Annotated in this window: 43 protein-coding genes and 3 tRNA genes; 27 read left to right on the forward strand and 19 right to left on the reverse strand. The window is 71.1% G+C overall.

Translation table 11 applies throughout. The annotated features are described in order from the left end of the window. Positions 1-116 precede the first annotated feature (116 nt). The 5 genes from ACFY0T_RS04445 to ACFY0T_RS04465 all read left to right on the forward strand — a co-directional run bounded on the left by ACFY0T_RS04445 (position 117) and on the right by ACFY0T_RS04465 (position 6,152). Positions 117-1,508, forward strand: a complete 1,392-nt coding sequence (locus ACFY0T_RS04445) for an amidohydrolase family protein (RefSeq protein ID WP_388864501.1) — start codon at positions 117-119, stop codon at positions 1,506-1,508. A gap of 670 nt (positions 1,509-2,178) precedes the next feature. Continuing rightward, complete coding sequence (locus ACFY0T_RS04450) at positions 2,179-3,084, forward strand: NADP-dependent oxidoreductase (RefSeq protein WP_388864502.1); 906 nt, start codon at positions 2,179-2,181, stop codon at positions 3,082-3,084. Positions 3,085-3,148: 64 nt separating this feature from the next. Further along, positions 3,149-4,210: an alkene reductase gene (locus ACFY0T_RS04455; protein WP_388864503.1), complete on the forward strand. Its 1,062-nt coding sequence runs from the start codon at positions 3,149-3,151 to the stop codon at positions 4,208-4,210. Between the two features lie 11 nt (positions 4,211-4,221). Then, complete coding sequence (locus ACFY0T_RS04460; RefSeq protein ID WP_388864504.1) at positions 4,222-4,701, forward strand: MarR family winged helix-turn-helix transcriptional regulator; 480 nt, start codon at positions 4,222-4,224, stop codon at positions 4,699-4,701. A 542-nt stretch (positions 4,702-5,243) separates the two neighbouring features. Next, positions 5,244-6,152, forward strand: a complete 909-nt coding sequence (locus ACFY0T_RS04465) for an SDR family oxidoreductase (RefSeq protein WP_388864505.1) — start codon at positions 5,244-5,246, stop codon at positions 6,150-6,152. Between the two features lie 596 nt (positions 6,153-6,748). On the opposite strand, the gene ACFY0T_RS04470 is transcribed toward ACFY0T_RS04465, so the two are convergent. From ACFY0T_RS04470 to ACFY0T_RS04480, 3 genes are all read right to left on the reverse strand, one after another. Continuing rightward, a tRNA-Ile gene (locus tag ACFY0T_RS04470) sits at positions 6,749-6,822 on the reverse strand. Positions 6,823-6,987: 165 nt separating this feature from the next. Beyond that, positions 6,988-7,060: transfer RNA gene (locus ACFY0T_RS04475), tRNA-Asn, on the reverse strand. Between the two features lie 5 nt (positions 7,061-7,065). Beyond that, positions 7,066-7,138, reverse strand: a tRNA-Asn gene (locus tag ACFY0T_RS04480). Between the two features lie 145 nt (positions 7,139-7,283). On the opposite strand from ACFY0T_RS04480, the gene ACFY0T_RS04485 reads away from it, so the two are divergent. The 4 genes from ACFY0T_RS04485 to ACFY0T_RS04500 all read left to right on the forward strand — a co-directional run bounded on the left by ACFY0T_RS04485 (position 7,284) and on the right by ACFY0T_RS04500 (position 12,949). Continuing rightward, positions 7,284-7,589, forward strand: a complete 306-nt coding sequence (locus tag ACFY0T_RS04485) for a YtxH domain-containing protein (RefSeq protein ID WP_388864506.1) — start codon at positions 7,284-7,286, stop codon at positions 7,587-7,589. Between the two features lie 67 nt (positions 7,590-7,656). Further along, positions 7,657-9,111, forward strand: a complete 1,455-nt coding sequence (locus ACFY0T_RS04490; protein WP_388864507.1) for an FGGY family carbohydrate kinase — start codon at positions 7,657-7,659, stop codon at positions 9,109-9,111. Positions 9,112-9,287: 176 nt separating this feature from the next. Then, a complete protein-coding gene (locus ACFY0T_RS04495; protein WP_388864508.1) occupies positions 9,288-11,021 on the forward strand; it encodes an ABC transporter ATP-binding protein in 1,734 nt (577 codons plus the stop codon). Then, positions 11,021-12,949, forward strand: a complete 1,929-nt coding sequence (locus tag ACFY0T_RS04500; RefSeq protein WP_388864509.1) for an ABC transporter ATP-binding protein — start codon at positions 11,021-11,023, stop codon at positions 12,947-12,949. The genes ACFY0T_RS04495 and ACFY0T_RS04500 overlap by 1 nt, the downstream gene beginning before the upstream one ends. A gap of 184 nt (positions 12,950-13,133) precedes the next feature. On the opposite strand, the gene ACFY0T_RS04505 is transcribed toward ACFY0T_RS04500, so the two are convergent. The 5 genes from ACFY0T_RS04505 to ACFY0T_RS04525 all read right to left on the reverse strand — a co-directional run bounded on the left by ACFY0T_RS04505 (position 13,134) and on the right by ACFY0T_RS04525 (position 20,512). Continuing rightward, on the reverse strand, positions 13,134-14,447 hold the full coding sequence (locus ACFY0T_RS04505; RefSeq protein ID WP_388864510.1) for an RNA polymerase sigma factor: 1,314 nt from the start codon (positions 14,445-14,447) through the stop codon (positions 13,134-13,136). Between the two features lie 280 nt (positions 14,448-14,727). Further along, positions 14,728-16,629, reverse strand: a complete 1,902-nt coding sequence (gene dnaG / locus ACFY0T_RS04510; protein WP_388864511.1) for a DNA primase — start codon at positions 16,627-16,629, stop codon at positions 14,728-14,730. A gap of 135 nt (positions 16,630-16,764) precedes the next feature. Continuing rightward, positions 16,765-18,030: an NAD(P)/FAD-dependent oxidoreductase gene (locus tag ACFY0T_RS04515; protein ID WP_388864512.1), complete on the reverse strand. Its 1,266-nt coding sequence runs from the start codon at positions 18,028-18,030 to the stop codon at positions 16,765-16,767. A 93-nt stretch (positions 18,031-18,123) separates the two neighbouring features. Next, positions 18,124-19,521, reverse strand: a complete 1,398-nt coding sequence (locus ACFY0T_RS04520; protein ID WP_388864513.1) for a deoxyguanosinetriphosphate triphosphohydrolase — start codon at positions 19,519-19,521, stop codon at positions 18,124-18,126. Positions 19,522-19,594: 73 nt separating this feature from the next. Continuing rightward, positions 19,595-20,512: a sirohydrochlorin chelatase gene (locus tag ACFY0T_RS04525; RefSeq protein WP_388864514.1), complete on the reverse strand. Its 918-nt coding sequence runs from the start codon at positions 20,510-20,512 to the stop codon at positions 19,595-19,597. 212 nt (positions 20,513-20,724) lie between these two features. Between ACFY0T_RS04525 and ACFY0T_RS04530 the strand changes: the two genes are divergently transcribed. From ACFY0T_RS04530 to ACFY0T_RS04545, 4 genes are all read left to right on the forward strand, one after another. After that, positions 20,725-21,432, forward strand: coding sequence for a vancomycin high temperature exclusion protein (locus ACFY0T_RS04530; protein ID WP_388864515.1), 708 nt, complete (start codon positions 20,725-20,727; stop codon positions 21,430-21,432). A 14-nt stretch (positions 21,433-21,446) separates the two neighbouring features. Next, complete coding sequence (locus tag ACFY0T_RS04535; RefSeq protein ID WP_388864516.1) at positions 21,447-22,253, forward strand: hypothetical protein; 807 nt, start codon at positions 21,447-21,449, stop codon at positions 22,251-22,253. Between the two features lie 5 nt (positions 22,254-22,258). After that, a complete protein-coding gene (locus ACFY0T_RS04540) occupies positions 22,259-24,532 on the forward strand; it encodes a molybdopterin oxidoreductase family protein (protein WP_388864517.1) in 2,274 nt (757 codons plus the stop codon). 114 nt (positions 24,533-24,646) lie between these two features. Then, positions 24,647-26,728: an alpha-galactosidase gene (locus ACFY0T_RS04545; RefSeq protein WP_388864518.1), complete on the forward strand. Its 2,082-nt coding sequence runs from the start codon at positions 24,647-24,649 to the stop codon at positions 26,726-26,728. 36 nt (positions 26,729-26,764) lie between these two features. Here ACFY0T_RS04545 and ACFY0T_RS04550 read toward each other — a convergent pair whose 3' ends face one another. Further along, positions 26,765-27,184 carry a gamma-glutamylcyclotransferase family protein gene (locus ACFY0T_RS04550; RefSeq protein WP_388864519.1) on the reverse strand — a complete coding sequence of 140 codons (420 nt, stop codon included), beginning with the start codon at positions 27,182-27,184 and terminating at the stop codon, positions 26,765-26,767. Positions 27,185-27,414: 230 nt separating this feature from the next. On the opposite strand from ACFY0T_RS04550, the gene ACFY0T_RS04555 reads away from it, so the two are divergent. Then, positions 27,415-29,058 (forward strand): M4 family metallopeptidase, encoded by a 1,644-nt coding sequence (locus tag ACFY0T_RS04555; RefSeq protein ID WP_388864520.1) that lies wholly within the window; start codon positions 27,415-27,417, stop codon positions 29,056-29,058. 111 nt (positions 29,059-29,169) lie between these two features. Next, positions 29,170-29,874, forward strand: a complete 705-nt coding sequence (locus ACFY0T_RS04560; RefSeq protein ID WP_388864521.1) for a formylglycine-generating enzyme family protein — start codon at positions 29,170-29,172, stop codon at positions 29,872-29,874. A gap of 74 nt (positions 29,875-29,948) precedes the next feature. On the opposite strand, the gene ACFY0T_RS04565 is transcribed toward ACFY0T_RS04560, so the two are convergent. Next, positions 29,949-30,593: an NADPH-dependent FMN reductase gene (locus tag ACFY0T_RS04565; protein WP_388864522.1), complete on the reverse strand. Its 645-nt coding sequence runs from the start codon at positions 30,591-30,593 to the stop codon at positions 29,949-29,951. Positions 30,594-31,090: 497 nt separating this feature from the next. Here ACFY0T_RS04565 and ACFY0T_RS04570 point away from each other — a divergent pair, with 497 nt between their 5' ends. The 3 genes from ACFY0T_RS04570 (at position 31,091) to ACFY0T_RS04580 (ending at position 33,732) form a co-directional block, all read left to right on the forward strand. Beyond that, on the forward strand, positions 31,091-31,606 hold the full coding sequence (locus ACFY0T_RS04570; protein ID WP_388864523.1) for a hypothetical protein: 516 nt from the start codon (positions 31,091-31,093) through the stop codon (positions 31,604-31,606). A gap of 325 nt (positions 31,607-31,931) precedes the next feature. Beyond that, complete coding sequence (locus tag ACFY0T_RS04575; RefSeq protein ID WP_388864749.1) at positions 31,932-32,543, forward strand: class F sortase; 612 nt, start codon at positions 31,932-31,934, stop codon at positions 32,541-32,543. 112 nt (positions 32,544-32,655) lie between these two features. Next, positions 32,656-33,732 carry a S1C family serine protease gene (locus tag ACFY0T_RS04580; RefSeq protein ID WP_388864524.1) on the forward strand — a complete coding sequence of 359 codons (1,077 nt, stop codon included), beginning with the start codon at positions 32,656-32,658 and terminating at the stop codon, positions 33,730-33,732. A gap of 13 nt (positions 33,733-33,745) precedes the next feature. On the opposite strand, the gene ACFY0T_RS04585 is transcribed toward ACFY0T_RS04580, so the two are convergent. The 4 genes from ACFY0T_RS04585 to ACFY0T_RS04600 form a co-directional block, all read right to left on the reverse strand. Then, on the reverse strand, positions 33,746-34,528 hold the full coding sequence (locus ACFY0T_RS04585) for a sulfite exporter TauE/SafE family protein (protein WP_388864525.1): 783 nt from the start codon (positions 34,526-34,528) through the stop codon (positions 33,746-33,748). Positions 34,529-34,699: 171 nt separating this feature from the next. Continuing rightward, positions 34,700-35,347 (reverse strand): response regulator, encoded by a 648-nt coding sequence (locus ACFY0T_RS04590; protein WP_388864526.1) that lies wholly within the window; start codon positions 35,345-35,347, stop codon positions 34,700-34,702. Between the two features lie 40 nt (positions 35,348-35,387). Then, positions 35,388-36,665: a sensor histidine kinase gene (locus ACFY0T_RS04595; RefSeq protein WP_388864527.1), complete on the reverse strand. Its 1,278-nt coding sequence runs from the start codon at positions 36,663-36,665 to the stop codon at positions 35,388-35,390. A gap of 9 nt (positions 36,666-36,674) precedes the next feature. Further along, positions 36,675-37,226, reverse strand: coding sequence for a hypothetical protein (locus ACFY0T_RS04600; RefSeq protein WP_388864528.1), 552 nt, complete (start codon positions 37,224-37,226; stop codon positions 36,675-36,677). 262 nt (positions 37,227-37,488) lie between these two features. On the opposite strand from ACFY0T_RS04600, the gene ACFY0T_RS04605 reads away from it, so the two are divergent. From ACFY0T_RS04605 to ACFY0T_RS04625, 5 genes are all read left to right on the forward strand, one after another. Continuing rightward, positions 37,489-38,757, forward strand: coding sequence for an NAD(P)/FAD-dependent oxidoreductase (locus tag ACFY0T_RS04605; protein WP_388864529.1), 1,269 nt, complete (start codon positions 37,489-37,491; stop codon positions 38,755-38,757). Continuing rightward, complete coding sequence (gene nirB / locus ACFY0T_RS04610; RefSeq protein WP_388864530.1) at positions 38,758-41,376, forward strand: nitrite reductase large subunit NirB; 2,619 nt, start codon at positions 38,758-38,760, stop codon at positions 41,374-41,376. Continuing rightward, a complete protein-coding gene (nirD, locus tag ACFY0T_RS04615) occupies positions 41,373-41,723 on the forward strand; it encodes a nitrite reductase small subunit NirD (RefSeq protein WP_388864531.1) in 351 nt (116 codons plus the stop codon). The genes nirB and nirD overlap by 4 nt, the downstream gene beginning before the upstream one ends. A 90-nt stretch (positions 41,724-41,813) precedes the next feature. Next, on the forward strand, positions 41,814-42,398 hold the full coding sequence (locus tag ACFY0T_RS04620) for a TetR/AcrR family transcriptional regulator (protein ID WP_388864532.1): 585 nt from the start codon (positions 41,814-41,816) through the stop codon (positions 42,396-42,398). A gap of 150 nt (positions 42,399-42,548) precedes the next feature. Beyond that, positions 42,549-43,313, forward strand: a complete 765-nt coding sequence (locus tag ACFY0T_RS04625; protein ID WP_388864533.1) for an SDR family NAD(P)-dependent oxidoreductase — start codon at positions 42,549-42,551, stop codon at positions 43,311-43,313. A gap of 79 nt (positions 43,314-43,392) precedes the next feature. On the opposite strand, the gene ACFY0T_RS04630 is transcribed toward ACFY0T_RS04625, so the two are convergent. From ACFY0T_RS04630 to ACFY0T_RS04640, 3 genes are all read right to left on the reverse strand, one after another. Continuing rightward, the gene (locus tag ACFY0T_RS04630; protein ID WP_388864534.1) at positions 43,393-44,328 is read right to left on the reverse strand and encodes an oxidoreductase; all 936 of its coding nucleotides are present in this window, start codon (positions 44,326-44,328) and stop codon (positions 43,393-43,395) included. Between the two features lie 155 nt (positions 44,329-44,483). Continuing rightward, positions 44,484-45,977 (reverse strand): SulP family inorganic anion transporter, encoded by a 1,494-nt coding sequence (locus ACFY0T_RS04635; protein ID WP_388864751.1) that lies wholly within the window; start codon positions 45,975-45,977, stop codon positions 44,484-44,486. A 213-nt stretch (positions 45,978-46,190) separates the two neighbouring features. Then, on the reverse strand, positions 46,191-46,784 hold the full coding sequence (locus ACFY0T_RS04640) for a carbonic anhydrase (protein WP_388864535.1): 594 nt from the start codon (positions 46,782-46,784) through the stop codon (positions 46,191-46,193). 159 nt (positions 46,785-46,943) lie between these two features. On the opposite strand from ACFY0T_RS04640, the gene ACFY0T_RS04645 reads away from it, so the two are divergent. Next, positions 46,944-47,690 carry a response regulator transcription factor gene (locus ACFY0T_RS04645; RefSeq protein ID WP_388864536.1) on the forward strand — a complete coding sequence of 249 codons (747 nt, stop codon included), beginning with the start codon at positions 46,944-46,946 and terminating at the stop codon, positions 47,688-47,690. A gap of 36 nt (positions 47,691-47,726) precedes the next feature. Then, a complete protein-coding gene (locus tag ACFY0T_RS04650) occupies positions 47,727-49,325 on the forward strand; it encodes a sensor histidine kinase (RefSeq protein ID WP_388864537.1) in 1,599 nt (532 codons plus the stop codon). Here ACFY0T_RS04650 and ppdK read toward each other — a convergent pair. Both ppdK and ACFY0T_RS04660 read right to left on the reverse strand, forming a co-directional pair. Continuing rightward, positions 49,235-51,976 carry a pyruvate, phosphate dikinase gene (gene ppdK / locus ACFY0T_RS04655; RefSeq protein ID WP_388864538.1) on the reverse strand — a complete coding sequence of 914 codons (2,742 nt, stop codon included), beginning with the start codon at positions 51,974-51,976 and terminating at the stop codon, positions 49,235-49,237. The genes ACFY0T_RS04650 and ppdK overlap by 91 nt on opposite strands. 441 nt (positions 51,977-52,417) lie before the next feature. Then, positions 52,418-53,683, reverse strand: coding sequence for an ROK family protein (locus ACFY0T_RS04660; RefSeq protein WP_388864539.1), 1,266 nt, complete (start codon positions 53,681-53,683; stop codon positions 52,418-52,420). Positions 53,684-53,802: 119 nt separating this feature from the next. On the opposite strand from ACFY0T_RS04660, the gene ACFY0T_RS04665 reads away from it, so the two are divergent. Together ACFY0T_RS04665 and ACFY0T_RS04670 are read left to right on the forward strand one after the other, a co-directional pair. Further along, positions 53,803-55,716: a hypothetical protein gene (locus ACFY0T_RS04665; protein WP_388864540.1), complete on the forward strand. Its 1,914-nt coding sequence runs from the start codon at positions 53,803-53,805 to the stop codon at positions 55,714-55,716. Further along, positions 55,713-57,650, forward strand: coding sequence for a glycogen debranching N-terminal domain-containing protein (locus tag ACFY0T_RS04670; protein ID WP_388864541.1), 1,938 nt, complete (start codon positions 55,713-55,715; stop codon positions 57,648-57,650). Before ACFY0T_RS04665 ends, ACFY0T_RS04670 begins: the two co-directional genes overlap by 4 nt. Positions 57,651-57,671 lie beyond the last annotated feature (21 nt).

The following is a 57,671-nucleotide window of genomic DNA, read 5'->3' on the forward strand; positions in this document are numbered from 1 at the left end:
CACCTGGGGAAACGGCGACCTGGTTGCCGTGGCCGGGGCGACCGAGGCTGGAAGCCGAGCAGCACCGGCGCCCCGGAAGCGGCCCACCTCTCCAACGTACGGAAAGAAGACCATTCATGAACGTCAACGACACCACCAGCGCCGCCGTCCTCGAACAGCTCCGGCGCCGCCCCGCAGAGGAACGGCGCATCCTGTTCACTGGCGCGACCATCGTCACCATGGACCCCGGCCTCGGTGTCATCGACCGCGGTGACCTCCTCGTCGAGGGCGACACCATCACCGCCGTCGGCCGTGACCTCGCCGCGGGCGACGCCGTGGTCGTCGAAGCCACCGGCACCATCCTCAGCCCCGGCTTCGTCGACACCCACCGGCACGCCTGGGAGGCTCAGCTGCGCCGGATCATGCCCGACGTCGACGACCTCGGCGGCTACGTCATGTCCACCCTGGCCGGCTACGCCACGGTCTACCGGCCCGAGGACATGTACATCGGTACGAGACTGGCCGCCCTCACCGCGATCGACAGCGGCATCACGACCATGCTCGACTTCTCCCACAACTCCCGCACCCGCGAGCACTCCGACGCCGCCATCGAGGCCCTCCGCGACACCGGCATCCGCGGCGTGCACGCCTCCATGGGCCCGCACTTCGGCGACTGGGACCGGCAGTGGCCCGGCGACCTGACCCGCATCAAGGACCAGTACTTCAGCAGCGACGACCAGTTGCTGACCCTGCGCCTGGCGACGCTCGCCACCGACGAGATCGCCGGACCGGCACTCGCCTACGGTCCCGAACTCGCCCGCGTCGCCCAGGACTTGGGCATCGGAGTAAGCGTGGACGCCGTCTTCGGCACGTCCTCCTCCGAGGCCGTCCTGCGCTGGGCCAAGGACGGCATCCTCAGCCCCGACGTCACCCTCATCCACGCCACCGGACTGACCCCCGAGGCATGGAAGGCGATGGGGGAGACCGGCACCACCGTGGCGCTCGCCCCCACCTCCGACGCCCAGATCGGCCTGGAGACCGCGATCCCCGCCGTCGACGAGGCCCTGTCCGTCGGCATCCGCCCCGGACTGAGCATCGACGTCGAAGTCGCCCTGGCCAGCGACATGTTCACGCAGATGCGGGCCCTGCACGCCATCCAGCGGATGCGCGCCGTCAACGCCGCCTACGGCACCGACCAGCAGCCCCAGCGCATCACCACCCACGACGTCCTGGACTTCGCCACCCTCCAGGGCGCCCGCACCAACGGCCTGGCCGCCGTCACCGGCTCACTCACCCCGGGCAAGAAGGCCGACCTGCTGGTCATCCAGGCCGAGGACCTCAACAACATGCCGCTCAACGACCCGATCGGCACCGTCGTACTGGGCTCCGACGCCCGCAACATCAGCGCCGTCCTCGTCAACGGCGAGCCCCGCAAATGGAACGGCCACGTCCTCGACGTCGACCTGGCCGCCCTGCGCAGCGAGGTCCACGCCTCGCGCGAGCACGTGCTGAACACCCCGACTGCCTGAACATGCTGCGCGCCGCTGCCGTCTGCCGAGTACGTGGCGATCGAGGCCACACGGGCTGCCGTGGACTTACGCGGAGAGGCCGACGACGCGCTGCTGCCCTTCCTTGCCGAGGAGCCGTTCAGGCGCTCGGCCACATGCTCCGCGAGAACGGCGACCCGAGTTCCGTCAGCTACCGAAGGGCGAAACCTGGTGGCCTGTGAGGTCGTCGCGCAAGCACAGGAAGCGGGCGGGTGGCGGTACTGACCCTGGACGACTGCTCATCGGCAAGGAACTCCGCAACCAGGTCGGGCCGTACGGGGGCGTCAGGCCTCCCGCCTGGAACAGGCGAACACCGAGCTGTTGGCGCGGCTGGAGGAGAGGGACGCGGAGCTGGAGGCTGCCCGGGCGGCCAACCGCGAGCCGACCCGGGCCCGAACCAGAAGAAAGCCGCGCACCGCTAGGGGCTGGCCGGCCCGGTCGTCCAGCTTCCAGTCGACGTAGCCCTTGGCTGCGGAAGGCGCGCTCCGGCGGAGCGCCTCCCGCTTCGACCGCCACCCCAAGGAGACCGATGCGACCGCGGCCGATCTTGCGCAGCCCGAGCGACAGCAAATACTTGGCTAGCCACATGTTTGCTGTTACGTTGATTATGTGTCCAGCCACCTAAATGGGTGGCGACATGAGAGGAGCCATCATGAAAGCCATCCTGTTCGACCGTTTCGGCGACACTGAAGTGCTGCACGAGGCGGACATCGATGTCCCGCAGCCCGGCCCCGGGCAGATCCGCGTCCGCGTCAAGGCGGCCGGGCTGAACGCGCTGGACGGCAAGATCCGCTCTGGGGCACTGGAGGCCGTGTTCCCCACGCCACTCCCCTCCGTCCCCGGTCACGAGCTCGCCGGCGTGGTGGACGCCCTCGGCGAGGGCGTGCAGGACGTGCAGGTCGGCGATGAGGTGCTGGGCTGGTCGGACACCGGCTCGTACGCCCAGTACGCGCTGGCCACCACCGTGGCCCCCAAGCCCGCCGGCCTCGACTGGCAGCACGCGGTCGCGCTGCCGGTGGCCGCCGAGACGGCCGAGCGGGTCCTGGACCTGCTCGGCGTCACCGCCGGGGAGACCGTGCTGATGCACGGCGCGGCCGGAGCGGTCGGCACCCTGGCGGTCCAGCTCGCCACGGCCCGCGGAGCACGCGTCATCGCCACCGCCGGCCCCGCCAACCAGGACTACCTCACCTCGCTCGGCGCCACCGCGACCCTCTACGGCGAGGGCCTGGTCGAACGGGTCCGGACGCTCGCCCCCGACGGCGTGGACGCGGTGTTCGACCTGGCTGGCAAGGGAGCCCTCGAGGACTCCATCACCCTGCGCGGCGGCACCGAGCGCATCGTCACCATCGCCGACTTCCGCGCGCACCAGCTCGGCATCACCTTCTCCAGCGGTGGCCAGGAACGCTCGGCCGCCCGCCTGGCCGCGCTGGCGCAGGACGCCGCGACCGGCAAGCTCGTCACCACCGTCACCGCCTACCCGCTCGACCAGGCCGCCACGGCCCAGCAGATCAGCGACGCCGGGCATGTCCGGGGCAAGCTCGTCCTCACCCTCGACTGATCACGCCCGCCATTCCCTCTTGTTCCGATCATCACCTGGCCATCACCGCACCGAAGGACCACTCATGCTGAACGCCCTCTGGACGCCGACCACCGTCGGTGACATCTCCCTCCCGCACCGCCTGGTCATGGCCCCCATGACCCGTGACCGCTCCACACCTGAAGGCGTACCGACCGAGCTGAACGCCGAGTACTACGCCCAGAGGGCCTCGCACGCGCTCATCATCACCGAGGGAACCCAGCCCTCCACCGACGGACAGGGCTACCTCCTCACCCCCGGCATCCACAATGACGATCAGATCTCCGGGTGGCGCAAGGTCACCGACGCCGTGCACGCGGCCGACGGCCGGATCGTCATCCAGCTGATGCACACCGGACGCATCGCCCACCCCGACAACACCCCCCACGGGCGCCAGCCGGTCGCCCCTTCGGCGATCCGGCCGCAGGGCGCGATGTTCACCGCGTCCGGGCCCCAGGACATGCCCACGCCCCGTGCTCTGTCGACGCAGGAGGTCGCAGCGACCGTCGAGGACTTCCGCCGCGCCGCAGCGGCCGCCGTCGCGGCAGGCGCCGACGGCGTGGAGATCCACGCCGCCAACGGCTACCTGGTGCACCAGTTCCTGTCCGACAACACCAACCAGCGCACCGACCGCTACGGCGGTTCCCTCGACAACCGCATCCGCTTCGCCGTCGAGGTCGCCGCTGCCGTGGCCGACGAGATCGGCGCCGACCGCACCGGCCTGCGCATCTCCCCCGGCAACCCCTACAACGACATCGCCGAGTCCGACACCGCCGAGCTGTATCCGGCGCTCCTGCGCGCCCTCAGCCCGCTCGGCCTCGCCTACCTCCACATCCTCCATGCGGGCGACGAGGAGCTGCTGGGCACCCTGCGCGCGCTGTGGCCGACCACGCTGATCCTCAACCGAGCCGGCACCGACCTGCCCACCCGCGCCAAGGACGTCGACAACGGCACGGCCGACCTTGTCTCCGTCGGCTCCCTCGCGCTCGCCAACCCGGACCTGGTCGAGCGGCTACGCTCTGACGCGCCGCTGAACACCCCCGACCCGGCGACCTTCTACGGCGGCGGAGTGGCCGGCTACACCGACTACCCCACCCACACCGTCTGAGGAACCCAACCATGCCCGCCCCCGCACCCCGCACCCCCACTACGGCCAGCGAGGGGCCGATGAGCTACGCGATCTTCCAGCTCGCCCGCGCTCACCGCGCCCGCGCCGCCGCCATGCTCCGCGAGATGGACCTGCATCCCGGACAGGAACTGCTGCTGATGCACCTCCTTGACCGGGACGGCCAGACCCAGTCCGAGCTGCTCGAAAGCGTCGGCCTGGACCACTCCACCGTCTCCAAGTCCCTACGCCGCATGCAGGACGCCGGCCTGCTCATCCGCGAGTCGGCCGAACACGACCGGCGTGTCATGGTCGTCCACCTCACCGACAAGGGCCGTGCCATGCGCGAGCCCCTGGCAGCCATGTGGCGGGCCCTGGAGGAGACCTCCGCGCGGGACCTGTCGGCGCAGCAGGCAGAGTCCTTCGTCCGTATCGCCTACGCCATCACCGACGCGATCAACAGCCGTGACGTTGCGGCGGGAGAGTCCGAGTAACTCCCCTTGGCCTGCACCCCGGTTCCGGCCTGGGGGGCGAATCGTTTCCGGCGTTCCCGCGAAGGCGACAGTGCCGCAGCGCACTCGGCCCATGAAGGCCCATGCTGAACGGAGCCAGGCTCCCCGACTGTCGGAAGAAGACCCGGCGAGCCGAGCCGGCGGATGCGGCGGAACCCGCCCGTTCACTCCCGTACCTCGGGGAGAACCGGGGTGAACGGGCCTCAGTGTGAGGGGCAAGCGCGAGCTGTCCCGGTGGAGGCAGGACGGAACTCATTCGGGGCCAGGGCGACACCCGCGGGGCCTGCGAGCCCTTCCCCGTCGCGGTCCGGCCCGCATGAAGGTTGGCCGCATCACCCGCGTCCGGGCCGCCTTCGACCCCCGCGAGCTCCTGCAGGCCGCCGGTGACCCGCGCCGCGGATCCGCCCACCACAGGCCAGCCCCCTGAGCGACCCGGGCCGACGGCGCCCGCCTCCCGCGACCACCATTACCCCGCCCACCCAATTCCCCCCACCACCACTGACCTGATGGAAAGTGAGGCCCCCATGACCACCACCCTCCCCGTCCTCGTCGTCGGCGCGACCGGTTCCCTCGGCGGCAAGGTCGTCGACGAACTGCTGGGGCGCGGTAAGAACGTCCGCGCCCTGGTCCGGCCGACCACCGACGCGAGCAGGCTCGAAAACCGGGGTGTCGAGATCGCCCGCGGCGACATGCTCGACCTCGACTCGCTCGTCGCCGCCATGAACGGCGCCGATGCCGTCATCACCACCGCTGCCGGCTACACCCGCGGCGGCAAGAACGCGCACGACATCGACACCGTCGGCAACGCCAACCTCGCTGAGGCCGCCCACCGCACCGGCATCCGGCGGTTCGTCCTGACCAGCATCCTCACCAGCGACCAGACGCCCCAGGTCCCGCACTTCTGGCACAAGAAGCTCGCCGAGGACAAGCTCGAACAGCTCGGCGTCCCGTTCGTCGCACTGCGGCCGGGGGCGTTCCTCGACCAGATCGCGAGCATGGCGGGCGACCCGATCGACAAGGGCCGCCTGATGTGGATCGGCAAGACCACCGTCCCGCTGACCTTCGTCCACACCTCCGATCTCGCGGCGTACCTGGCGGCCGCCGTCGACGCCGAGGCCGACAACGGTGAGCGCATCGACATCGGCTGGGACCGTCCGGTCAGCATGCGCGGGATGGCCGACCTGATGGGCAACCGGGCCGGAAAGGAGATCAAGGTACGGGCCGTCCCCTCCGTCGTCGCCCGCGCCGCAGGAGCCATCGCCGGACGCTTCATGCCCCTGGTCAAGGACATGGCCGCGATGTTCAGCTGGTTCGACAGCGGCCGCTACGTCGCCGACCCCCGCCGCCAGGAGCAGCTGTTCGGCCCCGCCCCCACCGCCGAGGACGCCCTCGCCCGGTACACCGACGAGCTGGGCACGGCGCAGCACCGGTGACGGGCGCAGGCTGCGCCTGCGCCTGAGCGGCCCGCAAAGCAGCCGCTGCCCGGCTGGCCCGGTCACCGCGGGGTCCATACGAGAGAGGGTCGAGTAACCCATCGGGGCCGTGTCCTCTCCGGGCCGTTTCCTTGACCCTCGGCCATCGCCGGGACACTTCCTCAGCAGCGACACGCTCTCCACAGCACAGACCGCAGCCGACGTCGCCCTACCCGCGTCCGCGCACCCGCCGCGCCGGTATCAGCACTGCCTCCGCCGCCGGCCCGGTACTCAACTGTCCGCCCTCTGGATGGCTGCCCCAGCCGCGCAACCATCAAATGGGACAACGAATCGACCCCGAGACACCGTCGGCCTGGACACGTCTGCGCCGTCCCGGCCCCTGTACGGCCCCTGGGTCTTGGCATCGGCCCTCAAGGTAGTCGCCCGGACCGCGAGCGACACCCTCGATCATCTACTCAGCCGCAGGTCAGGGGGTGGAGCTCCCCCGAGCACCGCCCGACTCCAAACCCACGAGCAGCGGATTCAGTCCGCTCAGGCAAAGTTGACGCTCCGGCACCCAAAAATGAACGTTTCCGCAGGTCAGCGACCTGCACAGGTGGGGCGGGTGGGACTCGAACCCACGGCCGACGGATTATGAGTCCGCTGCTCTAACCGGCTGAGCTACCGCCCCATACGGCGTGTCGCGCACATTTGTGCGCGCCGTCTGCCGCAGCATAGCCGCTCATACGATCTCCTGCTTCGCATGGTCGGCATCGCACGACCATGAGGACTTCGGCGCGGCCCGAGCGGTTCCCCCGGACATGAAAAAGGACCCCTGAGGGGCCCTCTTCCGCTGCTCTCCCGACTGGACTCGAACCAGTAACCTGCCGGTTAACAGCCGGCTGCTCTGCCAATTGAGCTACAGGAGATCGAGCTCCCCCGACTGGACTCGAACCAGTAACCTGCCGGTTAACAGCCGGCTGCTCTGCCAATTGAGCTACGGAGGATTGCCTCGTTGCATCGAACGTACCTACCTGGGTATTCGCCAGGGGGCGTGCGCTCGCTGCGACACATACATTAGCGCAAGCAGGGGGGTGCTCCGCCAATCGGTTCCCTCCGCACCGATGCCGACGCAAGGGAAGGGTGGCCGTCATGCGCTACCGGCTCACATTCGTCGCCGGACTGGTCCTGGGTTACGTGCTCGGCACGCGCGCCGGGCGCGAGCGCTACGAGCAGCTGAAGAAGTCCGCGCGCCAGGTGGCGCAGAACCCCGCGGTGCGCAACACCGCGGAGACCGCCGCCCAGCAGGGCCGCGAGTTCGCGGGCAAGGCGTACCACGCGGTGAGCGAGAAGGTGGGCGACCACGTCCCCGACTCGGTGACCGAGCGGGTCCGCTCCCTGCGCGAGCGCAACACCAACGGCACCGGCGAGGACGACTGGGGCACCAGCAACACCTAGGGCCCGCCCGAGCCTCCCTGGGCCGGCGCGGCGCAGCCACCTCTCGCCGTACGGCAGAATTTCCGCCATGGGGATAGTCGCCGGGTTGGACAGTTCGCCCGATTTCACTCGTATCGTCGTATGCGACACGGACACGGGTGCCGTGCTCAGGCAGGGGTATGCGCCGCATCCGGTGGAGGCCACCGAGGGCGGCGGGCGTCCTTCCGACGTCGATCCACAGGCCTGGCTGCTGTCCCTGGGCGAGGCCGCCGGCGGCGGGCTGCTCGAAGGCGTGCAGGCCATCGGCGTCTCCGCGCAGCAGAACGCCCTGGTCCCGCTGGATGTGCAGGGGAACACGGTGCGGCCGGCGCTCGTCGGCGGTGACAAGCGGGCGCAGGTCGCCGCGGCCGATCTCGTGGACGCGCTCGGCGGGCGCGAGGCGTGGGCGCAGGCCGTGGGCTGTGTGCCGCAGGCCGCGCAGCCGGTGACCAAGCTGCGCTGGCTGAACAAGACCGAGCCGGAGGCCGCGCTGCGGACCACCATGCTCATGCAGGCGCACGACTGGCTGGTCTGGCAGCTGCTCGGGCGGCCGGCGCGCAGGACCACCGACCGGGGCGGGGCCTCCGGGACCGGGTACTGGTCGGCGGCGACCGGCGCCTACCGGCCGGATCTCGTCGAGCTGGCGCTCGGCCACCAAGCCGCGCTGCCGGACGTGCTCGGCCCGTCCGACGCGGCTGGTACGACGCCGGAGGGGCTGCTGATCTCCGCCGGGACGGGCGAGACGATGGCGGCGGCCTTCGGGCTGGGGATCGGGCTCGGGGACGCGGTGGTGTCGCTGGGCGCCTCCGGGTCCGTGATGGCCGTACACCCCGAGGCGCTGGTGGACTCCACCGGCATGATCACCTCCCTCGCGGACGCGACCGGTATGCATCTGCCGGTCGTCACCACGCTCAATGCCGTACGGACGCTGCGCGGCGCCGCCGAACTCCTCGGCGTGCCCGACCTGGAGGGCCTGTCCGACCTGGCGATGAAGTCGACGCCGGGCGCCCACGGACTCGTCCTGCTGCCGTATCTGGAGGGCGAGCGGACGCCGAGTCTGCCGCACACGGCGGGGACGCTGGCCGGGCTGCGGCGGGAGTCGATGCGGCCCGAGCATCTGGCGCGGGCTGCCTTCGAGGGGATGCTGTGCGGGCTCGCGGACGCGCTGGACGTGCTGCGCGGGCGGGGTGTCGACGTACGGCGGATCTTCCTCCTTGGACCGGCCGCCGAACTGCCCGCTGTGCAGGCTGTCGCGCCCGCGCTGTTCGGCGTGCAGGTCGTCGTACCGCAGCCCGCGGACTACGCGGCGCTCGGCGCGGCCCGGCAGGCGGCCTGGGCTCTCGGGGTCTCGCAGGGCACGCTCGACCCGCGGCTGCCTCCCGTCTGGCAGGGTGCGGTCGCCCAAGTGCTGGAGCCGGGTGAGGAACTCGCCGTGGGGCAGGCCGTACGACAGCAGTACGTATCCGTACGCGAACAGACGCATCCGGGGGCGTTCCGGGCATGACGCTTCCCACCGGCGTACGTCTCAAGTCTGAGGTCGTGTCCACTCTTGGCCCGCAGTTGGGTTAATCAGTTGAGGTAACGCGGGTGGAGTGGTCGACGATAGGGGGTGGTGCACCACCGATCGACCACTGATCGTCCATCGATCGCCCTGCCGTCGTCGACTCCGAGAGACCACGCGTGCTCATACGACTCCTGCGTACTTACCTCAGTCCGTACAAGAAGCCCATAGCCCTGCTGGTGCTGCTGCAGTTTCTGCAGACCTGCGCCACGCTCTATCTGCCCACTCTCAACGCGCACATCATCGACAACGGTGTCGTGAAGGGGGACACGGGTTACATCCTGTCCTTCGGCGCCGTGATGATCGGTATTTCGCTGGCACAGGTGATCTGCAACATCGGGGCCGTCTACTACGGGGCGCGTACGGCTTCGGCGGTCGGACGGGACATCCGGGCCGCCGTCTTCGACCGCGTCCAGTCCTTCTCCGCGCGCGAGGTCGGCCACTTCGGGGCGCCCTCGCTGATCACCCGCACCACCAATGACGTCCAGCAGGTGCAGATGCTCGCCCTGATGACGTTCACCCTGCTGGTCTCGGCGCCGATCATGTGCGTGGGCGGCATCATCCTGGCCCTCGGCCTGGACGTGCCGCTGTCCGGGGTACTGGTCGGTGTGGTGCCGGTGCTGGGCATCAGCGTGACGCTGATCGTGCGGCGGCTGCGCCCGCTGTTCCGCACCATGCAGGTCCGCCTGGACACCGTGAACCGGGTGCTGCGCGAGCAGATCACCGGCAACCGCGTGATCCGCGCCTTCGTGCGCGACGACTACGAGAAGGGCCGCTTCAAGGGCTCGAACACCCAGCTGACCGAGACATCGCTGGCCACCGGCCGGATGCTCGCGCTGATGTTCCCGATCGTCATGACGGTGGTGAACCTGTCGTCCATCGCGGTGGTCTGGTTCGGCGCCCACCGCATCGACAGCGGCGGTATGCAGATCGGCGACCTGACCGCGTTCCTCGCCTACCTCATGCAGATCGTGATGTCCGTGATGATGGCCACCTTCATGTTCATGATGGTGCCGCGCGCGGAGGTCTGCGCCGAGCGCATCCAGGAGGTCCTGGGCACGGACAGCAGCGTGGTCCCGCCGACCGCGCCCGTCGTCGAACTGCGGCGCCACGGCCATCTGGAGATCCGCGGGGCGGGGTTCCGCTACCCGGGCGCCGAGGAGCCGGTGCTGAAGGCCATCGACCTGGTGGCGCGGCCCGGCGAGGTGACCGCCGTGATCGGATCCACCGGCAGCGGCAAGTCGACGCTGCTCGGCCTGGTCCCCCGCCTCTTCGACGCCACCGACGGCGAGGTGCTGGTGGACGGCGTGGACGTCGCGACCATCGAGCCGAAGCTGCTGGCCAAGACGGTCGGACTGGTCCCGCAGAAGCCGTACCTGTTCGCGGGCACGGTGGCCACGAACCTGCGGTACGGCAATCCGGACGCGACCGACGAGGAGCTGTGGCACGCGCTGGAGGTGGCGCAGGCCAAGGGCTTCGTGAAGCAGCTCGAAAACGGCCTGGACTCACCGATCGCCCAGGGCGGTACGAATGTCTCGGGCGGCCAGCGCCAACGCCTGGCGATCGCCCGCACCCTCGTACAGCGCCCGGAGATCTACCTCTTCGACGACTCCTTCTCCGCACTCGACTACGCGACCGACGCGGCGCTCAGGGCGGCGCTCGCCGAGGAGACCGCCGAGGCGACCGTCGTGATCGTCGCCCAGCGGGTGTCGACCATCCGGGACGCCGACCGGATCGTGGTCCTCGACGAGGGCCGGGTCGTCGGCACCGGCAGGCACCGCGAACTGATGGCGGACAACGAGACCTACCGGGAGATCGTGCTCTCCCAGCTGACGGAAGCGGAGGCTGCCTGATGGCGGGGCCGATGGGGCGGATGATGGCCGGGGGCGGCCCCGATCAGCGATCGATGGATTTCAAGGGGTCCGGCAAACGGCTCCTCGCACAGTTCAAACCCGAGCGCAGCACCATGTACGCGATGCTGCTCGCCGTCGTCCTGAGCGTGGCCCTCTCCGTGGTCGGGCCGAAGATCCTCGGCCGGGCCACCGACCTGGTCTTCGCGGGCATCATCGGGCGGCAGATGCCGTCCGGTGCCACGAAGGCCGAAGTGCTCGAGTCCATGCGGGAGCGTGGCGAGGGCGGCGTGGCCGACATGCTCTCCGGTACGGACTTCACGCCGGGCAAGGGCATCGACTTCAACGCGGTCGGCGAGGTGCTCGGGCTCGCGCTCGTGGTGTTCGTGCTGGCCGGGCTGCTGATGGCCGTGGCGACGCGGCTGGTGAACCGGGCGGTCAACAAGACCGTGTACCGGCTGCGCGAGGACATCCAGGCGAAGCTGTCGCGGCTTCCGCTGTCGTACTTCGACAAGCGGCAGCGCGGTGAGGTGCTCAGCCGGGCGACCAACGACATCGACAACATCGGGCAGACGCTGCAGCAGTCGATGGGCCAGCTCATCAACTCCCTGCTGACCATCGTGGGCGTGCTCGCGATGATGTTCTGGGTCTCTCCGCTGCTCGCCCTGGTCGCGCTGGTGACGGTCCCGCTCTCCTTCTACGTCGCAACCCGCGTCGGCAAGCGGTCGCAGCCGCACTTCGTGCAGCAGTGGCGCACCACCGGCAAGCTCAACGCCCACATCGAGGAGATGTACACCGGGCACACACTGGTGAAGGTGTTCGGGCGGCAGGAGGAGTCGGCGGCTCAGTTCGCCGAGCAGAACGAGCAGTTGTACGAGGCCGGGTTCAAGGCGCAGTTCAACAGCGGGGTCATGCAGCCGCTGATGATGTTCGTGTCGAACCTGAACTATGTGCTGGTGGCGGTGGTCGGCGGACTGCGCGTCGCGTCGGGCTCCCTGTCGATCGGTGACGTGCAGGCCTTCATCCAGTACTCCCGCCAGTTCTCGATGCCGCTGACGCAGGTCGCGTCGATGGCGAACCTGGTCCAGTCGGGCGTCGCGTCGGCCGAGCGCGTCTTCGAACTCCTCGACGCCGACGAGCAGGAGGCCGACCCGGTGCCGGCGGCCCGTCCCGACGAGCTGCGCGGGCGGGTGGCGCTGGAGAACGTGTCCTTCCGCTACGACCCCGACAAGCCGCTGATCGAGGACCTGTCGCTGAAGGTGGAGCCCGGGCACACCGTGGCGATCGTCGGCCCGACCGGCGCCGGCAAGACGACGCTGGTGAACCTCCTGATGCGCTTCTACGAGGTCACGGGCGGGCGCATCGCTCTCGACGGCGTCGACATCGCGTCCATGTCCCGGGACGAACTCCGGGCCGGGATCGGGATGGTGCTCCAGGACACCTGGCTGTTCGGGGGCACGATCGCCGAGAACATCGCGTACGGGGCCTCGCGGGAGGTCACGCGCGGGGAGATCGAGGAGGCGGCGCGGGCGGCGCACGCGGACCGTTTCATCCGCACGCTGCCGGAGGGGTACGACACCGTGATCGACGACGAGGGGACGGGGGTCAGCGCGGGCGAGAAGCAGCTGATCACGATCGCTCGGGCGTTCCTGTCGGATCCGGTGATTCTGGTGCTCGACGAGGCGACGAGTTCTGTGGACACCCGTACCGAGGTGCTCATCCAGAAGGCGATGGCCAAGCTCGCGCATGGGCGGACGTCCTTCGTGATCGCCCACCGGCTGTCGACGATCCGCGATGCCGACACCATCCTGGTGATGGAGAACGGGGCGATCGTGGAGCAGGGCGCGCACGCGGACCTGCTCGCGGCGAACGGTCCCTACGCCCGCCTCTACAAGGCCCAGTTCGCCCAGGCGGTGGCCGAGGTGGACTGAGGGTTCTCGCCCCCCGCCCCCGCCCGTCCCGTCCCTGGGGCTCCGCCCCAGACCCCGTTCGCGCAGTTCCCCGCGCCCCTTCTTCAGGGGCGCGGGGAACTGCGCAATCTTTTAGCGGGGGTCTGGGGGCGCAGCCCCCAGGGACGGGAATGGGCAGGGGCGGAGGGGGCGAAAACAGCCCGCCTCAGTCCAAGTAGCCCCGCAGCTGGTCCGCGAAGGCGTGGTCCCGGAGCTTGTTCAGGGTCTTGGACTCGATCTGGCGGATGCGTTCGCGGGTGACGCCGAAGATGCGGCCTATCTCCTCCAGGGTCCGCGGACGCCCGTCCGCGAGCCCGTAGCGGAGCTGGACGACCTTGCGTTCACGCTCCCCGAGCGTGGAGAGGACCGCCTCCAGGTGCTCCCGGAGCAGGAGGAAGGCCGCCGACTCCACCGGACTCGTCGCGTCACCGTCCTCTATCAGGTCCCCGAGCGCCACGTCGTCCTCCTCCCCCACGGGGGCGTGGAGCGACACCGGTTCCTGGGCCAGGCGCAGGACTTCGCTGACGCGCTCGCTGGGAAGGTCGAGCTGCGCGGCGACTTCCTCGGGGGTCGGTTCGTAGCCGCGCTCCTGCAGCATGCGCCGCTGCACGCGGACGACCCGGTTGATCAACTCGACGACGTGCACCGGGACGCGGATCGTGCGGGCCTGGTCGGCCAGCGCACGCGACATGGCCTGCCGAATCCACCAGGTCGCGTACGTGGAGAACTTGTATCCGCGGGCGTAGTCGAATTTCTCGACGGCGCGGATCAGTCCGAGGTTTCCCTCCTGGACCAGGTCGAGCATGGTCAGCCCCCGCCCCACGTACCGCTTGGCGACGGAGACGACGAGCCGCAGGTTCGCCTCGATGAGCCGGCGCTTGGCCATACGGCCCATGACGACCAGCTTGTCCAGGTCGAGGGCGAGTTGGCTGTCCAGGTCGGGGGTGAGCCGGAGCTTCTCCTCGGCGAAGAGACCGGCCTCGACCCGGCGGGCGAGCTCGACCTCCTCGGCCGCGGTGAGCAGCGGAATGCGGCCGATCTCCCGCAGGTACTGGCGGAACAGGTCGGAGGAGGGGCCACCGGTGTCGGCGGTGCGGGACCGGGGCAGTTCGACGGGCTCGGGTGCCTCGGCTTCCACTTCCACTTCGGCGACTTCGGCGGCGCCGACCGGCGGCTCGCCCAGCTCGGGCGGCGGGCCCTCCGGCTCCGTCTCGGGGTGGTGCGCGACACGGCTCTGCGGGGGGACCGCCGTGACGACGTCGGTATCCGCTTCCGTGTCGATGCTGTTGTCGGTCTGGGTGAGGGTCTGGGTCTGCACGGGGGCGACCTCCAGGAATGTCGCTGCTGAGGCGTGCGGCAGCGGTACGTCGGGGATGGGGTCGACGGCCTCGCCGCTGTCCATCCCGTAGTCATTTAGCGGAACCGCGGGGATCGGGAACCCGTCGCGTTCGGGTCGGCCGCGCTCCGAGGACTCAGGCACCGGAACCCAGTGTGGAGTAAGACACATCGCCGCCACGAGGGGCGTGCGGTGACTTTTTGCGTCCGGTCCGTGACCGCGTGGTTATCTCGTCGTACGAGTGCGCAGCTCACCTGGTGCGAAACAGCTTGAAGGGTGTACGGGATTGGCATGTGCTCCTGGCGGGCGGCCGGAGCGGCGGCCCGCATATGCGGCTCGGAGGGCGGCCCGAGCGGCGGCCCGCGCGTATGCCTCGGAGGGCGGCCCGAGCAGCGGCTCGGAGGTGGCCGGAGCGGCGGTCCGCTCAGAGCGCCTCCGCGCCCCGCTCCCGCAACGCCTGCTCGTACTGCTGCAGCACCCACAACTCGTTCTGCACGGCGGCCAGCTGCGCCGGGTCGCCGTGGGCGCTCAGCCGGGCCAGGGAGCCCTGGACGTCCCGGATACGGCGGTCGACGGCGCGACGGCGGACCATCACGAGCTGGTCGCCCGCGTAGCTCTCGTCGACGGTCTTGCGCAGGATCGCCTCGACGGCCAGCTCCGTGACCATGGCGCGCACCGCGTCGTCCGGGGCGGCCTCACGAACCCGCACCAGATACTCCTGGGGGTCCTGGACGCCGTACTCCGCGCCGCCCGCCTCCATGATCGCCTGGCGTACGGCCGCGTACGGCGGGGCGGTGAACTCGTCGATCCCGTACGCGTCGAACGCCGGGGAGACCAACTCCGGGCGCTGGAGGGCGAGTTTGAGCAGCTCGCGCTCGGTGGCGAAGACGGGGTTGCGCAGGGTGAGCGCGGGGCCGCCGGTGGGTGCCTGGGTGGCGGCGTACGTCTGCTGGGGTCGGGGTCCGGTCGGTGCCGGCCCCTTGCCGCCACGGTCGCGGGCCCAACGGGCCAGCTGGGCCACCCGCTTGACCACGAACTGGGTGTCGAGGATGCCGAGCATGCCCGCGAGCTGCACGGCGACCTCGTGCTGTGCGCCGCTGTTCTTGATGCGGGCGACGATGGGCGCCGCCTCGTCGAGTGCGGCCGCACGCCCCGCCGGGGTCTCCAGGTCGTAGCGCAGGACGATCTGGCGCAGCGCGAACTCGAAGAGCGGTGTGCGGGGTTCGACCAGGTCGGCGACCGCCTCGTCGCCCTTGGCGAGGCGCAGCTCGCAGGGGTCCATGCCGTCCGGCGCGATGGCGATGTACGTCTCGGCGGCGAACTTCTGGTCGTCCTCGAAGGCGCGCAGGGCGGCCTTCTGGCCGGCCGCGTCGCCGTCGAAGGTGAAGATCACGCGCGCGGAGCCGTTGTCCATCAGCAGCCGGCGGAGGATCTTGATGTGGTCGCCGCCGAAGGCCGTACCGCAGGTGGCGATGGCGGTGGTGATGCCGGCCAGGTGGCAGGCCATGACATCTGTGTAGCCCTCGACCACGACCGCCCGGCTGCTCTTGGCGATCTCCTTCTTGGCGAGGTCGATGCCGTAGAGGACCTGGGACTTCTTGTAGATCGCCGTGTCCGGCGTGTTCAGATACTTCGGCCCGTTGTCCGCCTCGTACAGCTTTCGCGCGCCGAAGCCGACGACCTCGCCGCCGATGTCGCGGATCGGCCACATCAGGCGGCCGCGGAAGCGGTCGATGGGGCCGCGGCGGCCCTCCTGGGAGAGGCCGGAGAGGAGCAGCTCCTTGTCGGTGAAGCCCTTGCCGCGGAGGTAGCGGGTGAGGTGGTCCCAGCCCTGGGGGCTGTAGCCGACGCCGAAGTGGGCGGCCGCCGCTTGATCGAAGCCGCGCTCGGCGAGGAACGTGCGGCCCGTGTCCGCCTCGGGGCTGGTGTCGAGCTGCTCGATGTAGAACTGGGCGGCGATCTTGTGGGCCTCGACCAGGCGGATGCGCTCGCCGCGCTGGTGGGAGGGGTTGTACCCGCCCTCCTCGTACCGCAGCGTGATGCCTGCCTGGCCGGCGAGCCGCTCGACCGCCTCCGAGAAGGAGAGGTGGTCGACCTTCATCACGAACGTGATGGTGTCGCCGCCCTCCTGGCAGCCGAAGCAGTGGAAGAGTCCCTTGCTCGGGCTGACCTGGAAGGACGGGGACTTCTCGTCATGGAAGGGGCAGAGGCCCTTGAGGTTGCCGCCGCCCGCGTTGCGCAGCTGGAGGTACTCGGACACTACGGCGTCGATCGGGACCGCGTCCCGAACAGCCTTCACGTCCTCGTCGTTGATCCTTCCAGCCACGCGTGAATTCTACGGTGACGGACTGACATCCCTGTGCCTCGGTAGGGGCGCGGGGATGTGACATCCCCGGGCTCCGCCGCGGGCGCGAGCAACCACACACCCCGCACTCGCCGGACGCCCCAACCCCGCGGACGCCTAGGCGGACAGAGTCTCCAGCGGCACATGAGGATCGGCGAGAGCCTCCACATCCACCTGGGCCCGGGATCGGATCAACCGCTGGATCGGCTCCGTGACGTCCCACACATTCACGTTCATCCCGGCCAGCACCCGCCCGTCCTTCACCCAGAACGCGATGAACTGCCGCTTGCCCGCGTCTCCCCGGATCACCACCTGGTCGTACGAGCCCGGAGGCGCCCACCCCGAGTACTCCATGCCCACGTCGTACTGATCGGAGAAGAAGTACGGGACCCGGTCGTAGGTGACCTCGCGGCCGAGCATCGAGCGTGCCGCCGCCGGGCCGCCGTTGAGCGCGTTGGCCCAGTGCTCCACCCTCAGCCGGGTGTCGAACAGCGCATGCGGGAACGCGGCGACGTCACCGGCCGCGTAGATGTCGGGGTCGGAGGTGCGCAGCCGCTCGTCGACCGCGATGCCGCCGCCGTGCGCGCGGTCGGCGAGGGTGAGGCCCGCGGTCTCGGCGAGGGCGGTGCGCGGGGCGGCGCCGATCGCGGCGAGCACGTCGTGCGCGGGGTGTTCCTCGCCGTCGTCGGTGCGGGCGGCGAGCACCACGCCGTCCTGGCCGACGATCTCGGTGAGCCGGCGGCCGAAGTGGAAGCGGACGCCGTGCTCGCGGTGCAGCTCGGCGAAGAGCTGGCCGAGCTCGGGGCCGAGGACCGCGTGCAGCGGGGTCGGCTCGGGCTCGACGACGGTGACCTCGGCGCCGTACTCACGGGCCGCCGCCGCGACCTCCAGGCCGATCCAGCCGGCGCCCGCGATCACGATGTGTCCGTTGTCACGGCCGAGGGCGGTGAGGACGCCCTTCAGCCGCTCGGCGTGGGCGAGGCGGCGCAGATGGTGGACGCCCGCGAGGTCCGTGCCCGGGATGTCGAGTCGGCGCGGCTCCGCGCCTGTCGCGAGGAGCAGCTTGTCGTAGTGGACGAGGGTGCCGTCGTCGCCGAAGCGGACGGTCTTGGCGGTGCGGTCGATGGCGTCGACGGTCTGGCCGAGGTGCAGCTCGACGTCGTTCTGCGCGTACCACGCGGGTTCGTGCACGAAGACGCTGTCGCGCTCCTCCTTGCCGAGGAGATAGCCCTTGGACAGGGGCGGGCGTTCGTACGGGTGGTCGCGTTCGTCGCAGATCAGTATCACGCGGCCGGTGAAGCCCTCCGTTCGGAGCGTCTCGGCCGCCTTCGCGCCGGCGAGACCTCCTCCGACGATGACGAATGTCTGATCCGCGTCGACCACTTGATGCCTCCTCGTAAGGATGTCGCCACATGCGAGCGTCCCGCACGCAGCGTGATGCGGGAAGAGGGAGTGCCCCGATCAGGCCACGCAGGGTCACACTCCTCCGCTCCCATGGGAACGCGTGGTGAGCCTGAGGTGCAGGGAACGCGCCGAGGCGTCGGTGAGCGAAGCGATCTGGTCGACGATCACCCGCTTGCGGGCACGGTCGTCGATCGCCGTGTCGAACAGCGCCCGGAACTGCGGATCCAGGCCGTCGGGCGCGCGGGCCGTCAGCGCCTCCGCGAGTTCGGCGACGACGATCCGCTGGTCGGCGCGGAGCCGCTCCTGCTCGGCGCGCTGCATGACGTACCGGTCGGCGACGGCTTTGAGAACGGCGCACTCATGCCGGGCCTCACGAGGGACGACCAGTTCCGCCGCGTACCGGGTGAGCGGCCCGCTGCCGTACGTCGCGCGCGTGGCGCCCTCCGCCGCCAGGCAGAAGCGGCCGATGAGCTGGCTGGTGGCGTCCTTCAGCCGGGCCTGCGCGACGGCCGATCCGTCGTACCCGTGCGGCCACCACTCCTGGTCCAGGAGCCGGTCGAGGGCCTCGGACAACTCGGCGGGATCCGTGTCCGCGGGCACGTACCGCCCGATGGCGACGGCGAAGATCTCCTGGCGTTCGGGCTCGGCGTGCAGGCAGTTGGGGTCGATGTGGCCGGCGTGCAGACCGTCCTCGACGTCGTGCACCGAGTACGCCACGTCGTCCGACCAGTCCATGACCTGGGCCTCGAAGCACGTACGGCTGCCGGGGGCGCCCTTGCGGACCCAGTCGAAGACCGGCCGGTCGTCTTCGTAGACCCCGAATTTCGGCGACTTGGAGTCGGCGGGGTGGGCGCCGCGCGGCCACGGGTACTTGGTGGCGGCGTCGAGGGCGGCGCGGGTGAGGTTGAGCCCGACGCTGACGAGGTCGTCGCCCGCCGCGGCAGCGGCGGACGGCACAGCTTCGGAATGGACGAAGCGCTTGGGCTCGATACGGGTGAGGAGCCGCAGGGACTGGGCGTTGCCCTCGAATCCGCCGCAGTCCTCCGCGAACTCGTTCAGTGCCTGTTCGCCGTTGTGCCCGAAGGGCGGGTGCCCCAGGTCGTGCGAGAGGCAGGCCGCCTCGACGAGGTCGGGGTCGCAGCCGAGGGCGGCGCCCAGCTCACGGCCGACCTGGGCGCACTCCAGGGAGTGGGTCAGCCGCGTACGGGGGCTGGCGTCCCACACCTGGATGGGGGTCCCCCCTGTTCGAGCGAAGCCGAGAACTTGGGGGAGGGTGCCCGGGGTGACGACCTGGGTCTTGCCCGCGAGGCGTCGCAGGGCGGCGGAGTGCAGCACGCGCGCGCGGTCGCGCTGGAAGGCGGTGCGGCCAGGGCGTTTGTCGGGCTCGACGGCCCAGCGCTCGACGGCGGACCCGTCGTACCCGCCCTGCGCGGTGTGGTTCTCGTATGCCTTCGGTGCAGTGCCGTCCATGCCCCGACAGTAAACGCAGGCGGTGACAATCGGGTCGGAGGCGGTGGCGCCGAACGGGGTGGAGCCGTCGGGTTCAGGCCGAGGCCAGCGCACGCTCCGGGGAGGGCTCGGGGGTCGCGACGGCCTGGTCGTAGCGGTGCAGGACGAGTCGGGCCATCGCCGGGTGGTCGCCGAGCGGTTCGGCGGCGATCCAGGGGGCGGCTTCGGCGCATTGGGTGGCGAAGCGGCCGGGGGCGGTGAAGTACGAGGCGACGGCGACCCGGTGGCGGCCGCGGGCGGCGAGGGCGCGCAGGGCGGCGGGGACCGTGGGCGAGGCGGCGGAGGCGTACGCCGGGACGACGGGAACGCCGAGCCGTTCGGCGAGCAGCTGGGCGGTGCGGCGGGTGTCGACGGCCGCGTCGGGGTCGCGGGAGCCGGCCGCGGCGAGCACGACCGCGCTGGCGCGGCGGGCGGTGTCGCTCATCCTGGTCCGCCAGCCGGCCTCGACGAGCCGCGCGTACAGGGTCTCCACGAGCAGCGGGTGCGGGCCGAGCGGGGCGGCGACGCGGGTGGCCACGTTCGGCGCGGCGGCCGCGGCTTCGGGGATGTCGTGCTTGACGTGGTAGCCGCGGCTGAGCAGCAGCGGTACGAGGACGGCCTGGCCGCTGTCGAGTGAGGCGAGGGTGTCGGGCAGCAGGGGCTCGTTCAGCTCGATGTGACCCAGGCGCACGGACAGGTGGGGGCGCAGCTCACGGATCCGCTCCATCAGCGTGCGCACGGTGCTCAGCGCGCGCGGGTCGCGGCTGCCGTGCGCCACGAGGACGAGCGCGGGCGCCGCGGGGCGGCGGGTGCCATTGAGCGAGACGAGGCTGAGCTGGCTGCCGAGCTGGCTGGTGATCCGGTTCATGAGTTGCGCCGTACTGTCGAGGTGACTGTCTGGGTGGGCGCCACGTGGCGGCGGGCCGCCGGGGCGGTACAGGGACTCGTCGCGAGGAGGGTTCGACGCCGTCATGGAGCGATCCTGACGGCCGCAGGTTGCCAGGTCGTTGCGCGGGCATGACGGGTGTTTTCCGGGGGTTCACGAGGGGCCGCACGGGGTGTGTGAGCCTTCCTGACCTGCGACGACGGCTCCCCGAGTGAATCTGGTCACTCTTGCGGCCGCGAACCGGATCACCCCACGCCGCGTCCTCCATGGTCGAGGCCACCTGGGGAGGGGACCGTTCGATGCGCCGTCCGAAGCTACCGAAACCGCGCAGACCGCGCGTGCTGCGTCTGCCCCGTACGCGTACCGGACAGCGGCGCGCCGTGCAGGGGCTCATGCTGCTGTGTGTACTCGCGCTGCTGCCCGCGACCTGGATGTACGTGGTGACGGGCGACCGGCTGCGGACCACCGCCGACGCCCCGCGCACGGAGGTCGCGGTCGTCTTCGGCGCGGGCCTGTGGGACGGCGAGCCGTCGCCGTACCTCGCCCACCGCCTCGACGCGGCCGCGAAGCTGTACCGGGCCGGCCGGATCAAGGTCGTCCTCGTCACCGGCGACAACAGCCGCGAGGACTACGACGAGCCGGACGCGATGCGCGCGTACTTGACGAAGCGCGGCGTGCCGGACGGGCGGATCGTCAGCGACTACGCCGACTTCGACACCTGGGACTCCTGCGTCCGCGCGAAGAAGATCTTCGGCGTCGACCGGGCCGTACTGATCAGCCAGGGCTTCCACATCCGGCGGGCGGTCGCCCTGTGCCAGGCGGCGGGCGTCTCCTCGTACGGCATCGGCGTCGACGCCAAGCACGACGCCACCTGGTACTACGGGGGCACCCGCGAGATCTTCGCCGCGGGGAAGGCCGCGCTGGACGCGGTGTTCAAGCCGGATCCGCGGTTCCTGGGACCGAAGGAGCCGGGGGTCGCGCGGGCTTTGGCCGCGGACGGGAAGTGAGTACGGTCCCGCGGATGGAGATCACCGACCTGACCCCCGCGGAACGCCGCGTCTGGGAGGCCTTCCCGCGCGGCGAGGGAGTCGACCTGCGCGAGGGCACCGACGACCCCGCGGCCGGCGCGTCCTGGGGACCCGAGCGGACGGTCCGCGCCGAGGTGCTGCGGGCGCTGCTGATCGACGGGCCCGACCACGACGGCGAGATAGCCGGTCTGAAGCTGACGGGCGCGCGCATCACCGGGCAGCTGCACCTCATGTACGGGACGGTCGGGCACGCCGTGCGGCTGCGGTCCTGTTCTTTCGAACAGGCGCCGAACCTGTACGGGGCGCAGATCCGCGCCCTGGTGCTGAGCGACTCGGTCCTGCCCGGGCTCACCGCGGGCACACTCCGCGTCGACGGGGTGCTGCGGCTCAGCTGCTGCCGGATCACCGGCCCGGTGCGGCTCCAGGGGGCGCGGCTGTCCGGCGCGTTCTTCGTGAACGGGGCGGAGCTGGGGCGTGCGCCCGACGCTCCGGACACGCCGGGAACTCCCGATCACGAAGCGTCCGAGGAGCCGGTTCTCCAGCTCAACCACGCGGAGATCGGCACCGACGTGTGGGCCGTCGGCCTCGTCGCCCATGGTCAGGTCCGGCTGAACGGGGCCACTGTCGGTGGGCAGGTCAACCTGAACGACACCGAACTGCACGTGCCGCCCGGCGAGACCGCCCTGCACGCCGAGACCCTGTCGGCGCACCTCACGGCGGGCCGCGCCCGGCCGGGAGGTCCCCGTCCCGGCCGCGTAACGCTCCCCGCCCCGGTACGTAACACGCCCGACGCACGCTGAGGTGTATGAACACCACCGCGACGCCCACCCACTGCCCGTACTGCGCCCTGCAGTGCGGGATGAATCTGACGCCCGCGCCCGCCGGGGGCGTCGAGGTGACCGAGCGCGCGGACTTCCCGGTGAACCGGGGCGCGCTGTGCGGCAAGGGCCGTACCGCGCCCGAGCTGCTCTCGTCCCGGGTGCGGCTGACCTCCCCGCTGGTCCGCAACGCGGGCGTCCTGGAGCCCGCGACCTGGGACGAGGCCCTCGACCGGATCGCCGAGGGGCTGTCCCGCACGCGCACGGAGCATGGCCCGGACGCGTGCGGGGTGTTCGGCGGGGGCGGACTGACGAACGAGAAGGCGTACGCCCTCGGAAAGTTCGCCCGCGTCGTCCTCGGCACCTCGCAGATCGACTACAACGGCCGCTTCTGCATGTCGTCCGCGGCGGCGGCCGGAATGAAGGCCTTCGGCCTCGACCGCGGGCTGCCCTTCCCCCTCGAGGACATCCCGCGGACCGGCTGTGTGATCCTCGTCGGCTCCAACCTCGCCGAGACGATGCCGCCCGCACTGCGCTACCTCACCGAGCTGAAGGAGAACGGCGGCACGCTGATCGTCATCGACCCGCGCCGCACCCGGACGGCCGAGCAGGCGGACCTGCATCTGGCGCCGCGTCCGGGTACGGACCTGGCGCTCGCGCTGGGGCTGCTCCACCTGATCGTCGCGGAGGGGCGTACCGACGAGGAGTACATCCGGGCCCGTACGAACGGCTGGGAAGAGGCGCGGGCGGCGGCCATGGCGCACTGGCCGGAGTACGTGGAGCGGATCACGGGGGTGTCCGTTCCTCAACTCCGGGAAGCCGTACGGCTGTTCTGCGAGCCGGAGGCCGCCATGGTGCTCACCGCGCGCGGCCCCGAGCAGCAGTCCAAGGGCACGGACACCGTGGGCGCGTGGATCAACCTCTGTCTGGCTACGGGCCGTGCGGGCCGTCCGCTGTCCGGGTACGGCTGCCTCACCGGGCAGGGCAACGGGCAGGGCGGTCGCGAACACGGCCAGAAGGCCGACCAGTTGCCCGGCTACCGCAAGCTCACGGACCCGGCGGCGCGGGCCCATGTGGCCGAGGTGTGGGGCGTGGACCCGGACTCGCTGCCGGGGCCCGGGCGCAGTGCGTACGAACTCCTCGACGCGATGGGGACGGACATCCGCTCCCTGCTGCTGATGGGCTCCAATCCGGTGGTGTCCGCGCCGCGTGCCGCGCACATCGAGGAACGCCTGAAGTCCCTGGACTTCCTCGCGGTCGCCGACGTCGTCCTCTCCGAGACGGCCGCCCTCGCGGACGTCGTCCTGCCGGTCACGCAGTGGGCCGAGGAGATGGGCACGACGACGAACCTGGAGGGGCGGGTGCTGCTGCGCCGCCAGGCGATCACCCCGCCGGAAGGGGTACACAGCGACCTGCACGTCCTGCACGAAATCGCCGCCCGGCTGGGCGTGGAGAAGGGCTTCCCCACGGACCCGGAGGAGGTCTTCGAGGAGCTGCGCAGGGCGAGCGCCGGCGGCGCGGCGGACTACTCCGGGATCACCTACCGGCGACTGGCGGAGGAGAACGGGGTGTTCTGGCCGTGCCCGGCACCGGCCGACGCGGCGGGCTTCGGCGACTGCGAGGACGCTTCGCTGGACGTGGGTCCGGACGATCCGGCCGGGGACGGCTCGCTGGACGTGGATTCGGACGACCCGGCCGGGGACGGCTCGCTGGACGTGCTCCGTGGTGACCTGGCTGAGGGCGCCTCGCTGGGCGTGGTCGCGGACGCCCCGGCCGAGGACGGCTTCCCGGGCGGTGTCCACCCGGGCACGCCTCGCCTCTTCCTCGACCGTTTCGCCACTCCGGACGGCCGGGCGTGCTTCGTCCCGGTGTCCCATCGGGCGGCGGCCGAGGAGCCGGACGACGAGTATCCGGTCCTGCTGACCACCGGGCGAGTGGTCGCGCAGTACCAGTCGGGTGCGCAGACGCGGCGGGTCGACGAGCTGAACGCCGCGGCGCCCGGGCCGTTCGTGGAGATGCATCCGCGGCTGGCCGAGCGGCTCGGCGCGGCGGACGGGGACGCGGTGGCCGTGGTGTCACGGCGCGGGCGGGCCGTCGCACCGGCCCGGATCACGACCACCATCCGCCCCGACACCGTGTTCATGCCCTTCCACTGGCCGGGCGAGGGCCGGGCCAACACCCTCACCAACCCGGCCCTGGACCCGACCTCGCGGATGCCGGAGTTCAAGACGTGCGCGGTGCGGGTGGAGGCGGTGAAGTAGGGGTATCGGTCGGGGTGTTGGCATCCGGTCCCGCGGCGTCGCCGTGGGGCGGGACGCCCTGGTCCCGCGGCGTCGCCGCGGGACAGGACGCGCAGGCCGCCCCGGGGGGATCGCATGGCTCAGGAGTCCGGCTACCGCTGGGGGCATTCGGAGCTCACCGCCGACTTCGATCTCGACGATGACACCCCTCGGCTGATCCGGCTGGCACGCCCGGGCGACCAGGACGTCAAGGTCGCCGTCGAGGCCGCGCTGCCGCTGGTCGACGTGACCCTGTTCGGCGCGGGCACCGGCTGGTCCGGGCCGCGCTTCACGGGTACGGCGCTCGGGCCTCGCCTGAGGTACCGCGCCCACCACGCGACGTACGGCGACGGCTGGCACCATCTGACCATCGAACTCCAGGATCCCGCAGGCCAGTTGGCCGTGCTCGTCGAGTACTCCTCGCCGGACGGCGTGCCGGTGCTGCGCTCCCGCGTCCGGCTGCGCAACGACGCGGACACGCCCGTCACCGTGCGCTCGGTGAGCAGTCTGCTGCTGGGCGCCCTGCCCTCCCCGGACGTGCTCGACGTGCACCGGGCGCGCAACGACTGGCTCGCCGAATGTCGTTGGTACGGGGAGGAGTTGCGGGAGTCGGTGCCCGACGTCGGGCGGGAGTTTCACGAACACGACGGGCGGGCCGGTATGCGGCTCGCCGGGCGCGGCAGCTGGCCGACCGACGGGCATCTGCCGATGGGCGCGTTCACCGACCGCACGGACGGGTGCTGTCTGCTGTGGCAGATCGAGTCCGCCGCGAGCTGGCTGTGGGAGACGGGCGAGGCGGACCACCACACGTATCTGTCCCTGAGCGGGCCGACAGCGGACGACCACCGGTGGCGCCAAGTCCTCGGCCCCGGTGAGGAGTTCGCCTCGGAGTATGCGGCCCTCGCCCTCGGCGACGGCTTCGACGGAGCGCTGGCCGCGCTGACCTCGTACCGCCGTCTCGTACGCCGCCCGCACCCGGACCACGAGCGCCTCCCCGTCGTCTTCAACGACTACATGAACACGCTGATGGGCGACCCGACGACGGAGAAGCTGCTGCCGCTCGTCGACGCGGCGGCCGAGGCGGGCGCGGAGTACTTCTGCGTCGACGCCGGGTGGTACGACGACGAGGCCGGGGACGGTGCCGAGTCCGGGATGGGCTGGTGGGACAGCGTCGGCGCCTGGCTGCCGTCGCCCCGGCGCTTCCCCGGCGGCTTCGAGGCCGTGCTCGACCGCATCCGCGAGCGCGGGATGGTGCCGGGGCTGTGGCTGGAGCCGGAGGTGGTCGGGGTGCGCAGCCCGGTCGCGCGCGAGCTGCCCGACGGGGCGTTCCTGCGGTACGAGGGTGGCGTGCGGGTCACCGAACAGGGGCGCCACCAGCTGGACTTGACCCATCCGGCGGCCCGCGCCCACCTCGACGAGACGGTCGACCGCCTCGTCGGCGACCTGGGCGTGGGCTATCTCAAGCTCGACTACAACATCACCACGTCGGCACCCGGGCACCTCGCCCACTCCCGCGCCTGGCTGGCCTGGCTCTCGTCCGTCCTGGACCGCCATCCCGGCCTGGTCCTGGAGAACTGCGCCTCGGGCGGCCTGCGCATGGACGGCGCGTCCCTCGCCGTCACCCAGCTCCAGTCCACCTCCGACCAGCAGGACCCCCTGCGCTACCCGCCAATCGCGGCCGCCGCCCCCACGGCGGTGCCGCCGGAGCAGGGTGCCGTGTGGGCCTACCCGCAACCGGAGTTCACCGACCCCGAGATCGCCTTCACCCTCGGCTCCGCACTGCTCGGCCGCATCCACCTCTCCGGCCACCTCGACCGCATGACACCCAGTCAGCTCACGCTGGTACGGGACGCGGTGGCGACGTACAAGTCGATACGCGGAGATCTGCCCACCGCGCTGCCCTTCTGGCCCCTGGGGCTGCCCGGCTGGACGGACGACTGGATCGCCCTGGGGTTGCGGGCGCCGTTCGCGGGGGCGACGTATGTACTGGTGTGGCGGAGGGGCGGGGACACCGCCGAACGGGTGTTGCCCGTACCGCACTTGACGGGACTGGACGACGTACGGGTGGAGGTGCTGCACCCCTCGACGCCGGGGGGTTCGGCGGAGTGGGCCGGGGCGGGGGTACGGGTGCGGTTGGGCGAGGCTCCGGCGGTGGTGTTGCTCCGGGTGACGTCGTAGCCGTCATAGCTGTGGGCGGGTACCCACACCCCCACCTCACCCGCCCGACCGCCACTCCCCACCCTCGATGAGCTTCCCCCGGCCCCGCAGCCGGCCGGCAACGGCGGGCGCGGCCACGTACACCCAGGCCCGTACGACCCTCCCCTCCCCGCACATCACGTCCCGCGCCACGCGCTCGTACAGGTTGCGCGGGTCCCCCGGCACGTACTCCTCCAGCCGGTCGAGCGCCGCGAGCAACTCCCCGTACGCCTCGGGCAACGCCGTGACCAGCTCCCCGCACACGACACCCCCGGGCTCCTCCACCGCGTACGGATACCCGGGCCCCTCGTACAGCACGATCCCCCGCATCCGCCCCGGCACCTCGGACCGCGTCCGCCCCCGCAGGAACAGATCGTGATTGCGCTCGCCGGGGCGCAGGGTGCCGTAGACGAAAAAGGGCAGTTCGACCTCGCTCAAGAAGCGGTCTCCTCCTCTGCGGCATCGGTCGTGGTCAGGACGGTAGGCCAGTCAGCCGTGGCCGTGATCGACCTCCGTTCCGAGTCCTTCGCAGAAACGATTCTCACTCCCCACACACCCACACACATCCGCCAGTAAGCGCTATGGACATGCCATGTCATGGACCTTTAAATCTGAGTCAACTCCCGCGCCGCCCCCACGCGCCCCAAGGCGCCTCCCCTAGGAGACCGATGAGTCGGATACGGCACATCCGAGGTTCCCGTTTCGCCACCGCCGGCATCGCCGCGACCAGTGCCACCCTGCTGGCCGCCGCGCTCACCCCCACCGCGGACGCGGCCGACCGGCCGAGCCGGGCCACCGCGATCCAGAACGCGACGTCCGCGCTGGTGAACCAGGCCGCACGGCTGGGCCTGACCTCCGCCGAGGACACCAGCGTCCGCGACGTCGTCGTCGACGCGGACGGCAGCCAGCATGTGCGCTATGACCGTACGTACCGTCAACTGCCTGTGCTGGGCGGCGACTTCGTGGTCCACCTGGCACCGAACGGCTCGTACCGCAGCGCCAACCGTGCCACCACACGCGCGATCTCGCTGACGAGCGTGACGCCCGAGCTGTCGGCGCCGAAGGCCTCGGATCTGGCGGTGAACGCCCTGCGTGCCGCGAACCTGGGCGAGACCCTGAAGAAGGTGACGGCCAAGCCACAGCTGGTCGTCGACGCCCTGCACGGGACACCGAAGCTCGCCTGGCGCACCGAGGCGGTGGCCCAGGACTCGCTGGGCAACCCGCTCGCCCGCACGGTGCTCACCGACGCCCGCACGGGCGCGCAGATCGACGCCTGGGACAGCATCGAGACGGCGACGGGCGACGGGAAGTCGCTGTACAGCGGCGCGGTCCCGCTGGAGACCACGCTGTCCGGATCGACGTACCAGCTCAAGGACCCGACGCGCGGCAACACCTACACGGGAGACGCCGCGAACAAGACGGACCTGTGCGTCCTCGGGATCTGCATCAGCCGCGCCCCCGCGACCCTCTTCACCGACGCGGACAACCACTGGGGCACCGGGGCGACTTCGGACCGTTCCTCGGCCGCCGTCGACGCGCAGTACGGCACGAACGAGACGTGGGACTACTACAAGAACGTCCACGGGCGCAGCGGTATCGCGGGCGACGGCAAGGGCTCGTACAACCGCGTGCACTACGGCAGCAACTACAACAACGCCTTCTGGGACGACAGTTGCTTCTGCATGACGTACGGCGACGGCGACGGGACGACGTTCGGACCGCTGGTCGCGCTGGACGTGGCGGGCCACGAGATGTCCCACGGCGTCACGTCGAAGACGGCGGCGCTGACCTACTCGGGCGAGTCCGGCGGGCTCAACGAGGCGACGTCGGACATCTTCGGCACGCTGGTGGAGTGGTACGCGAACAACTCCTCCGACCTCGGTGACTACTTGATCGGCGAGAAGATCGTCCGCTCCGGCTTCGGCAAGCCGGCCCTCCGCTTCATGGACAAGCCGTCGAGGGACGGCAACTCGGCGGACTGCTGGAGCAGTTCGGTGGGGAATCTCGACGTCCACTACTCCTCGGGCGTCGCGAACCACTTCGCGTACCTGCTGGCGGAAGGCAGCGGCGCGAAGGCGATCAACGGCGTCAGCTACAACTCCCCCACGTGCAATGGCTCGACCGTCACGGGGATCGGCCGCGACAAGCTCGGCAAGATCTGGTACCGGGCGCTGACGGTCTACATGACATCCTCGACGAACTACGCGGCCGCCCGTACGGCCACCCTGAACGCGGCGAAGGACCTGTACGGCGCTGGCAGCACGGAGTACAACGCGGTGGCGGCGGCCTGGTCGGCGGTGTCGGTCGGCTGATCCGCCCGGCCGAACGACTCCGACTGTCTACCTGTCTGCGGTCGTCCAAGGGCAGGCGCCCATCCCCACAGGATCGCCTGCCCGTGGACGCGCCGATAGGATCGCCTGCCCATGGGCGCACACGCAGGAAACGAAACGACCGCGGTCCCGCCGGTAGGGCCGACGATGGTCGCCGTCCCGCCGGGGCGGGTGACGCTGTCGGACCGGCGGACGCGGCGGAGTTGGCCGGTCGAGGTCGCGCCCTACGAGCTGGCGGCGTTCGCGGTCACACAGGAGCTGTACGCAAAGATCACCGGGCTGCGGCCGGGCGCTGTCCACGGGGACCGGTTGCCCGTCGAGGGCGTTTCCTGGTGGGACGCGGTCCTGTTCTGCAACGCGCTGTCGGAGCGTGACGGGTTCGTGCCCGCGTACCACCTCGACGGTGATGGTGAGCGGGTCGAGTGGGACGCGGCCGCCGACGGGTACCGGCTGCCGACCGAGGCCGAGTGGGAGCATGCCTGCCGCGCCGGCACGAGCGGGCCGCGGTACGGGCCGCTCGACGAGATCGCCTGGTACCGCGGCAACTCGCACGAGCGGATCCACGACGTGGGCGGCAAGCGGCCCAACCCGTGGGGCCTGCACGACATGCTCGGCAACGTCTGGGACTGGTGCTGGGACCTCTACGACCCCGAGGTCTACGGCAGTTACCGCGTGCTGCGCGGCGGCGGTTGGTTCGACGAGCACTGGAGCTGCCGCGCCTCCGCGCGCCGCCGCAGCCATCCGACCTTCCGGGTCGACGACGTGGGGTTCCGTGTGGCGCGGTCGCTCGCGCGCTGAATATGGGAAAGCCCGGGCCCGGTCAGGGGCGCGTTGGGGGGAGGGTAGGGGCGGAGGGGCGAAAGACCACCCCCCTATCCCCCGTACGGCCTCCTCCCCTTCGCCTCCCTCAACGCCACGGCCCACCAGCCCAGTTGATCCAGCATCACCTTCGCGGCAGCCGCCGGAGCGGCAGGGTCGCGCGGCTGCCCCTCCGCGTCGAACGCGGCACCCGCACCTTGGAAGGACACCGTGTCCCGCACCGTCACGGCGTGAAGTTCCGCGAAGACCTGGCGGAGGTGTTCGACGGCGCGGAGCCCGCCGGAGAGGCCGCCGTACGAGACGAGGGCGACGGGCTTGGCGCGCCACTCGGAGTAGTGCCAGTCGATGAGGTTCTTCAGGCCGGCGGGGAAGGAGTGGTTGTACTCGGGGGTGAGGACGACGAAGGCGTCGGCGGCGGCGAGGGCGGGCGTGACCTTCGCCAGCTCGGCGGCCACCGTGGGGGACGGCGAGGACGAGAGAGCCGTGGGGAGCTGGACCGAGGCGACGTCGACGACCTCGGCCTCGAAGTCGTCGCGTTCGCGGATCCGGGCGAGCACCCAGTCGGCGACGACGGGCCCGAAGCGCCCCTCGCGATTGCTGCCGACGACTACGGCGACCCGCACCGGGGCCTCGGACGCCTGAACGGAGATGGCGGGGACAGAGGCGGAGACGGTGGATTCAGCTGTGGCTGTCTTCATGTCGCACAGCCTCATACCTCAAGTTTTATTGAGGTCAAGCCGGACGGACCTCAAGCCGCACGGACCTCAAGCCGGACGGACCTCAAGCCGCACAGACCCCCACAAGGCACCCACAAGGCACCCACGCACCGCTCACGCGGACTCACGCAGCACCCGCGCGGCATCCCCTCTCCGCCACCCCGACACACCCCGAAACCCACCCCGGCACCGACTCCGGCACCGACTCCGCCACGCAGCCCGATCACCCGTTCACACCCCCGCCCCACCCCCTTCGGGTTCTTTTCCACGACCCCTCTGCCCTACGCCCGTGACCTGCTGAAATGTCACCGATCACCCTCCCCCTGCCGCCTCAGCTGACACCCATTCACATCATTTCTGACGCTCCTTCAGGAAGCGCGCGCGGCCATGTGCCACTTACCTCGGTAGAGCAGGGGCACGACCGACGCAGCGGCACTTGGGGGTGTCGCGGGCCGTGCCCCCTCGGAGGAGCAAGCACGATGCGACGTACCGCCCGTCTGCTGACCGGTACCGCGCTCGCCGTCGCCGCCGCGGGCCTCGCCGGCGCGCCCGCCTACGGCGGGTCCACGGGGAGCCTGGAGGTGTTCCCCTCGACCGTCGTCCCGGGTACCGACGTCACCGTCAACACGGCGGCGTGCGGCACGGAGACGGCGACGGGCGACGCCAGCGCGGTGGGCGCGGGCACCTTCATGCTCGCCCCCAGCGCGCATGAGCACGACGCGATCGGCCAGTTCCGGGTGCCGCCGAGCGCGCAGCCGGGGACGTACGAGATCGTCGCGAAGTGCGGCGGCGGCCGGCAGGTGACGGGGGACCTGATCGTGACCCTGACGTCCACGCGCGACCAGATCCAACCGCGCGGACATGTGAATACGGGGGTCGGCGGCGCTCTGGGCCCCGACCCCGTGCAGACCGCGGCGGGAGTGGCGGCCCTGGCCGTCGCCGCCGCGGGCGGTACCTGGCTCCTGCATCGCCGGGCGAGAGGCGACGGGATCTGACGGACACCCTCCGCTGTCCGTCCACCGGTACCGCCGTCCCCTCCCCCTCCGTGGCCCGACGCCCCTCGCGGCCCGGAGGGGGAACGGGACCCCAGAAAGGAGCACCAGAGAGGAGGCTCACGTGCGGCGTCTGAGCAGGACGGGCAAGGCCTGCGACATCAGCATGGTCGGCAGGTCCGACAGGATCGGCAGGACCGACAGGACCGGCGAGTCCGGCAAGATCAGCAAGATCGGCAAGATCGGCAAGATCGGCCAGGCCGGTCATGTCGGCCCTGTCAGCCTCAGCCCTGTCAGTCGCGTCAGTCGCGTCGGCCACGCCGGCAACATCGCCATAGCCTCCGTCACCGCACTCGCGCTCTGCTCCGGCGCCTGGCTGCTGCGCAGCGGCGCCGATACCCACGCGCCGCCCCAGCCGTCCGCCGCGCAGGCCGCGTCACCCGGCGCCGGTGACCCCCGCTCCGCGGCACCCGCGCTGCCGCACTCCCCGCCCGAGCGCATCCGCATCCCCTCGATCGGCGTGAACGCCCCGCTGATGGGCCTCGGCCTCACCCCACAGGGCAGCCTGGACGTGCCGCCCCCCGAGAAGAAGAACCTCGCCGGCTGGTACGAGGCCGGCACCACCCCCGGCGAGCGGGGCACCGCCATCGTCGCCGGACACGTCGACAACGCCGACGGCCCCGCCGTCTTCTACGACCTCGGCGCCGTCAAGAAGGGCAGCACCATCGAGGTGGCGCGGCGCGACGAGAGCACGGCCGTCTTCACCGTCGACGCCGTCGAGGTGTACGAGGCCCGCGACTTCCCCGACGACAAGGTGTACGGCGCCGCCCCCCGCCCCGAACTCCGCGTCATCACCTGCGGCGGCGGCTACTCGAAGACGACGGGGTACCAGGGCAATGTCGTCGTCTTCGCCCACCTGACGGGGAGCCGCACCGGATGACCAGCGGCCGCCCTTCCCCGCGACAGACGTTTGCGGGAGCCTTACGCTGAAAAGGGCAGATCTTCCCCCGCCTTGAGTGTGGACACCTCCGGCCGGGAGCTAGGAGGCCCTTATGCGGCCGATAGCCAGAATATGCGTCGCCACCGCGTCAGCCATTGCTTTGGGCTGCGGTATCACGGCACCCACGGCCACGGCGGACGACATGTCACCGAAGGAGATCTTTGAAAAGGTGGCGCCCGCGACCGTGCAAGTGCTGGGCAGTCTGGGTTCCGGTACGGGAATCATCTACAACGCCGATGAAGGACTCATCCTCACCAACGCTCATGTAGTCGCCGGTGAGACCGCTCTCAAAGTCCGCATCGAGGACGGCAATCCCGTTCCTGTCCGGCTGTTGGGAAGTGATCCCTGCGAAGACCTGGCGGTCCTGAAACTCGCGACGCCACAAGAGGATCTGAAGCAGGTGGAGTTCGGCGACAGCCGCGACCTCAAGCAGGGGGACGAAGTGACGGCGATCGGCTACCCCGAGGCGGCAGGCGACGCGAGCAATCAGAAGGCTGTCCTCACCAGCGGGGTGGTCCAGTCGCCCGACGTCGCCGAGACGGGCAATGTGAGTCTGCCTGACCTCCCGTCCACCGTCCAGCATTCAGCGACGCTCAACCCCGGAAATTCCGGAGGTCCCCTGCTCAACGACGAAGCGAAGCTTGTCGGTATCAACGACTCCGCCGCCGGAGGCGAGATTCAGAACCAGAACTATGCCATCAGCAGCAACCACGCCGAACCCCTCCTCCAAGGGCTCGCCGACGGAAAGAGCAAGAACAATCCCGGATGGCAGTCACTGGTCGCGCTCACCGACCCGAATTTCGCCGACTACTTCCCCGATGAACTACAAGCCGACGCTCAGTCGCTTCAGAAACGTCTTGTCGACAAGAAAATCGACGGTCTCGTCGTGCTGGGTGTGGACAGCAACTCTCCGGCCAGCGCGGCGAAACTTGAGGCCGGTGACGTCATCACCGACCTCAAGGGCACTCCGGTCACCACCGTCCCTGAGGTGTGCAACATCCTTCAGTCGTCCGCACCAGGTGAGAAGCTCAAAGTCAGCGGCGTGTTTACGGTCGCCGGCACGGACGTCAACGGGACACCGGTCAAAGTCGGCGACCCCTGGGAAATCGACGTCACGCTGGCGGAGTGACGTCCACCCGCCGCTACGCGACCCACTGCTGATACGCCAGATTCGCCACCAGCGCGAACACCACCGTCAGCAGCACGACCCGTACGAACCCGCTGCCCTTCTTCAGCGCCGTACGCGCCCCGACCGTCCCGCCGACCAGATTGAACACGGCCATCAGAGCGGCCAGTTGCCAGTGCACCGTGCCCTTCCAGGCGAAGGTGGCGAGGGCACCCGCGTTGGTGCAGCAGTTGACGATCTTGGCGGTGGCGGAGGCGGTCACCAGGTCGAAGTGGAGGAGCGCGGTGAGGGCGAGCACGAGGAACGTACCCGTGCCGGGGCCGATCAGCCCGTCGTAGAAGCCGATGCCCAGGCCCGCGAGCCCGATCGCGGCGAGGACGCGGCGCGCGGAGACGGGCGTGGTCGCGGGCGCCGTACCGAAGGCGGGCCGCAGGATGACGAAGGTGCCGACGGCGAGCAGCACGACCATGACGACCGGCTTCAGCACGTCGGTGCTCATCCCGGCCGCGACGAACGCCCCCGCGGTCGAACCGGCGAGCGCCGCGAGCCCGATCCGTACGGCCAGGCGCACATCGACGGGCGCCTTGCGCGCGTACGTCACCGCCGCGCCCGTCGTGCCGACGATCGCCACCGCCTTGTTCGTGCCGAGCGCGTACGCCGCCGGGGTGCCGCTCGGCAGCCCGAGCAACAGCGCGGGGAGCAGAAGCAGCCCGCCGCCACCCACGACCGCGTCGATCCAGCCGGCCGCCAGGGAGGCAATGCACAGGACGACGACCATGGTCAGCGATATGTCGGGCATGATCGCGACCCTAGGGACGGGGTAGATGTGCCGTCCATGAATCTGGTGAAGCTTGAGGGACTTCTGAGGTTCGGCCCACCGTTTCAGACCCACCACTTGAGCCCCACCGTTTCAGCCCCACCGGTTTCAGCCCCACCGGTTTCAGCCCCACCGGTTTCAGCCCCACCGGTTTCAGCTCACGGAGTCCAGATAGCGCAGCACCGCCAGCACCCGCCGGTGCCCGGTCTCCGACGGCGGCAGGTCCAGCTTGGTGAAGATGTTGGCGATGTGCTTCTCGACGGCCCGTTCGGAGACGGTGAAGGAGGCGGCGATCGCGTGGTTCGTACGGCCCTCGGCCATCAGGGCGAGCACCTCGCGCTCGCGCGGCGTGAGCGTGTCGAGGGCGGTGGCGCGGCGGCTCGCACCGAAGAGCTGGGCGACGACCTCGGGGTCGAGGGCCGTGCCGCCTGCGGCGACCCGTTCCATGGCGTCGACGAACTCGCCGATGTCGACGACGCGTTCCTTGAGGAGATAGCCGAACCCGGCGGGCTCACCGAGCAGTTGGGTCGCGTACGTCGTCTCCACGTACTGCGAGAAGATCAGCACCCCGGTGCCGGGGTGGTCCTTGCGCAGGCGCACGGCCGCCCGGATCCCCTCGTCGGTCTGGGTCGGCGGCAGCCGGATGTCGACGACGGCGACGTCGGGGCGGTGCTCGGCCACGGCGGTCAGCAGCGCGTCCGCGTCCCCCACGGCGGCCGCGACCTCCACGCCCCGCAGCTGGAGGAGCTGGGCCAGCCCGTCACGCAGCAGGGCGGAGTCCTCGGCGATGACGACGCGCATACGACCCCTGTCCCCTGTGTGACCCATGTGCCCCTCGTGATCAGTACGGCAGCTCGACCGTGACCACCGTAGGCCCTCCCGGCGGGCTGTCGCAGGTGAGCGTGCCGTCGACGGTCCGTGCGCGGGTGAGCAGCCCGGTCAGGCCCGAGCCCGCGCCGATCACCGCGCCCCCGCGTCCGTCATCGCGGACGCCCAGCCGCAGCAGCCCGTCCCGGGCGGTCACCGTCACCGTGGCGCCGCTCGCCCCGCTGTGCTTGGTCGCGTTGGCGAGGAGTTCGGTGGCGCAGAAGTACGCGATCGACTCGACCGCCGGGCTGGGACGGACCGCGATGTCGGCGACGACCTCGACGGGCAGGGCGCTGTCGGCGGCGAGGGTGGCCAGGGCGGTGTCCAGGCCCTGGTCGAGTACGGGCGGGTGGATGCCCTTGACGAGGTGGCGCAGGTCGGCGATGGCCTGCGTGGCGTTGCCCCGCGCGGTGTCGACGACGGCGAGCAGCTGTTCCGGGGAGGCGCCGGCGCCGATCAGCTCCCTGATCATCGTGAGGTGCATCGCGAGGCCGACGAGCCGGGCCTGTGTGCCGTCGTGCAGGTCGCGTTCGATGCGGCGCAGGGTCGCCGCCGCGTCGTCCACGGCCTGGGCGCGGGTCTCCTCCAGGGTGCGGATGCGGCGGTCGGCTGCGTCGGGGCCGAGCAGGGCGGTGAGCAGGGCCCGGTGTGGGGCGAGGGCCCCCCGCAGCAGCCAGGCGGCGGTGGCGAGGAGCAGCAGTCCGAGGGCCACCGGGATCAGCCACCTCGGCCAGGCGTCGACCTGGAAACCGAAGAACTCCAGCGACACGCGGTGCTCCGTGCCGCCGCTCGCCCGCTTGGTGTCGTAGTTCCAGCGCTTGAGGAGGGGGTGGAGGGTGAGCAGGACGCCGTAGACGTAGCCGATGACGACGGCGACGTATCCGAAGACGGCGGTGAAGGGCGTCGCCAGGGCACAGGCGACGGCGCGCCAGCCGCTCCGGTCGCCGAGCAGCGCCCGCCGACGGCCCAGGATCCCGGTGCCCACGCGCCGCTCCGGCTCCTCGATCTCCAGCCCCAGCAGGCGCCGTGCGAGCCCGCGTTGCAGCCTGCCCAGCGCCAGCGCGCCGCGTACGGTGCCGGCGACCAGCCACAGTCCCAGCGTGGTCACGGACAGCGCGCCGCCGACCAGCAGCCCCACGAGGGTGAGGACGAACCCGACCAGGGCGAGGGGGAAGGCGATCAGCGCATAGAGGAGCGCCGCGAGGGCCTGCCGCCCGAAGGGCAGGCTCAGCGTGGCGCGGAGGCGGTTCATGGGATCAACCTAGGAGAGGAGCGTCGCCGCGAGGCGGCGCTGGACGGCGGCCATGGCCCGGCCGAGCCACGGCATGAGGAGCAGGAAGCCGAGGCCGCCGATGATCGCGTGGAACGCCCAGGCCCCGGCGAAGGTGGGTCCGCCCCAGGCGTCCGCGTAGTCGGAACCGGCGCGCAGCGGCCAGCCCAGGTTCATGGGTACGACGGACCAGCCGAAGGCCGTGACCGCCAGCACCACGAGGTTGAGCGGGGTCGCGAGGACCGCGTGGGCCAGACCCCGCGAGGGCCCGGGCGGCTCCGCGCCCCGGTCACTCCGGACGCCCGGGGCACTCAGGTCACCCGGATCGCCCAGGAAACGGTGGACGAGCGCCCGCTGCCAGCGCCCCGTCGGGGCACCCAGCAGGGCCAGTGGGACGCAGATCACCCCCACTGGGAAGGCCAGCAGGGCGTACGCGACCCGACGCCATGCGTCCGCCGTGAACGGTTCGCGGACGGCCCACCAGACGCGTACGGCGGTGTCGTCGCGGACGGGCGAGGGCGGAGGTTTCTGCGCGGTGGCCATGATGTGTCCCCCTGGGCGTGAGCTGGTGGAACCCGATACCTCAAGGCTTCCGTGCCGGGGCACCGCGATCGATCGTGCCTGCACGGAACCCGGAGGTTCGGTTAACCCCACCCCACGCCCCACCGCACCGCCCACCTCACACCCGCCCCCGGACGCGGGCGCCGAACCCTCACATCCGGACCCCGCCCCCGCTGAGGGCAGCGTTCCTCCCGGGAAACAGTCGTGATGCGGCCGGGTAACACCGGCACCGCACGGTGTGGTCATGACCTCGAATACGCGTGTGGTGGTGATCGGCGCCGGGCTCGCGGGCGCCCGGGTCGCCCGGCGGCTCGAAGAGCTCGGCGCGTCCGGCGGATCCGGCAGCACGTCCGGTACGGCGGGCGCGCCCGCCCTCTCCGTCGAGCTCGTCGGCGAGGAGGAGCACCGCCCATACAACCGCGTCCTGCTCGCCGAGGTCCTGGCCGGCCGGTACGCCCCCGAGGTGATCGCCCTCCCGGTGCCGGGCCGGCTGACCCGGGGCCGGGTGACCGGCATCGACCGCGCCGCGCGCACGCTGCGCTGCGCGGACGGCTCGGTGATCGCATACGACACGCTGGTCCTCGCGACGGGCTCGAACCCCGTACTCCCGCCGCTGCGCGGCCTGTTCGGCCACGGCGGGCACGAACTCCCGGAAGGCGTCCACGCGTTCCGCACGATGGACGACTGCCTGGGCCTGTCGAAGGCCGTACGGCCAGGCGCCCGCGCCGTCGTGATCGGCGGCGGTCTCCTCGGTGTCTCCGCCGCCCGCGCGCTCGCCGTGCGCGGCGCCCAGGTGGTGCTGGCCCAGCAGTCCGAGCGGCTCATGGAGCGCCAGCTCGACCCGTCCGCGTCCCGCCTGGTCCACCGGCACCTCACGGAGCTGGGCGTCGAGGTGCACACCGAGTGCCGGGTGCGCGACGTGCGCTGTGTCGGCGGCGCGGTCCGCTCGGTCGAGATGGCCGACGGATACGCCCTCGACGCCGACCTCGTCGTCCTGGCCTGCGGCGTCCACCCCCGCGTGGGCCTCGCCCAGGAAGCGGGACTCGCCGTCCACAAGGGCATCCTCGTCGACGACGAACTGCGTACGTCCGACCCGCACATCCGGGCGATCGGCGACTGCGCCCAACACGAGGGCACCGTCTACGGCCTGGCCACACCGGCCCTCGAACAGGCGGACATCCTCGCCGAGCTGATCGCGGGAGACACCAACCCCCGCTACACCGGCACCCGTGCCCTGACCCGTCTCACCCTCAACGGCGGCGACACCCCCTTCGACCTCGCCGCGTTCGGTGAGCCCGAACCCCGCCCCGGCGACGACGTCGTCCAGCTCGCCGACGCCACCCGCGGCACCTACCGCAAGGTCGTCGTCCGCGACGACCGCGTGGTCGGCGGCGTACTCGTCGGCGAACTCGGCACCGTCGGCGCGCTCGCGCGCGCCTGGGAGGGAGCAGAGCCGCTCCCCTCCGACGGTGCACCCCTGCTCCACCTGCTCACCAACGATGGAGGCTCCTGAATGTCCACGGACGCGACGAAGGCGGCGAACGCCACCGACGGGACCGCGCACACGATCGTGCTCGTCGGACACGGCATGGTCGGCCAGCGCTTCCTCGAAGCGCTCGCCGAGCGCGGCCTGACCGCCACGCACCGCGTGGTCGTGCTGTGCGAGGAGCCCCGCCCGGCGTACGACCGGGTCCAGCTCACCTCGTACTTCTCGGGCCGCACACCGGACGAACTCTCGCTCACCGACGAGGAGTTCATCAAGGAGCACGGCATCGAGCTGCACCTCGGCGACCCGGCCGAGTCGATCGACCGTGCCACCAGGAAGGTCACCGCCCGCTCGGGCCTGGTGGTCTCGTACGACACGCTCGTCCTCGCCACCGGCTCGTACCCCTTCGTCCCGCCGGTCCCCGGCAAGGACGCCGAGGGCTGCTTCGTCTACCGCACGATCGAGGACCTCCTCGCGATCGAGGAGTACGCGAAGGCACGGGCGACGACCGGTGCGGTGGTCGGCGGCGGTCTGCTCGGACTCGAGGCGGCGGGCGCGCTCAAGGGGCTCGGACTGACCACGCACATCGTGGAGTTCGCGCCGCGCCTGATGCCGGTGCAGGTCGACGAGGGCGGTGGCGCGGCGCTGCTGCGCACCATCGAGGACATGGGCCTGACGGTCCACACCGGCACGGGCACGCAGGAGATCGTCATCGGCGACGACGGCGCCGTGACCGGCATGAAGCTGTCCGACGGCTCCGAACTCCCCACGGATCTCGTGGTGTTCTCGGCGGGTGTACGCCCCCGGGACCAGCTCGCCCGCGACACCGGACTCGACATCGGCGAGCGCGGCGGCATCACGGTCGACGAGCAGTGCCGCACCTCCGACCCGCATGTGTTCGCGATCGGCGAGTGCGCGCTGGCGTCCGACGGCCGCGTATACGGTCTGGTCGCACCGGGTTACGAGATGGCCGAGACGGCCGCCGCCACGATCGCCGCCGACGAGGCGAGCTTCACCGGCGCCGACCTCTCCACCAAGCTCAAGCTCCTCGGCGTCGACGTCGCCTCCTTCGGCGACGCGCACGGCGCCACCGCCGACTGCCTCGACGTCGTCTACGCCGACTCGCGCTCGGGCACGTACAAGAAGCTGGTCATCGGCCGCGACGGCCAGCTGCTGGGCGGCATCCTGGTCGGCGACGCCGACGCGTACGGCACCCTGCGCGCCCTGACGGGGTCGGTGCCGCCGATCGCCCCCGAGCAGCTCGTCCTGCCGGCGGGCGCGGGCGCCCCGGTCGCCATCGGCCCCTCCGCGCTGCCGGACGAGGCGGTCATCTGCTCCTGCCACAACGTCACCAAGGGCACGATCCGCGGCGCGGTCACCGAGCACTCCTGCACCACGGTGCCGGAGGTCAAGAAGTGCACCAAGGCCGGTACCGGGTGCGGCAGTTGCGTCAAGGTGCTCAGCCAGCTGGTCACCGCCGAGCTGGAGGCGAGCGGCGTCGAGGTCGACAAGGGCCTGTGCGGCTGTTTCGGGCAGACCCGCGAGGAGCTGTACGAGATCGTCCTGGCACTGCGGATCACCTCGTACCAGCAGCTGCTGGACCGCCACGGCCGTGAGAACGCGCGCGGCGGCGACGGCTGCGAGGTCTGCAAGCCCGCGGTTGGCTCGATCATCGCCTCGCTCGCCCCGACCATCGGCACCAGCGGCTACGTCCTGGACGGCGAGCAGGCCGCGCTCCAGGACACCAACGACCACTTCCTCGCCAACCTCCAGAAGAATGGCTCGTACTCGATCGTGCCGCGCATCCCCGGCGGCGAGATCACTCCCGAGAAGCTCATCGTGATCGGCGAGGTGGCACGGGACTTCGGGCTCTACACGAAGATCACGGGCGGCCAGCGCATCGACATGTTCGGCGCGCGGGTGGAGCAACTCCCGCTGATCTGGGCCCGGTTGGTGGACGCCGGCTTCGAGTCGGGCCACGCGTACGGAAAGGCGCTGCGCACGGTCAAGTCGTGCGTGGGCCAGACCTGGTGCCGCTACGGCGTCCAGGACTCGGTCCGCATGGCGATCGACCTGGAGCTGCGCTACCGGGGCCTGCGCTCCCCGCACAAGCTGAAGTCGGCGGTCTCCGGGTGCGCCCGCGAGTGCGCCGAGGCCCAGTCCAAGGACTTCGGTGTGATCGCCACGTCCAACGGCTGGAACCTGTACGTCGGCGGCAACGGCGGCGCGACCCCGCGCCACGCGGACCTGCTGGCCCAGGACCTCAGCGACGCCGAACTCATCCGTCTGATCGACCGGTTCCTGATGTTCTACATCCGCACCGCCGACCGCCTGGAGCGCACCTCCACCTGGCTGGAGCGGATCGACGGCGGCCTGGACCACGTACGCGATGTGGTCGTCGAGGACTCGCTGGGCATCTGCGAGGAGCTGGAGTCGCTGATGTCGGCGCACGTGGCGAACTACCGCGACGAGTGGGCCGAGACCATCAACGACCCCGAGAAGCTCGCCCGGTTCGTGTCCTTCGTGAACGCCCCGGACACCCCCGACCCGGTCGTCGGCTTCGTCCCCGAGCGCGACCAGATCAAGCCCGACCTGCCGCTGCTGACCATCGGCACGCGTCCCCTGGAAGGAAGCGCCCAGCGATGACTCTCGCTCCCGAGACCACCACGATGAAGGTCCAACTCCGGCTGGACGACGTCTGGCTGACGGTATGTGACCTGACCCAGCTGATCCCCGGCCGCGGAGTGGCGGCGCTGCTGCCCGACCGCAGCCAGGTCGCGGTGTTCATGGACCGCGCGGGCCGCACGTACGCCATCGACAACCGCGACCCGTTCAGCGGGGCGGCGGTGCTCTCCCGTGGCCTGACGGGCACCCAGCAGGGCCGCCCGTTCGTCGCCTCCCCACTCCTGAAGCAGCGGTTCGACCTGGAGTCGGGGCAGTGCCTGGACGACGAGACGGTACGGGTGACGACGTACGAGGTACGCACGTCCTGACGGCGACCGGGGTGGCCGGACCAGCCCACGCCCATCGGCCACCCCGGGCTTACTTGACCGATCGTTCCCGAAAGTCCTAGGGTCACACTCGTGGCCAGGACCAAGGAGTTCGATCCGGACGCCGCGCTGCAGGCAGCCCTGGAGCTGTTCTGGCGGCGCGGCTACGAGGCGACGTCCATGGCGGACCTCGTCGCACACCTCGGCGTCGGACGCGCCAGCATCTACGCGACGTTCGGCAACAAGCACGAGCTGTACCTGAAGACGCTGGACCGCTATCAGCAGGCGCGCGACCCCCGCCTGCTGCGGGAACTCTCCCAGCCGGGGCCGGCACTCCCCGCCGTACGCACGGTGGTACGCCGCTTCGCGACCGAGGCGGCGACCGACGAGAAGCGCCTGAGCGGCTGCTTCGTCACCAACACGGCCGCCGAGCTCGCCCCGCACGACGCGGCCGCGGCCCGCCGGGTCGAACACAGCTGGGACCACATCGAGACCCTGTTGCACTCGGCACTCGTCCGCGCGCAGGCGCAGGGCGAGCTGCCGGACGACCGCGACCCCCGTGCGCTGGCCCGCATGCTGCTGGTCCTGATGCAGGGACTGCGGATCGTGGGCAAGGCCTCGACGGACCCGACCCGCGTCCAGGACGCGGCGGAGCAGGCACTGACACTGCTGGACTGATCCACCGCCCTCGCTCCGGGGTGTTTCAGCACGCCCCTTCAGCACGCCCCTTCAGCACGCCCCTTCAGCACGCCCTTTCAGCACGCCCTTTCAACATGCCTCGATACTGAATCGATCGGTCAAGAATTGGTCGGTCGGGAAAAGAGACCCATGGCTACCCGTTTCCCCGGCCGGACGGCCCTCGTCACCGGCGCCGGCTCCGGCATCGGCCGCGCCACCGCCCTCGCACTCGCCGCCGAGGGCGCACACGTCGTCGTCGCCGGGCGCACCGCAGCCCCGCTCGACGAGACCGTCGCGCTGATCGAGGAGCGGGGCGGCAAGGCCCTGGCCGTGACGGCCGACGTCTCGCGCGCCGCCGACTGGCAGACGTTGGTCGCGGCGGCCGTGGACCGCTTCGGCTCCCTGGACGTGGCGGTGAACAACGCGGGCGTCTTCCGCGGCGGGCACCCACTCGCCGACCTCCCGGAAGCGGACTGGCACACGCAGCTGGACATCAACCTCACGGGCGTGTTCGTCGCCCTCCAGGCCGAAATCAAGCAGATGCGCACGCAGCCGACCGGCGGCGCGATCGTCACCATCGCCTCCACCATCGGCCTGCACACCCGCCGCCCGGGCGTCGCCGCCTACGCCGCCTCCAAGGCCGCCGTCACCGCGCTGAGCCGCGCCGCCGCCCTGGACCACATCGCCGACGGCGTCCGTATCAACGTCGTCAGCCCCGGCGCCTCCGCCACCACCATGTCGCTGCGCCCCGGCGAGACGGAGGCCGAGCGCGTGGAGCGCGTGAAGCACGAGCTGCCGCTCGGCCGGGTCTCGGCGACCGAGGAGGTGGCCGCGGCCGTCCTCTACCTCGCGTCGGACGCCGCGGCGTCGGTCGTGGGCACGGACCTGGTGGTGGACAGCGGCGGTTCCCTCTGACTCAGCCGGCGCCGGGGTGGCCGACCTCAGCCCGCGCCGGGGTAGTCGGCGCTCCTTCTCCCTTTTGAGTCACAGGGAGTCACACCTTGAGCGCGTCGTACGTGACTCCGGTCAGCCGCTCCGAAGCGGCCCAAAGCCGCTCCCCCGCCGCGTCGTTGAGGGTCCACGGGGCGCGCCAGGACCTCCCGGGCGAACCGCGCCACATCGCGATCGACGGCCCGGTGAAGGAGTCGGGCAGCACCCCGGGCGCGGTGGCGGCGTACAGCGTGGGCAGCGCCCCGGCCTCGGCGCTCTGCGCGAAGACCCGGTTGCCGATCTCCATGAACCGCTCGGCGCCCCTGCGTCCCTCCAGCTTCGGCCCGGCGGTCTGGAGGTTGGTGGAGGCGTACCCCGGATGCGCGGCGGCCGCGACGACATCCGACCCGACTGCGGCCAGCCGCCGCGCCAGCTCATGGGTGAAGAGCAGATTGGCGGTCTTGGACCGGGCGTAGGCGATCCACCGCCGGTACGGATGGTGCTCGCTGTTGAGGTCGTCGATGTCGATGTTGGCCATCGCGTGGACCATGCTGGAGAGGGTCACGACGCGCGCGCCGGGCGTGGAGAGCAGCGAGGGCATCAGCAGCCCGGTGAGAGCGAAGTGTCCGAGGTGATTGACCCCGAACTGGGTCTCGAACCCGTCGGCGGTGCGGCCGTGGGGCAAGGCCATCACACCGGCATTGTTGACGAGAAGATCGAGCCGCTCGTACGCCCGCCCGTACACGGCCGTGAACTCCCGGACGGAGTCCAGCTGCCCAAGATCCAGCCGTACGAACTCGACGTCGGCGCCGGGAACTTCGGCGACGAGCCGGTCCTCGGCCTCGGCGCCGCGCACCTCACTGCGACACGCGAGCACCACCCGGGCCCCCTTCCGGGCCAGCTCACGCGCCGTGACATACCCGAGGCCGCTATTGGCCCCGGTGACGACGGCCGTGCGGCCGCTCTGGTCCGGGATGTCGCTCACATTCCAGCCCGTCATGGCGGAACTCCCTCCGAAGACATCCGAAGACACCGGTCCTCAGCGTACGGCGCCACGCGCCCCTTCCAGCCGTCCGACACCATGCCCCGACCGGCCACGAATCGTCCATGACAAGTCCAGCCGGCGCGGCACGAGCGGCGGTTCGTCCGGCGGGATCACGTACGAGGTGACGGGGCCGTTCCGCTCCTGACCTCCTCGGCGGCGGCCGCCGCGTACGGCTGCTGCCCCTCTCCCTCGGGCAGCAGCACCTCCACCGCCGCCCCGCGCTGCCGCTGCCGCTCCGCCCACTCCTCGACCTCCGCGCGGCTGGCCAGGTCCAGATGGGACACCCCCGTGAGATCCATCTGCACCCGGTCGCGCCCGGCCAGCGATTCCAGCGTCGCCGTCAGCTGCGGCAGCCGCAGGAAGGTGGCGTTGCCGCTCATCACCAGCAGTGCGCTGTCGCCCTCCACGGTCGTCTCGGCGGTGAGGCGCGACATGCGTACGGCGGCCAGCAGGACCGCCACCGCGAGACCCACCAGGACCCCTTCCAGGAGGTTGGCGACGACGATGGCGAGGGTGGTGACGACCATGACCACGCCCTCGCCCCGGTCCTTGCGCCACATCCGGGGGAACTGCCCGGGGTCGAACAGCTTCCAGCCGCTGTGCACGAGGATGCCCGCGAGCACGCACACGGGGACGAGGCCGAGGACGCCCGGCAGCAGCAGTCCGAAGCCCAGCAGCCAGCCGCCGTGCAGGATGCGGGAGAGCTTGGTCTTCGCCCCGGCCTGGACATTGGCGGAGCTGCGCGCGATGACCGCGGTCAGTGGCAGGGCGCCGACGAGTCCGGCGAGCGTGTTGCCAAGGCCCTGGGAGAGCAGTTCGGGGTTGTAGCGGGTGCGCGGACCGGAGTGCATGCGGTCGACGGCCGCCGCGCTGAACAGGCTCTCGGCGGAGGCGATGACCGTGAAGGTGACGACGACACCGAGCACCGCCGGGTCGGCGAGGCCGGCCAGCTCCTCGGCTCCCGGGACCGCCAGGCTGTCGGCGAGGCTGCCGAAGACGACCTTCTTGACCCGCACTCCTGGCAGCGACGCGACGGCCGCGCCGAGCCCGACCGCCACCAGGGGCGCGGGCACCTTGTTCAGCGGGGCCGGCACCTTCTTCCACACGAAACACAGGACGACGGTGCCCCCGCCCAACAGCAGCGCCTGCGTGGCCGCCTGACTGGCGAGCGTGCGCGAGAGCAGGTCGGGCAGGCCCGCCGCGTTCTTCAGGGCCGAGCCGCGCTGCGCCGCGTCGGCGAGGGCGTACACCTGGCCGAGCATCAGCGGCAGTCCGATGCCGGCGAGCATGCCACCCACCACGGAGACCGAGATCGCCTGGAAGAAGCGGCCCATCCGGAGCGCTCCGAGGATCATCTGCAGCACTCCGGTGGCGAGCACGATGGGGCCGAGCATCGCGATGCCGTGCTCGCCCACGGCCTCGAGCACCAGCGCGGCGAGCCCTGCCGCCGGACCGCTCACCTGGAGGCTGCTGCCGGGCAGGAATCCGACGATGAGTCCGCCGATGATCCCGGAGACGATGCCGAGTTCCACGGGTACGCCGGAGGCGGCGGCGACCCCGATGCACAGCGGCAGGGCGACGAGGAAGACGACCAGCGAGGCCACGATGTCGGTGACCACCGCGCCGGATCCGAGGGGAGTTGACGTACCGGTACGGGCCATGGGTTTTCGGGAGGGACGGGCGTGACGGGCCATGGGTGCTCCTGGAACGGGGGTGGGAGGACGTGAGGGACATCGACTCGGCTCGGGGAGCGAGCGTGGGGGGACGTCAACTCGGCTCAGAGAACGGGCACTCGGCTCAGAGAACGGGCACTCGGCTCAGGGAACGGGCATGGGAGCCGTCAGCTCCTCCACCTCACCCGTGTCGATCCGGTAGAACCAGCCGTGGAGCCCCAGTTCACCGGCGACGATCCGGTCCCGTACGGCCGGATAGCCGCGCAGCGAGTCGAGTTGGGCGGCCACATGACGGCGCACGACATCCGGCAGTCCCGGGTCGGCGGGCGGGGCATCGAGGACGGGGGCAAGGGCGGGCCGGGCCAGTTCGAGCCAGCCGCCCACCTCCGGCAGCGCACTCAGGTCGTGTCCTCGGACCAGCGTGTCCAAGGCCCCGCAGTGCGAGTGGCCGCAGACCACGATGTCGCGGACGCCCAGCACCTCCACGGCGTAGCCGATCGTGGCGGCCTCGGAGCAGACCGGCAGCAGGTCGTACGGGGGCACGATGTTGCCCGCGGTGCGCAGCTCGAACAGCTCGCCGGGGCGGGCGCCGGTGATGAGGGACGGGATGACCCGTGAATCGGAGCAGGTGATGAAGAGGGCCTCGGGCCACTGGCCCTCGGCGAGCCTGCGATATTTGTCACTCTCGGCACTGATCCGGTGCTTGAACGCGCGTGCGTTGTGCAGCAGTCGCCGCATGGCAGCGCTCCTTCCGGGGTCGGATGGCAGGACGCTAACCAGCGCCGATGCCCCTCCGAGCGGGCTCTGACGGAGCGCTTCCGTCCCGCTTCCCGAGCGCTAACCAGGGCTTTACAGAAGGCCGTTGAGGCGTAAGAGGCCTGATGTACCTTCCGGGGCATGCGAGTTCTGTTGGTTGAGGACGACGACACGATCGCCGAGCCGCTGGCCGACGGGCTCCGGCGGTACGGCTTCACGGTCGAGCGGAGTGCCACGGGCGCGGCCGCCCTCGGCAGACCGCCGGGCGACATCGTGCTGCTCGACCTGGGACTGCCCGACATGGACGGCATCGACGTGTGCCGCCGGATCCGGCAGGTCTCCGAGGTGCCGATCATCATGCTCACGGCGCGCGGTACGGAGGCGGACCGCGTGGTGGGGCTCGAACTGGGCGCGGACGACTACCTCGCCAAGCCGTTCAGCACCCGCGAACTCATCGCCCGGATGCGGGCGGTGGTCCGGCGTTTCCATGTCGTCCCCGAGCACGCCGCTCCCGCACGCGCCGTCCCCGCACACGTCGCTCCCGCGAACACCGTCCCCGCACGCGCCGTCCCCGGCCACCCGGCCGAGGCACCGCCCCAGTACGTCGGCGTGCTCAGCATCGACCGGCGCACCCGCCAGGTCCGGGTGGCCGGGGAGAGCGTCGACCTCACCCCGAAGGAGTTCGACTTGCTGTGCCTGCTCGCCCAGGACCCGGGCGCGGTGTACGAGCGCGAGTACCTGCTCGAAACCGTCTGGACCGAGCGCTTCTACGGCCCGACCAGGACCCTGGACGTCCATGTCGCCGCGCTGCGCCGCAAACTCGGCGGGCCCGACTGGATCGAGACCATCCGCGGGGTGGGCTTCCGGCTGCGCCCGCCGGGCCGCTGAACAAAAGAGCGCCGGGATGACGTACGGACCACCGACATGACGTACCGCCTCCTGCGCAGCTATCTCACCCTCGCCGCCCTGGTCCTCGTGGCCCTCGAATGGCCGCTGGGCCACTTCTACATCCGGGCGGAGGAGAGCCGCGCCGTCGCGCGCGTCGAGCACGACGCGCAGTCCCTGGCCGCCTTCGCCGACCACCTCATCGAGACGGACGGCACGGAGCAACTGCCCCGGCTGGCCCGCGAGTACGCCGTCATGACGGGCGGCCGGGTGGTCGTGGTCGACGGCTCCGGGTTCCTCCTCGCCACGTCCGGGCCCCTGCCGCCCCGTGAGCGCGAGGCACTGGCCTCCCGGCCGGAGATCGTCACGGCGCTGGGCGGCGAGACCCGTGCCGGGATCCGCCGTGACCGCTCCGGCCGGGTGCATCTCGCGGTGCCGACCCGGCCCGGTCCGGCGGTCCGCGGCGCGGTGCGGGTGAGTGTGCCCGGCTCGTCGGTCGACGGGAACAGTGGGCAGGTGTGGCTGTTCCTCGGCGTGGTCGGCGCCGCGGTCCTCGCGGCGGCCGCCGTGGTCGCGTTCGCCCTGGCCCGCTGGATCGCCCGGCCGGTGCGGTACCTGGAGGAGCAGGCGGCCCGGATCGCGGCCGGCGGCGACCTCGTGGTCCCCGATCGCACGGTGCCCGGGCCGCCCGAGATACGCCGGCTCACCGAGACCCTGCGCACCACCGCTCGCCGCCTGCAGTACCTGCTGACCGCGCAGGGCGCCTTCGCGGGCGATGCCTCGCACCAGCTCAGAACTCCCCTGGCGGCGCTCAGACTGCGCCTGGAGAACCTGGAGCGGGACATCGCCCCGCGCGGCCGCGCCGACTGGGAGGCCGCGCTGACGGAGACGGACCGGCTGGCCCGTACGACGGAGACGCTGCTGGCGATGGCCCGGCTCGACGAGGCCTCCCTGGTACCCGAACCCCTCGACCTGGACGCGGCGGTGGCGGATCGCGCCCGCATGTGGGAGGCGCTGGCGGCGGAGTCCGGGGTGCGGGTGATGTCGGTCGGCGGGCCGGTCGGCCGGGTGTGGGCGGTGCCCGGCGGCGTCCCGCAGATCCTCGACAACCTGCTGGCCAACGCCGTGCGGGTGGCTCCCGCCGGCAGCACGGTCGTGGTGCGCCTGCTGTCCCGTCGGCCGCGCCGCGGACTGCCCGCCCTCGTCGAACTGCACGTCGTCGACCGAGGCCCGGGCCTCGACGCCGACCAGCGCGAGCGCGCCTTCGACCGCTTCTGGCGGGCTCCGGGAGCCCCGAAGGGCGGTACGGGTCTCGGCCTGCCCCTCGTACGGCAGCTGGCCCGGGTCAGTGGTGGCGAGGCCGAGCTGCTGCCCGCTCCGGGGACAGGGCTGGACGCCATGGTCGTGCTGGTCTCCGTCGTCGACGGGCACGCCGACGGGGCGGACACCTCCGCACAGGTGTCCGCCCCGTCTCTCGTGTCCCGGAGCCGCCGCCGTGTCGGTGAGGGTCGGAATGACCGACGGCGGCTTCGGTGGTCCTCACTCGGTCAGCGGTGGTCGCTGCCCTTCGCCGTGGACGCCGCGCGGCCCGCCTCCAGGCGCGCCACCGGAATCCGGAACGGCGAGCAGGAGACGTAGTCGAGCCCCACCTCGTGGAAGAAGTGGACCGACTCCGGGTCGCCGCCGTGCTCACCGCAGACGCCGAGCTTCAGGTCGGGACGCGTGGCACGCCCGGCCTGCGCCGCGGACTTCACCAGCGAGCCGACGCCGTCCTTGTCGATCGTCTCGAAGGGAGAGACGCCGAAGATGCCCTTCTCCAGGTACGCCGTGAAGAAGGAGGCCTCCACGTCGTCCCGGCTGAAGCCCCACACCGTCTGCGTGAGGTCGTTCGTACCGAAGGAGAAGAACTCCGCCGCCTCCGCGATCTGCCCCGCCGTGAGGGCCGCCCGCGGCAGCTCGATCATCGTGCCGATGGCGAGCTTCAGTTCCACACCCGTCGCCGCCTGGACCTCCGCGATGACCTGGTCGGCCTCCTCGCGGACGATCTCCAGCTCCTGGACGGTGCCGACGAGGGGGATCATGATCTCGGCCCGCGGGTCGCCCTTGGCGTTCTTGCGTTCGGCCGCGGCCTCCGCGATCGCCCGCACCTGCATGGTGAAGAGGCCGGGGATGACCAGGCCGAGGCGCACGCCGCGCAGACCCAGCATCGGGTTCTGCTCGTGCAGGCGGTGCACCGCCTGGAGCAGCCGGAGGTCGTTCTCGTTGGAGTCCTTGCGGGACTCGGCGAGCGCGACGCGCACGGACAGTTCCGTGATGTCCGGCAGGAACTCGTGCAGCGGCGGGTCCAGGAGACGGATCGTCACCGGGAGGCCGTCCATCGCCTCGAAGAGTTCGACGAAGTCCCGCTTCTGGAGGGGCAGGAGTTCCTTGAGGGAGTCCTCGCGCTCCACATCCGTGTCCGCCAGGATGAGGCGTTCCACCAGCTCGCGCCGGTCGCCGAGGAACATGTGCTCCGTGCGGCACAGGCCGATGCCCTGCGCGCCGAAGCGACGGGCGCGCAGCGCGTCCTCGGCGTTGTCGGCATTGGCGCGCACCCGCAGACGGCGGACCCGGTCCGCGTACGCCATGATCCGGTGGACGGCCGCGACCAGCTCGTCCGCGTCGTCGGCGCCCGCGTGCATCCGGCCCTCGAAGTACTCGACGACCGGGGACGGGACGACCGGGACCTCGCCCAGGTACACCTTGCCCGTCGAGCCGTCGATCGAGACGACGTCGCCTTCCTCGACCACGACACCGCCCGGAGCCGTCAGACGGCGGCGCTTGGTGTCGACCTCGAGCTCCTCCGCGCCGCACACGCAGGTCTTGCCCATGCCGCGCGCGACGACGGCGGCGTGCGAGGTCTTGCCGCCGCGGGAGGTCAGGATGCCCTCCGCCGCGATCATGCCGTCGAGGTCGTCGGGGTTGGTCTCGCGGCGGATCAGGATGACCTTCTCGCCCGAACGCGACCACTTGATCGCCGTGTACGAGTCGAAGACCGCCTTGCCGACCGCGGCACCCGGCGACGCCGCGATGCCCCGGCCGATCTGCTCGACCTTCGCCTGGTCGTCGAAGCGCGGGAACATCAGCTGCGCGAGCTGGGCGCCCGTCACGCGCTGAAGGGCTTCCGCCTCGTCGATCAGGCCCTGGTCCACCAGCTGCGTCGCGATACGGAAGGCCGCGCCCGCCGTGCGCTTGCCGACGCGGGTCTGCAGCATCCACAGCTGGCCGCGCTCGATGGTGAACTCGATGTCGCAGAGATCCTTGTAGTGGTTCTCCAGGGTCTCCATGATCTGCATCAGCTGGTCGTACGACTTCTTGTCGATCGACTCCAGCTCCGCGAGCGGGACCGTGTTGCGGATGCCCGCCACCACGTCCTCGCCCTGGGCGTTCTGCAGGTAGTCGCCGTACACACCCTGGTGGCCGGAGGCCGGGTCACGGGTGAACGCCACGCCCGTACCGGAGTCGGGGCCGAGGTTGCCGAAGACCATGGAACAGACGTTGACGGCCGTGCCGAGGTCGTGCGGGATGCGCTCCTGGCGGCGGTACAGCTTCGCGCGGTCGCCGTTCCACGAGTCGAAGACCGCCTTGATGGCGAGGTCCATCTGCTCGCGCGGGTCCTGCGGGAAGTCGCGACCGGCCTCGGTCTTGACGATCTTCTTGAACTTGGTGACGAGCTTCTTCAGGTCGGCCGCTTCGAGGTCCGTGTCGACCGTGACCTTCTTGGCGTCCTTCGCCGCCTCCAGCGCGTCCTCGAAGAGGTCGCCGTCCACGCCGAGGACCGTCTTGCCGAACATCTGGATGAGACGGCGGTACGAGTCCCATGCGAAGCGGTCGTCGCCGGCCTGCTTGGCCAGGCCCTGGACCGACTTGTCGGAGAGGCCGATGTTCAGGACGGTGTCCATCATGCCCGGCATGGAGAACTTCGCCCCGGAGCGGACCGATACGAGCAGAGGGTCATCGGCCTGGCCGAGCTTCTTGCCCATCTTCGCTTCGAGGGCTTCGAGGTGTGCACTCACCTCGTCACGCAGTGCCGCCGGCTCCTCGCCACTGTCGAGGTACGTCTTGCACGCCTCGGTGGTGATCGTGAAGCCGGGAGGGACGGGAAGACCCAGGTTGGTCATCTCGGCGAGGTTCGCACCCTTGCCGCCGAGGAGGTCCTTGAGGTCCTTGTTGCCCTCGGTGAAGTCGTAAACGAACTTCACATCCTCGACGCCGCTCTCAGCTACGTGGGGATCTTTGTTTTCCGACACGAGTCTCGACTCCTCGACGTCGCGGTGGCTGCCCTGACGACGGGGAACATACCCAGATCGAAGGCGCCTGGGTACGTCCACTTGCGCGTCATGCGCCTGTAACCACTCGTCCGCCAGCAGATCGAAAGTCAAAGCTTGGCAAGCGCAGACGAACCGATGTTTTCACTTCTTGAACGCATCCACCCTCATAGACCCACGATTTCGCTCAGATGAGCAGCTCCTGGCACGCCTGATTTCGATCGATGAACGATCAAGGGGTGGCACTGAGTGCCACTCCTTGGAGAAGTGCAGTCGCCCATGATCCGCTCATCTGAGCGCAACCCTCCTCAAGGGTGGCGAGAATCACGCTGCCACAGGCGACGAGATTTCACCATGCGGACGGGAGTCCGGACCGGAAACACGGCTGTCACAGAAGCCGTCGGAGGGGCATACGGCGGGCGGTCACACGCCGAGCGCCAGCAACCGCTCCTCCACCCGCTCCGGCGCGTACAGGTACTCCACGACCAGCGCCCCGGCCCCGACCAGGCCCGCCCGCTCGCCCAACCGCGAGGTCACCACGTCCAGATGAGCGGTGGAGCGGGGCAGCGCCCGCTGGTACAGCAACTCCCGTACGCCGGTGAGGAAGGGAGTTCCGGCCAAATCCCCGGCGATCATCAGCACCCCGGGATTCAGCAGCGTGACCACGGTGGCCAGTACGTCCCCGACCTGCCGCCCCGCCTCCCGCGCGAGCGCCATCGCCTCCGGGTGCCCGGCCGTCAGCAAGTCGCGCACATCTGAGCCAGAGGCGGCCGGAACCCCGGACTCGGCGAGCCGTCGCGCCACCGCACCGCCACTGGCGACGGCGGCCAGACAGCCGTACGAGCCACACCGGCACAGCGCGTCGGCGCCCACCCGGATGTGCCCGATGTCGCCGGCGCCTCCGTCGATGCCCCGGTAGATGGCGCCGCCGACGACCATGCCCGCGCCGATACCCGTGGAGACCTTGACCAGGGCGAACGCCGAACAGTCCGGGTAACCGGTGCGCTGTTCGCCGTACGCCATGAGGTTGGCGTCGTTGTCGACGAGCACGGGGACCTCGGCGCGTACCGGGATCCCCGCCTCGGAGCCTGCGCCCTGAGCCGTACGCAGCCCCGTGTGCTCGGCGAAGGCGCGGCCCAGGCGGCCCCTTATGTCGTAGCCGTCCCAGCCGGGCATGATCGGCGGCTGCACGACGCGGCCGGTGTCGCTGTCGACCGGCCCCGGCACCGCGAGCCCTATGCCGCAGACGGTTTCGGCGGGCTGCCCGGCCTTCTCCAGAAGCTCGGCGAACCAGCGCCCGAGCTCGCCGAGGACCGCCTCCGGGCCCTCGTCGATCACGAGGACGCCCGCGTGCTCGGCCAGGATCTCGCCGGTCAGGGTGAGGACGGCCGCGCGGCCGTGCCGGGTGTCGAGGTCCGCGGCGAGGACGACGGCGTGCTCGTCGTCGAACTCGAGCGTGATGGAGGGGCGGCCGCCCAGCGGTGAGTCCACCGGACCCCCCGCGCCCTCGCGCAGCCAGCCCGCGCGGAAGAGCCGGTCGAGCCGCTGGCCGACCGTGGCCCGCGACAGGCCGGTGGCCTGTTGCAGCGCGCCGCGCGTCGTGGCGCGGCCACTGCGCACCAGTTCGAGCAGATCTCCGGCGCTTGCCTGATTCCCGGCCTTCACGGTTCTCCCTGCCCTTCCTGTCATGCGCACCCCCTTGCGTTCCCCAACTCTGCATTACATATTGAGTTTTGCGTGTTAAATAGACGTAACCCTACGGTAGCTACTGCCGAACTGGTCGGCCGGACGTCTTCGGGGAGACCTGAGTGGACAGCACAACCCAGCTCACCGCCCTGCTCACGGGCATCACCACCCCCGTGCGCACCTCCGGCACTCCCCTGCACGCCTCCGGCCCGCCCTCTTCGCCCGGTCCGGGTGAGATCACCCGTTCCGGATCATTTGTATACGACCGCGCCGAGCTCACGGGGTCGCTGCACCTCAGGGCGGCCCGGGTACTGGAGGACAACTGGACGGGAACGTCCACAGTGCCCTCGCGCGGCCTGTATCCGCACCAGTGGTCGTGGGACTCCGCGTTCATCGCGATCGGACTGCGCCATCTGTCCCCGCTCCGGGCGCAGACGGAGCTGGAGACGCTGCTCAGTGCGCAGTGGGGCGACGGCCGGATCCCGCACATCGTGTTCAACCCCTCCGTGCCACTGGACGCGTACTTCCCGAGCCCCGACTTCTGGCGCTCCTCGACCGCGGGGCGCGCCGCGGGCGCCCCGCGCACCGTACAGACGTCGGGCATCGTGCAGCCACCGGTGCACGCGCTCGCCGTCTGGCTGGTGCACCAGGCCGACCCGGGCCTGTCGCGGGCCCGCGCCTTCCTCCCCCGGATGTATCCCCGCCTGGCGGCCTGGCACCGCTATCTCCTGCACCGCCGGGACCTGGGCGGCGGAGGGCTCGCTTCCGTCGTCCACCCCTGGGAGCAGGGCATGGACAACAGCCCCTGCTGGGACGCCCCGCTGAGCCGCGTCACCCCGGCGCCGGCCCGCTCCTTCCGCCGCGCCGACCTCGACCACGGCGCCCCCGAGGACCGCCCGACGGATCTCGACTACGGGCGGTACGTGCGCCTCGCCACCGACTACCGCGACCGCGGGTACGCCGACGGGGGCGGCGAGTTCGCCGTCGAGGACCCCGCGTTCAACGCCCTGCTGATCGCGTCGGAACACGCCCTGGCACACATCGCCCAGGAACTGGGCGCGGCGGGCACCGCCCGCCACGCCCGCGCGGAACGCCTCACGGCGGCGCTGGTGGAGCGGTTGTGGGATCCGGTCGAGGGGATGTTCTTCTGCCGGGATGTGTACGACGGGCGTGTGGGCGGGGGCGCGGACGGGGGCGAGAGCGGTGCTCTCGGTTTGGAGCGGGGGTCACGGAGCGGTGCTCTCGGTTCGGAGCGGCGCTCGCAGAACGGTGCTCTCGGTTCGGAGCAGGGCTCACGGAACGGTGCTCACGTGCCGGAGCGGCCCTCGCAGAGCAGTGCTCTCGGTTCGGAGCAGCGCTCGCGGAGCGGTGCTCTCGGTTCGGAGCAGGGCTCACGGAACGGTGCTCACGTGCCGGAGCGGCACTCACAGAGCAGTGCTCACGCTTCAGAGCAGCGCTCTCCGAATGGCGCCCGTGGTGCTCTCATCCCCGAGCGCAGTGTCGCCGGGCTGCTTCCGCTCATCCTTCCCGCGTTGCCGCGCGACATCGCAGCCACCCTCGTGCGGACCGCGAGCGGGCGGCACTTCGAGCTCGGCGGGGCCGCGCGGCTCGTGCCGAGTTACGACCTGACCGGCGAAGCCTTCGATCCGCACCGGTACTGGCGGGGGCCGGCCTGGTTCAACACCAATTGGCTGCTGGAGCGGGGACTGCGGCTGCACGGGGAGCGCGCGCGGGCGGACGGGCTGCGGGCCGCGCTGCTCGACACCGCCGGGGAGTCCGGGTTCGCGGAGTACGTGGACCCGTACACCGGCGAGGCCTGCGGAGCACTCGGCTTCAGCTGGACGGCAGCGCTGACGCTGGACCTGCTGCACGAGCCCTCCGGGACGGACCAGGTCGTGTCCCACCCGGGGCGCGGCGCGTTCGACAAGACGCACAGCGCGAAGACACACGACGCGAAGACACACAGCGCGAAGACGCACAGCGCGAAGGCGCGCAACGCATGCGAGACGGGCGCCAAGGGAGGGGACCGGGGATGACGGACCGGCATCATCTGCTCGTGCACGGTGGGACGTTCGCCGCCGTGGGCGACGGCGGGGACATCAGCGGCGTGCGGGGCGGCAGCTCCCCGGACGGGTTATTCGTACGGGACGCCCGGCACCTGAGCCGCTGGCAGCTGACGGTCGACGGCGCAGTGCCGGAGGCGCTCACGCCGGTCGCGGACGGCGACACGGCACGCTGTGTGCTGGTGCCGCGCGGCGGCCGCACCGAGCCGCCCGCGTACACGCTCTTCCGTGAACAGGCTGTCGCCGAGGGCGCGTTCGTGGAGGCGCTGCGCGTCACCAGCAACCGACCGACGCCCACGACGGTCCGTATCGCGGTCACCGCGGACGCCGACTTCACGGACCAGTTCGAGCTGCGCTCCGACTACCGTACGTACGCCAAGACGGGGGTGGTGCGACAACGCCAAGTCCTCGACGACGGCGTGGAGTTCAGCTACCGGCGCGGTGAATGGCGGTCCCGTACGACGGTCACCTCCGAGCCCGCACCGGACGGCGTGGAGGAGACGGGCACGGGCGCGCGTCGCCTCGTATGGACCCTGGATCTCGAACCGCACGGTTCGGCGGAGTTGTCGCTGCGGGTCGCGGCGCGTCCGCACGGCGCCCCGCTCGCGCCGCGCGTACCGCTCTCCCCCGCCGCCGCCAATGAGCAACTCCTCGCTCTGGAAGGGGAGTTCGCGGAGGGTGTGCCCTTCCCGACCGGCTGGCCGGAGCTGGCCGCGGCCTGTGCGCGGGGGCTGTCGGACCTGGCGGTGCTGCAGGTCCCGGCGACGGGCCCGGACGGCGAGGAGCTGCGCGTCCCGGCGGCCGGAGTCCCGTGGTTCCTCACCCTGTTGGGCCGCGACGCCCTCCTGACCTCCCTCTTCGCGCTCCCCTACCGGCCCCAGCTCGCCGCCGCCACGCTGCCCGCGCTCGCCGCGACCCAGGCGACGGAGACGGGGGCCGGTGCGGTGGCCCAGCCCGGCAAGATCGTGCACGAGGTGCGGTACGGGGAGCTGGCGCACTTCGGGCAGGTGCCGTATGGGCGTTACTACGGTTCGGTGGACGCGACGCCGCTGTTCCTGGTGCTGCTCGGCGCGTACACGGAGCAGACCGGTGACCTGGCCCTGGCCCGCCGTCTGGAGGCCAACGCCCGTGCGGCGATCGGCTGGATGCTGGACCACGGCGGTCTGACCTCGCGCGGCTATCTCGTCTACCGCGCGGACGGCGGCGGGCTCGCCAACCAGAACTGGAAGGACTCCCCGGGCGCCATCTGCTCGGCCGACGGCAGCCGCCCCACCGGCCCGGTGATGGCGGCGGGCGCGCAGGGATACGCGTACGACGCCCTGCGCCGCACCGCGCACCTGGCCCGCACGGCCTGGGACGACGAGGTCTACGCGGCCCTCCTCGAACAGGCCGCCGGCGACCTCCGCGACCGCTTCCAGCGGGACTTCTGGATGGCCGAACACGGCTTCCCCGCGCTGGCGTTGGACGGTGACGGCCACCACGTCGACGCGCTCGCGTCGGACGCGGGCCACCTCCTGTGGTCCGGCCTCCTGGACAAGGAGTACGGCGAACTGGTCGGCCGCCGTCTCCTCGAACCCGACTTCTTCTCCGGCTGGGGCGTGCGCACGCTGGCCTCCGGCCAACCGGCGTACCACCCGCTCTCGTACCACCGGGGCTCGGTCTGGCCGCACGACAACGCGCTGATCACGCTGGGGTTGGCGCGGTACGGCCTGCACGACGAGGCCCGCACGGTCGCCCACGCCCTCGTCGACGCGGCCACCGCCGCCGGTCACCGCCTCCCCGAGGTCCTCGCGGGCTACGGCCGCGACACCCACGGCGAACCGGTGCCCTACCCGCACGCGTGCGTCCGCGAGTCCCGCTCAGCAGCAGCACCACTGGCCCTGCTCACGGCAGTGGGGGGCGCCTGACAGGCAGTTGTAACTGTGGGC

Origin of the sequence: Streptomyces sp. NPDC001530 (genome assembly GCF_042894545.1) — a bacterium.
Taxonomy (GTDB): domain Bacteria; phylum Actinomycetota; class Actinomycetes; order Streptomycetales; family Streptomycetaceae; genus Streptomyces.

Excerpts from the sequence above, each read along its gene's own strand:
- ACFY0T_RS04445 (WP_388864501.1), top strand. The coding sequence starts at position 117 with ATGAACGTCAACGACACCACCAGCGCCGCCGTCCTCGAACAGCTCCGG.
- ACFY0T_RS04450 (WP_388864502.1), top strand. The coding sequence starts at position 2,179 with ATGAAAGCCATCCTGTTCGACCGTTTCGGCGACACTGAAGTGCTGCAC.
- ACFY0T_RS04455 (WP_388864503.1), top strand. The coding sequence starts at position 3,149 with ATGCTGAACGCCCTCTGGACGCCGACCACCGTCGGTGACATCTCCCTC.
- ACFY0T_RS04460 (WP_388864504.1), top strand. The coding sequence starts at position 4,222 with ATGCCCGCCCCCGCACCCCGCACCCCCACTACGGCCAGCGAGGGGCCG.
- ACFY0T_RS04465 (WP_388864505.1), top strand. The coding sequence starts at position 5,244 with ATGACCACCACCCTCCCCGTCCTCGTCGTCGGCGCGACCGGTTCCCTC.
- ACFY0T_RS04485 (WP_388864506.1), top strand. The coding sequence starts at position 7,284 with ATGCGCTACCGGCTCACATTCGTCGCCGGACTGGTCCTGGGTTACGTG.
- ACFY0T_RS04490 (WP_388864507.1), top strand. The coding sequence starts at position 7,657 with ATGGGGATAGTCGCCGGGTTGGACAGTTCGCCCGATTTCACTCGTATC.
- ACFY0T_RS04500 (WP_388864509.1), top strand. The coding sequence starts at position 11,021 with ATGGCGGGGCCGATGGGGCGGATGATGGCCGGGGGCGGCCCCGATCAG.
- ACFY0T_RS04520 (WP_388864513.1), bottom strand. The coding sequence starts at position 19,521 with ATGGACGGCACTGCACCGAAGGCATACGAGAACCACACCGCGCAGGGC.
- ACFY0T_RS04525 (WP_388864514.1), bottom strand. The coding sequence starts at position 20,512 with ATGACGGCGTCGAACCCTCCTCGCGACGAGTCCCTGTACCGCCCCGGC.
- ACFY0T_RS04530 (WP_388864515.1), top strand. The coding sequence starts at position 20,725 with ATGCGCCGTCCGAAGCTACCGAAACCGCGCAGACCGCGCGTGCTGCGT.
- ACFY0T_RS04535 (WP_388864516.1), top strand. The coding sequence starts at position 21,447 with ATGGAGATCACCGACCTGACCCCCGCGGAACGCCGCGTCTGGGAGGCC.
- ACFY0T_RS04540 (WP_388864517.1), top strand. The coding sequence starts at position 22,259 with ATGAACACCACCGCGACGCCCACCCACTGCCCGTACTGCGCCCTGCAG.
- ACFY0T_RS04545 (WP_388864518.1), top strand. The coding sequence starts at position 24,647 with ATGGCTCAGGAGTCCGGCTACCGCTGGGGGCATTCGGAGCTCACCGCC.
- ACFY0T_RS04555 (WP_388864520.1), top strand. The coding sequence starts at position 27,415 with ATGAGTCGGATACGGCACATCCGAGGTTCCCGTTTCGCCACCGCCGGC.
- ACFY0T_RS04560 (WP_388864521.1), top strand. The coding sequence starts at position 29,170 with ATGGGCGCACACGCAGGAAACGAAACGACCGCGGTCCCGCCGGTAGGG.
- ACFY0T_RS04565 (WP_388864522.1), bottom strand. The coding sequence starts at position 30,593 with ATGAAGACAGCCACAGCTGAATCCACCGTCTCCGCCTCTGTCCCCGCC.
- ACFY0T_RS04570 (WP_388864523.1), top strand. The coding sequence starts at position 31,091 with ATGCGACGTACCGCCCGTCTGCTGACCGGTACCGCGCTCGCCGTCGCC.
- ACFY0T_RS04580 (WP_388864524.1), top strand. The coding sequence starts at position 32,656 with ATGCGGCCGATAGCCAGAATATGCGTCGCCACCGCGTCAGCCATTGCT.
- ACFY0T_RS04585 (WP_388864525.1), bottom strand. The coding sequence starts at position 34,528 with ATGCCCGACATATCGCTGACCATGGTCGTCGTCCTGTGCATTGCCTCC.
- ACFY0T_RS04590 (WP_388864526.1), bottom strand. The coding sequence starts at position 35,347 with ATGCGCGTCGTCATCGCCGAGGACTCCGCCCTGCTGCGTGACGGGCTG.
- ACFY0T_RS04595 (WP_388864527.1), bottom strand. The coding sequence starts at position 36,665 with ATGAACCGCCTCCGCGCCACGCTGAGCCTGCCCTTCGGGCGGCAGGCC.
- ACFY0T_RS04600 (WP_388864528.1), bottom strand. The coding sequence starts at position 37,226 with ATGGCCACCGCGCAGAAACCTCCGCCCTCGCCCGTCCGCGACGACACC.
- ACFY0T_RS04605 (WP_388864529.1), top strand. The coding sequence starts at position 37,489 with ATGACCTCGAATACGCGTGTGGTGGTGATCGGCGCCGGGCTCGCGGGC.
- nirB (WP_388864530.1), top strand. The coding sequence starts at position 38,758 with ATGTCCACGGACGCGACGAAGGCGGCGAACGCCACCGACGGGACCGCG.
- nirD (WP_388864531.1), top strand. The coding sequence starts at position 41,373 with ATGACTCTCGCTCCCGAGACCACCACGATGAAGGTCCAACTCCGGCTG.
- ACFY0T_RS04625 (WP_388864533.1), top strand. The coding sequence starts at position 42,549 with ATGGCTACCCGTTTCCCCGGCCGGACGGCCCTCGTCACCGGCGCCGGC.
- ACFY0T_RS04630 (WP_388864534.1), bottom strand. The coding sequence starts at position 44,328 with ATGACGGGCTGGAATGTGAGCGACATCCCGGACCAGAGCGGCCGCACG.
- ACFY0T_RS04640 (WP_388864535.1), bottom strand. The coding sequence starts at position 46,784 with ATGCGGCGACTGCTGCACAACGCACGCGCGTTCAAGCACCGGATCAGT.
- ACFY0T_RS04645 (WP_388864536.1), top strand. The coding sequence starts at position 46,944 with ATGCGAGTTCTGTTGGTTGAGGACGACGACACGATCGCCGAGCCGCTG.
- ACFY0T_RS04650 (WP_388864537.1), top strand. The coding sequence starts at position 47,727 with ATGACGTACCGCCTCCTGCGCAGCTATCTCACCCTCGCCGCCCTGGTC.
- ACFY0T_RS04660 (WP_388864539.1), bottom strand. The coding sequence starts at position 53,683 with ATGACAGGAAGGGCAGGGAGAACCGTGAAGGCCGGGAATCAGGCAAGC.
- ACFY0T_RS04670 (WP_388864541.1), top strand. The coding sequence starts at position 55,713 with ATGACGGACCGGCATCATCTGCTCGTGCACGGTGGGACGTTCGCCGCC.